General features: G+C 46.9%; 42 protein-coding genes (2 of these 42 cut by a window edge). 28 read left to right on the top strand and 14 right to left on the bottom strand.

The genetic code is table 11. The features are described from left to right. Positions 1 to 4,027, bottom strand: the 5' portion of a protein-coding gene (locus ACYVE4_RS05415; RefSeq protein ID WP_460995952.1) for a fibronectin type III domain-containing protein. The gene continues 1,358 nt to the left of window position 1, outside the view; the window shows 4,027 of its 5,385 coding nt (coding positions 1-4,027); its start codon is at positions 4,025 to 4,027; its stop codon lies beyond the left edge, outside the window. A gap of 238 nt (positions 4,028 to 4,265) precedes the next feature. On the opposite strand from ACYVE4_RS05415, the gene ACYVE4_RS05420 reads away from it, so the two are divergent. Continuing rightward, a complete protein-coding gene (locus ACYVE4_RS05420) occupies positions 4,266 to 4,979 on the top strand; it encodes a gluconate 2-dehydrogenase subunit 3 family protein (RefSeq protein ID WP_460995953.1) in 714 nt (237 codons plus the stop codon). A 95-nt stretch (positions 4,980 to 5,074) separates the two neighbouring features. Continuing rightward, complete coding sequence (locus tag ACYVE4_RS05425) at positions 5,075 to 6,793, top strand: GMC oxidoreductase (protein ID WP_460995954.1); 1,719 nt, start codon at positions 5,075 to 5,077, stop codon at positions 6,791 to 6,793. 285 nt (positions 6,794 to 7,078) lie between these two features. Here ACYVE4_RS05425 and ACYVE4_RS05430 read toward each other — a convergent pair whose 3' ends face one another. Next, positions 7,079 to 7,276: a hypothetical protein gene (locus tag ACYVE4_RS05430; protein WP_460995955.1), complete on the bottom strand. Its 198-nt coding sequence runs from the start codon at positions 7,274 to 7,276 to the stop codon at positions 7,079 to 7,081. A gap of 103 nt (positions 7,277 to 7,379) precedes the next feature. Continuing rightward, a complete protein-coding gene (locus tag ACYVE4_RS05435) occupies positions 7,380 to 7,847 on the bottom strand; it encodes a hypothetical protein (protein WP_460995956.1) in 468 nt (155 codons plus the stop codon). 76 nt (positions 7,848 to 7,923) lie between these two features. Between ACYVE4_RS05435 and ACYVE4_RS05440 the strand changes: the two genes are divergently transcribed. Beyond that, positions 7,924 to 8,436, top strand: a complete 513-nt coding sequence (locus tag ACYVE4_RS05440; protein ID WP_460995957.1) for a GNAT family N-acetyltransferase — start codon at positions 7,924 to 7,926, stop codon at positions 8,434 to 8,436. Between the two features lie 55 nt (positions 8,437 to 8,491). Here the strand turns inward: ACYVE4_RS05440 and ACYVE4_RS05445 are convergent, their stop codons facing one another. From ACYVE4_RS05445 to ACYVE4_RS05455, 3 genes are all read right to left on the bottom strand, one after another. Next, positions 8,492 to 12,058 (bottom strand): carboxypeptidase-like regulatory domain-containing protein, encoded by a 3,567-nt coding sequence (locus ACYVE4_RS05445; protein WP_460995958.1) that lies wholly within the window; start codon positions 12,056 to 12,058, stop codon positions 8,492 to 8,494. 66 nt (positions 12,059 to 12,124) lie between these two features. Then, positions 12,125 to 12,442, bottom strand: coding sequence for a putative quinol monooxygenase (locus ACYVE4_RS05450; RefSeq protein WP_460995959.1), 318 nt, complete (start codon positions 12,440 to 12,442; stop codon positions 12,125 to 12,127). Between the two features lie 196 nt (positions 12,443 to 12,638). Continuing rightward, positions 12,639 to 14,219 carry a DUF4394 domain-containing protein gene (locus ACYVE4_RS05455; protein ID WP_460995960.1) on the bottom strand — a complete coding sequence of 527 codons (1,581 nt, stop codon included), beginning with the start codon at positions 14,217 to 14,219 and terminating at the stop codon, positions 12,639 to 12,641. Between the two features lie 262 nt (positions 14,220 to 14,481). Here ACYVE4_RS05455 and ACYVE4_RS05460 point away from each other — a divergent pair, with 262 nt between their 5' ends. The 4 genes from ACYVE4_RS05460 (at position 14,482) to ACYVE4_RS05475 (ending at position 19,756) form a co-directional block, all read left to right on the top strand. After that, positions 14,482 to 15,453: an aldo/keto reductase gene (locus tag ACYVE4_RS05460; RefSeq protein WP_460995961.1), complete on the top strand. Its 972-nt coding sequence runs from the start codon at positions 14,482 to 14,484 to the stop codon at positions 15,451 to 15,453. A 115-nt stretch (positions 15,454 to 15,568) separates the two neighbouring features. Continuing rightward, positions 15,569 to 16,252, top strand: a complete 684-nt coding sequence (locus ACYVE4_RS05465) for a response regulator transcription factor (RefSeq protein WP_460995962.1) — start codon at positions 15,569 to 15,571, stop codon at positions 16,250 to 16,252. After that, entirely contained in the window at positions 16,249 to 17,526 is a 1,278-nt protein-coding gene (locus ACYVE4_RS05470) for a sensor histidine kinase (protein WP_460995963.1), read from the top strand. Before ACYVE4_RS05465 ends, ACYVE4_RS05470 begins: the two co-directional genes overlap by 4 nt. A gap of 34 nt (positions 17,527 to 17,560) precedes the next feature. After that, entirely contained in the window at positions 17,561 to 19,756 is a 2,196-nt protein-coding gene (locus ACYVE4_RS05475) for a TonB-dependent receptor (RefSeq protein ID WP_460995964.1), read from the top strand. Positions 19,757 to 19,813: 57 nt separating this feature from the next. On the opposite strand, the gene ACYVE4_RS05480 is transcribed toward ACYVE4_RS05475, so the two are convergent. Then, a complete protein-coding gene (locus tag ACYVE4_RS05480) occupies positions 19,814 to 20,536 on the bottom strand; it encodes an SDR family oxidoreductase (RefSeq protein WP_460995965.1) in 723 nt (240 codons plus the stop codon). An 88-nt stretch (positions 20,537 to 20,624) separates the two neighbouring features. Here ACYVE4_RS05480 and ACYVE4_RS05485 point away from each other — a divergent pair, with 88 nt between their 5' ends. Further along, positions 20,625 to 21,554, top strand: coding sequence for a tryptophan 2,3-dioxygenase family protein (locus ACYVE4_RS05485; RefSeq protein ID WP_460995966.1), 930 nt, complete (start codon positions 20,625 to 20,627; stop codon positions 21,552 to 21,554). Between the two features lie 22 nt (positions 21,555 to 21,576). Here the strand turns inward: ACYVE4_RS05485 and ACYVE4_RS05490 are convergent, their stop codons facing one another. Beyond that, positions 21,577 to 22,353: a hypothetical protein gene (locus ACYVE4_RS05490; protein ID WP_460995967.1), complete on the bottom strand. Its 777-nt coding sequence runs from the start codon at positions 22,351 to 22,353 to the stop codon at positions 21,577 to 21,579. Positions 22,354 to 22,591: 238 nt separating this feature from the next. On the opposite strand from ACYVE4_RS05490, the gene ACYVE4_RS05495 reads away from it, so the two are divergent. Together ACYVE4_RS05495 and ACYVE4_RS05500 are read left to right on the top strand one after the other, a co-directional pair. Next, positions 22,592 to 22,924, top strand: coding sequence for a hypothetical protein (locus tag ACYVE4_RS05495; RefSeq protein WP_460995968.1), 333 nt, complete (start codon positions 22,592 to 22,594; stop codon positions 22,922 to 22,924). Between the two features lie 86 nt (positions 22,925 to 23,010). Then, complete coding sequence (locus ACYVE4_RS05500) at positions 23,011 to 25,500, top strand: TonB-dependent receptor (RefSeq protein ID WP_460995969.1); 2,490 nt, start codon at positions 23,011 to 23,013, stop codon at positions 25,498 to 25,500. A 112-nt stretch (positions 25,501 to 25,612) separates the two neighbouring features. On the opposite strand, the gene ACYVE4_RS05505 is transcribed toward ACYVE4_RS05500, so the two are convergent. Both ACYVE4_RS05505 and ACYVE4_RS05510 read right to left on the bottom strand, forming a co-directional pair. Continuing rightward, on the bottom strand, positions 25,613 to 26,149 hold the full coding sequence (locus ACYVE4_RS05505; protein ID WP_460995970.1) for a YdeI/OmpD-associated family protein: 537 nt from the start codon (positions 26,147 to 26,149) through the stop codon (positions 25,613 to 25,615). A gap of 7 nt (positions 26,150 to 26,156) precedes the next feature. After that, complete coding sequence (locus tag ACYVE4_RS05510) at positions 26,157 to 27,236, bottom strand: helix-turn-helix transcriptional regulator (protein WP_460995971.1); 1,080 nt, start codon at positions 27,234 to 27,236, stop codon at positions 26,157 to 26,159. A 192-nt stretch (positions 27,237 to 27,428) separates the two neighbouring features. Here ACYVE4_RS05510 and ACYVE4_RS05515 point away from each other — a divergent pair, with 192 nt between their 5' ends. The 7 genes from ACYVE4_RS05515 (at position 27,429) to ACYVE4_RS05545 (ending at position 33,091) form a co-directional block, all read left to right on the top strand. Further along, on the top strand, positions 27,429 to 27,824 hold the full coding sequence (locus tag ACYVE4_RS05515; RefSeq protein WP_460995972.1) for a pPIWI_RE_Z domain-containing protein: 396 nt from the start codon (positions 27,429 to 27,431) through the stop codon (positions 27,822 to 27,824). A 30-nt stretch (positions 27,825 to 27,854) separates the two neighbouring features. Next, complete coding sequence (locus tag ACYVE4_RS05520) at positions 27,855 to 28,589, top strand: hypothetical protein (RefSeq protein WP_460995973.1); 735 nt, start codon at positions 27,855 to 27,857, stop codon at positions 28,587 to 28,589. 1 nt (position 28,590) lies between these two features. Then, the gene (locus tag ACYVE4_RS05525; RefSeq protein WP_460995974.1) at positions 28,591 to 28,848 is read left to right on the top strand and encodes a hypothetical protein; all 258 of its coding nucleotides are present in this window, start codon (positions 28,591 to 28,593) and stop codon (positions 28,846 to 28,848) included. Between the two features lie 102 nt (positions 28,849 to 28,950). Continuing rightward, complete coding sequence (locus ACYVE4_RS05530) at positions 28,951 to 29,397, top strand: pPIWI_RE_Z domain-containing protein (RefSeq protein ID WP_460995975.1); 447 nt, start codon at positions 28,951 to 28,953, stop codon at positions 29,395 to 29,397. 90 nt (positions 29,398 to 29,487) lie between these two features. After that, positions 29,488 to 31,113 carry an amidase gene (locus ACYVE4_RS05535; protein ID WP_460995976.1) on the top strand — a complete coding sequence of 542 codons (1,626 nt, stop codon included), beginning with the start codon at positions 29,488 to 29,490 and terminating at the stop codon, positions 31,111 to 31,113. A 150-nt stretch (positions 31,114 to 31,263) separates the two neighbouring features. Continuing rightward, positions 31,264 to 32,196 (top strand): HNH endonuclease, encoded by a 933-nt coding sequence (locus ACYVE4_RS05540; RefSeq protein WP_460995977.1) that lies wholly within the window; start codon positions 31,264 to 31,266, stop codon positions 32,194 to 32,196. Positions 32,197 to 32,236: 40 nt separating this feature from the next. After that, a complete protein-coding gene (locus ACYVE4_RS05545; RefSeq protein WP_460995978.1) occupies positions 32,237 to 33,091 on the top strand; it encodes a DUF3037 domain-containing protein in 855 nt (284 codons plus the stop codon). A 93-nt stretch (positions 33,092 to 33,184) separates the two neighbouring features. Here the strand turns inward: ACYVE4_RS05545 and ACYVE4_RS05550 are convergent, their stop codons facing one another. The 3 genes from ACYVE4_RS05550 to ACYVE4_RS05560 form a co-directional block, all read right to left on the bottom strand. Beyond that, the gene (locus tag ACYVE4_RS05550) at positions 33,185 to 33,406 is read right to left on the bottom strand and encodes a hypothetical protein (protein ID WP_460995979.1); all 222 of its coding nucleotides are present in this window, start codon (positions 33,404 to 33,406) and stop codon (positions 33,185 to 33,187) included. 134 nt (positions 33,407 to 33,540) lie between these two features. After that, positions 33,541 to 34,914, bottom strand: coding sequence for a sensor histidine kinase (locus tag ACYVE4_RS05555; RefSeq protein ID WP_460996063.1), 1,374 nt, complete (start codon positions 34,912 to 34,914; stop codon positions 33,541 to 33,543). A 1-nt stretch (position 34,915) separates the two neighbouring features. Continuing rightward, complete coding sequence (locus tag ACYVE4_RS05560; RefSeq protein WP_460995980.1) at positions 34,916 to 35,893, bottom strand: acyl-ACP desaturase; 978 nt, start codon at positions 35,891 to 35,893, stop codon at positions 34,916 to 34,918. Positions 35,894 to 36,044: 151 nt separating this feature from the next. Here ACYVE4_RS05560 and ACYVE4_RS05565 point away from each other — a divergent pair, with 151 nt between their 5' ends. Next, a complete protein-coding gene (locus tag ACYVE4_RS05565) occupies positions 36,045 to 36,803 on the top strand; it encodes a lysophospholipid acyltransferase family protein (RefSeq protein ID WP_460995981.1) in 759 nt (252 codons plus the stop codon). 67 nt (positions 36,804 to 36,870) lie between these two features. Continuing rightward, positions 36,871 to 37,347, top strand: coding sequence for a hypothetical protein (locus ACYVE4_RS05570; protein WP_460995982.1), 477 nt, complete (start codon positions 36,871 to 36,873; stop codon positions 37,345 to 37,347). A 10-nt stretch (positions 37,348 to 37,357) separates the two neighbouring features. Here ACYVE4_RS05570 and ACYVE4_RS05575 read toward each other — a convergent pair whose 3' ends face one another. Further along, entirely contained in the window at positions 37,358 to 38,752 is a 1,395-nt protein-coding gene (locus ACYVE4_RS05575) for a sigma-54-dependent transcriptional regulator (protein WP_460995983.1), read from the bottom strand. 188 nt (positions 38,753 to 38,940) lie between these two features. Between ACYVE4_RS05575 and ACYVE4_RS05580 the strand changes: the two genes are divergently transcribed. The 9 genes from ACYVE4_RS05580 to ACYVE4_RS05620 all read left to right on the top strand — a co-directional run. Further along, complete coding sequence (locus ACYVE4_RS05580; RefSeq protein ID WP_460995984.1) at positions 38,941 to 40,647, top strand: ArnT family glycosyltransferase; 1,707 nt, start codon at positions 38,941 to 38,943, stop codon at positions 40,645 to 40,647. A gap of 199 nt (positions 40,648 to 40,846) precedes the next feature. Beyond that, complete coding sequence (locus ACYVE4_RS05585) at positions 40,847 to 42,094, top strand: efflux RND transporter periplasmic adaptor subunit (RefSeq protein WP_460995985.1); 1,248 nt, start codon at positions 40,847 to 40,849, stop codon at positions 42,092 to 42,094. Positions 42,095 to 42,218: 124 nt separating this feature from the next. Then, positions 42,219 to 42,896 carry an ABC transporter ATP-binding protein gene (locus tag ACYVE4_RS05590; RefSeq protein ID WP_460995986.1) on the top strand — a complete coding sequence of 226 codons (678 nt, stop codon included), beginning with the start codon at positions 42,219 to 42,221 and terminating at the stop codon, positions 42,894 to 42,896. A 140-nt stretch (positions 42,897 to 43,036) separates the two neighbouring features. After that, positions 43,037 to 45,421, top strand: coding sequence for an ABC transporter permease (locus tag ACYVE4_RS05595; RefSeq protein WP_460995987.1), 2,385 nt, complete (start codon positions 43,037 to 43,039; stop codon positions 45,419 to 45,421). Between the two features lie 114 nt (positions 45,422 to 45,535). Beyond that, positions 45,536 to 47,953 (top strand): ABC transporter permease, encoded by a 2,418-nt coding sequence (locus ACYVE4_RS05600; RefSeq protein ID WP_460995988.1) that lies wholly within the window; start codon positions 45,536 to 45,538, stop codon positions 47,951 to 47,953. A gap of 79 nt (positions 47,954 to 48,032) precedes the next feature. Next, a complete protein-coding gene (locus ACYVE4_RS05605) occupies positions 48,033 to 50,471 on the top strand; it encodes an ABC transporter permease (RefSeq protein WP_460995989.1) in 2,439 nt (812 codons plus the stop codon). Positions 50,472 to 50,519: 48 nt separating this feature from the next. After that, positions 50,520 to 52,910 carry an ABC transporter permease gene (locus ACYVE4_RS05610; RefSeq protein ID WP_460995990.1) on the top strand — a complete coding sequence of 797 codons (2,391 nt, stop codon included), beginning with the start codon at positions 50,520 to 50,522 and terminating at the stop codon, positions 52,908 to 52,910. Positions 52,911 to 52,954: 44 nt separating this feature from the next. Then, on the top strand, positions 52,955 to 55,324 hold the full coding sequence (locus ACYVE4_RS05615) for an ABC transporter permease (protein ID WP_460995991.1): 2,370 nt from the start codon (positions 52,955 to 52,957) through the stop codon (positions 55,322 to 55,324). Between the two features lie 68 nt (positions 55,325 to 55,392). Further along, a protein-coding gene (locus ACYVE4_RS05620; protein WP_460995992.1) for an ABC transporter permease crosses the window boundary here: on the top strand, positions 55,393 to 57,671 show its 5' portion. Its footprint extends 172 nt past the window's final position; the window shows 2,279 of its 2,451 coding nt (coding positions 1-2,279); the start codon lies at positions 55,393 to 55,395; its stop codon lies off the right edge, out of view.

The raw sequence follows: 57,671 nt of genomic DNA on the forward strand, positions 1-57,671 counted from the left end.
GTGAATAGGAATTTCCGGTTACACCAGCCGCTACATTCCACGCGGTTGCACCAGCAACCCGCCATTGTACCGATACCGGTAGTTTGTTACTGTTCCAGGTTAGTCGGGCGGAAGTAGATCTTATATCCGCGGTATAAAGACCAAGATAAGGTTGGGCACAGGAAGTTGTAAAACCTGTCGTTGACTGATACGTTGTTCCATTTTCATGAACATAACTGAGTCGAACTTCATAAGTTGTATTATTGAGCAAACCGGTCAATAAGTAGCGCTTTGCAGCCAGAGGTCCGGTCGTATTCCAATTCCCATTCTGAACCCTCCATTGAAGCATATAGTTGCTTCTATCTGGCCCACTTATCCAGTTTAGACGGGCAAAATCAGCGGCTACACTATCAGCAGATAATGACGTAAACATATACGGAGCTTGCGTCCCGAATAAATTAGATGGCATTGTATAGAGTTCTTTTCTATCGACTGAGCAAACGCCCTGCAGCCGAAATTCATAGGCCATATTCTCCGTTAATCCTGTTAGTGAATAGGTTGATCCAGTCAGTCCTTCTACTGTATTCCAGGCGGAGCCAGAATTATACGGCTGCCATTGCAGATTGACGAATAGATTATCGGCCTGTTTGGTCCAGACAATTTTAACCGACTCTGCTTTTATAGCTTCAACATGTGGGTTAGTGGGGTTAGGACATTGCGTTGTAAATGTGCTGCTGGGCGAAAAAGGACTTACAGGATCGCAATCCGCTCGAACCCGCCATTCATAGGTCGTATTATCAAGTAGTCTGGTGATGGTTGTACTTGTCGATGTCAATCCAGTCAAGGATGTCCATTCTACAATTCCATTGACGCGATACTGAACTGTATAGATTGTCTCTGGTGAAAAGTTCGTGCCTTCCCAACGTACCTGAGCACTATTATTACCTACCCCGTTTACGTATACATATTGAACACTGGCACAAGCTGTCTGAAAGGCTTGAACAGGAGAAAAATTCGACAAATAATCCCCACCACAATTTGAAGCCACTCGCCATTCGTAGGCTGTATTAGTTGTGAGCCCCGTCAGTAGATACGTGTTTTCTGAATTAGTGTAAGGTATTGATATCGTTGTCCAACCTGCTGCTCCTACAACTCTCCATTGAAGGGCAAAGGATTGTGATTGCATCGTGTTTACATATGCGCTCCATCTTAGGCGTGCCGATGTAGTGCCGGCCTGTGAGTTGAAGCTATTAAAGCTGGGCACAGGACAGGTTACCTGAAACGAATAGATCGCTGAAAAATCAGAACTTGTTTCCTGTGAGCAACTCGCTCTGACGCGCCACTCATAACTACTCCCGGAAATTAGTCCTGTTAGCGAATAGTTATCACTACTAATTCCCGTCAACGTTGTCCAGTCTAAGGTTCCTGTCAAACGATATTGCACGTCATACGATCGTATTTCGGTCGAAATAGTCGGACTTGGTTGGTTAAAATATATCCAAAATAGCTTTACCGAAGTAGGCGATAAAGCCTGAGCAACACCCACATTTGGAATAATACAGGGTAAATCGAATGTAAAAGGGTTAGAGAAATCGCTCGCAATTTCGCTCGAACATACTTGTCGAACACGAAACGCATAACTACTTCCAGCATCAAGATTTGTCAGTAAATAACTGGTATTGGTTAATCCGTTGATGGTGTTCCAGTTCTGACTTCCGACTTTGCGCCATTGAAGGTCACAAATTGTTGACAACCCACCTGTAGACCATCCCACCATTAATGACGTGTTTGTTTGCTGAAGACTATATAGACTTTGAGGGACAGGACAAGTAGTTGCAAATGTCGGCCCATTAACAAAATCCAGATAAATGGAAGGGCTACAAATGGCTCGAATTCGCCATTCGTAGGTTTTTCCGGGCGACAGATTGTAAAGTAAAAAACCCTTTTGGCTACTCCAGGTGCTTCCCCTAAAAGTAGGGTCCGTTTCATTTCCTTTGGGTTGCAGTATCGTCCAGTCTGGATTACCTACTTCCCGATACTGAATTTCATAGCGTTTCGTATTATTGGTATTTACCCATGACAATCTCACTGAATTGACATCTATACCTACGACTGCAAGAAGCCCTGGAAGCGAACCGCAGTCTGTTTGAAAGGTTTGTGTTACGCCAAAATCAGGTGTACTGCCAGAAGAACAAGTAGAACCCACACGCCACTCATACACTGTGTTGTAAGTAAGCCCGTTTAATGGATAAGAAGTGCTTGTTATATTCTCGGCTGACACCCAATCCGTAGTGCCAGCCTGACGATACTGCAACTTATAAGGTGGATAAGCCCCACCCCAACTTACTGTAGCTGATGTAGCTTCAATAGTAGATGAATAGAAAAAATATGGTTGCATACAGCTGAGCATAAACGACTGAATTTCTGAAAATTCAGATGCTAGCGTAGCCGAACAGACCATACGGACTCGCCATTCATAGGGCGTATTAGTTTGTAACCCAGTTAATGTGTATCGATCTCCTGTAAGATTGTGTATAGATGACCAATTAGGGGAATTGGCAAGCCGCCATTGCAATTCAGTCTTTACTCCAGGAGATGCCAGATTCCAGACTACATCGATACTCGTATTGGTTGCATTCTGATCTTGGAGATAGGAAGCTGTTCTGCAGGTTGATGTAGTTGACTGGCCTACAACAAAATCGGAATAATCAGTAGCAGAACATTGGCTCCGGACACGCCATTCATAAGTAGTTTCCGGTGATAATTCAGTTAGCGTATAAGATAAGGCTGAAATTCCCGGTACTATGGCCCAGTCTGTAGTACCGACCATTCGCCATTGTAACTCATACAAGCGATTATCCGTAGGGCTCCAGGATATGCGTATCGCTTTAGGTCCGAGAACACCTTCATATACGAAGGCAGGACCCAAACAGCGAGTCGTTAGCTGCTGTGCTGGTGTGTAGTCTGAAGCAACAGCAGGTGAACAAACCGTTCGGACGCGCCATTCATACGTTGTATTGTTAGCTAATCCCGTGAGTATAAATGGTGATCTGGCTCCCGGCACAGAGCTCCACTCAATTGCACCGACAGGTCGCCATTGCAGGTCACTGGTGGGAGACGTCCATTGTAACGTAGCTGTATTATACGTTACGGACGGATTGCTCAGGTTAGTTGGTAATGGGCAACTAGTCTGAAACACATTCATATCCGTAAACGCTGATTTTGAGGTTGCAGAACAAGCCGTTCTTACCTGCCATTCATAACTAGTCGAATTGGTTAAACCAGTCAGAATATACCCTGGCGAAGTGATACCCTCCACCACTGTCCAGGTAGAAGCTCCGGCTGGACGCCAGTTGAGATCAAAAACAAGATTGGGAAACGGACTGTCCCATTTCAACTCGGCTGCACTTGGATTAATTAATGTTGTTCGGGCATTGGTCGGGACTGAACAGTGCGTTTGGAAATTGGGGCCAGTCTTAAAATCGGACATAGCCGTACTGGAACATACTCTCCGAACTTTCCACTCAAATGAAGTATCTTCTGGTAATCCTGATAAATCCAGAAAATTATTAGTCAACTCACCAACCACAGTCCAGGTGGAAGTACCAACAGACCGCCATTGTAGTTCATACGTATCTCCAATGAATTGATCCCAAACTAGTCGGGCTGATTGATGCGTAATAATTGTCGCATCCGCATAATTGGGAGCTGCACACGTCGTCTGAAAAACAGTACCGTTTGTAAAACTGGATGTATCTCCAACAGCACAGATCGTTCGAACTCTCCATTCATAGGCTGTATTATTTGTGAGTCCTGTTAACGAAGAAGTATACGTAGTTGTGGGCGGATTTATCGTCCAGGTTGAGGTGCCAACTTGTCGCCACTGGGCTTCAACTGGCGAATTGCCAACACCATAATAAGACCACCATATTGTTGCTGACTGGTAGGTGATATTATAGACAAACGTATAGGCAGGATTTGAGCAGTCAGCATAAGCTAACTTGCTGAACAAAATCCAGCTAATAAGAAGAAGGTAACGAACAGGCATGGGAGGTGTAGGGGGACAAGCAGAAAGATACTTGTAGAGCAAAAACTTTACCAGTTTATTAACTTATCGGCTCATTCCGTTTTCGTTCTACATACCATCATTTCTAAGTAGGATTACCATTCTTTTGCTTCTTATAGCAAGCATACATAAGTCTACATTTGTAGCTTTACAGAAAGCGAATCAATCAGTATTCGATCCTTTACAGTTGAGCGTATTAAGCTGCTAATCAGAACATAACATGAACCGTAGAGAAGCCATTCTTCAGGTCGCCCTTACGATGGGCAGCGCCCTGTCTGCTCAGTCGATGGCGGCCATTGTGGAGGGATACCAACCCCATCGAACCGGCAAGGGAGCGCCTTCGTCGTTTGCCTTAAACGCCAATCAGCAAGCGTTGCTGGATGAGATCACGGAAGTCATTATGCCGACTACATCTACCCCCGGCGCAAAAGCAGCTAAAGTAGGTTCGACCATTCAGTTGATTCTGAAAGATTGCTACAAACCAGCTCAGCAGGAACACGTTCTGAAAGGATTGGATGCGGTAGAAGCCGAATGCCAAAAAGCGTATAGCAAATCGTTCACGGCATTGCCAATTGAGCAGAAAACAGCCATTTTGAAACAGTTTGAACAACTGGCCAAAACCGAAGCGCAGCAGAAACCAAAGCAGCAGGAGAAACTTGATAAGAATCCAGAGACAGCGCTGGGTGCGTTTGCCCCGGCGGGAAGCGATCAAACTCAGGCGAAACTGGTTGATGCCGAAACAGGAGTCGTGGTGAAAGATGAAAAGAAAAATGCTCCCCTTATTCCCTTCTTCAAACTGGTGAAAGAGTTGACTATTCTGGGCTATTTCAGTTCTGAAATTGGTTGCACGCAGGCACTCGAATACGTAAAAATTCCCGGTCGCTACGAAGGGGTCGTTAAACTTAAAGACGGCCAGAAAGCGTGGGCAACCTAACCTAGTGATGTTATCCAGTTATAGGGTTGTAAAGTTGGCTTACGCATCAAGAACTCTATAACCATACAACTTTACAACCCTGCAACTCCTTCAAAATGAACCTTAATCTTGACGCTAAAAAAGGGATGACTTACGACGCTATTGTCGTGGGTTCCGGTATATCGGGGGGCTGGGCCGCCAAAGAATTGACCCAAAAAGGCTTGAAAGTACTCATGCTCGAACGAGGGCCTGATCTGAAACACGTTACAGATTATCCGACCGCGATGAAAGACCCCTGGGAATTTCCGCACCGGGGTAAAATCGAGCTGTGGGCTGCCGAAGAATATTGGGCTAATGCCCGTTCGGGGGGCAAACCTGGCGAAGATCAACGGCACATGTTCACCAAAGATGTAGACGTTCCCTACATCGAAAAGCGTCCGTACGATTGGATTCGGGGTTATCACCTGGGAGGAAGATCCATTATGTGGGGCCGCCAGAGCTATCGACTCAATGAACGTGATTTCACCGCTAATATCGAAGATGGTCACGGTGCCGACTGGCCAATTCGCTATAAGGATATTGAACCCTGGTATTCATACGTCGAGAAATTTGTCGGCGTTTCCGGCAATAAGGACGGACTAGCCGTACTACCCGACGGGAATTTTGTGCCGCCCATGCAGATGAACAGCGTCGAACTGCTGGCGAAAGCGGGGATCGAAAAGAATTTCAAAAATCGGCATCTGGTTATTGGCCGCCCGGCCATCCTTTCGGTGGCACAAAAAATTCATACGGATGGTGGTCGTGCATCGTGTCAGTTTCGAAACTTGTGTGTGCGGGGCTGTCCGTTTGGCGCTTATTTCAGCACACAATCATCAACGTTGCCAGCCGCCATGAAAACCGGGCGATTAACGGTGATCACAGACAAAATTGCCTATCAGGTCATTTTCGATGAGCAGAAAAATAAGGCTGTAGGAGTGCGTGTCATCGACCAGAATTCGAAGCAAACGCAGGAGTATTATGCCAAAATCATTTTCCTGAATGCCTCAACCATGAACACGGCCTGGATTATGATGCAATCGACGTCGAAACGATTCCCCAATGGGCTTGGCAATGACTCCGATCAGCTAGGTCGTAATCTGATGGACCACCATCTGGGTGCAGGGGCGTCGGGTGAATATGACGGGTTACAGGATATGTATTATTACGGTCGGCGCGGCAACGGCATTTACATTCCCCGGTTTGCCAACTGGGGTGACGATAAGCGAAAAGATTTCGTGCGCGGTTTCGGCTATCAGGGGCGTGGTGCCCGACAAGATTGGGTAGCTGGCGCTTCCAAAGATGGGTTCGGACCAGAATTTAAAGATAGCCTTACGAAGCCCGGTCGCTGGGAGTTTAACATCGGTGGTTTCGGCGAAACTCTTCCCGATCCCAATAACCGCATGCGCCTTTCCGATAAGAAAGATAAATGGGGATTACCGATTATTGAGTTCGATGCAGGTTGGGGCGAAAATACGGTTGGGATGCGGAAAGCGATGGCGAATGATGCGGCTGAAATGCTCGAAGCCGCTGGCTTGAAAAACGTAAAAACGCGAAACGATACCGATAAAAATCAGGGTATTGGCATTCACGAAATGGGAGCGGCTCGTATGGGTCGCGATCCCAAAACATCGGTACTGAATGCCAATAATCAGGTCTGGGGAGCGAAGAATGTATTCGTTACGGATGGCGCGGCTATGGTGTCGTCGTCCTGCGTAAACCCATCGCTCACCTATATGGCCCTGACCGCCCGGGCAGCTGATTTTGCCGTACGCGAACTGAAACGGATGAATTTATAACACACCTAGAACGCTGATTTTTAGGCCACTAAAAACTCCGATAAGCTTCGCCCCGGACAGATATTGTAGGATTTTTACTATCGAACCTATTTAACCTTTTGAGAGTAAGTTCCAAATGAGTGATTTTGCCATTCTGACGCAGGAAGAATCTTAACGTTTCCTTGCTTGTGAGTTAGGACAGATTAAGATTCTTCCTGCGTCAGAATGACAAAATCAGTTCTTGACTAAAAGCTTAAACAGCCTCAGTCTAAAAGACAACATTTTATCGTTATCAGTGGAAGCATTTTATGCGCAAATGCGAACCCTCGACAGGCGAATATCCGACCGATTGAATTGTCGTTGCATTTCGGTATATACCCAATCAATGGCTTCGTCGGGGTCAGCAGCAGCCACGGACAAATCAGCATCCAGCCGGATGCTGTGCTTCATCTCATCAAGCACGTCAAATACGACTCGTATTACTTGTTTTTTCTTATAGGCCATAGCAATCAAATCCACTGTTGCAGGCCAAAGGTAACACCTTGCTAATACATTTGTATTATATATAGCAAAATAATATTATAACAGTATCAAACGGTCATTCTCATCACGTTAGCCGTATTTTACCTTTCAGTAACAAATACGCGCCAGCTGTTGCGAGTCCACCAACCAGATACCAGCCAATTGTCATAGCAGCAGTAGCAGGGGTTCGACTGCTGGGAGCCGTACCTAACCCCATCGGACCGGGTAATCCGACGGCTCCGGCACCGGCAGCTAATCCGAGGGCTGTGCCTGCCAGTACGGCGTGTTTTGGTTTAGCTAATCCGACCAGACTATAATACAATGCATTGGAAATCAAATCTCCTCCCAGGGTCCAGAAATAAAGTTGGTCTTCAGGGGGTGCTTTCAATTTTGCCTTTTTCAATCCTTTTTTAATAGCTCGTTCGCCCAGAATATCGGCGCGAGGAGCTTCATCAATAAATTGGCGGGCCGTTTCGTGAAGCGCTGTTAGTACCGTTGCGCCAACCAGTCCGCTACCTAGTGCGGGCAGGATTGTTTTGTTTAGTTTTGTCATACGTCCTTAACTTGCCACCGTTGCCAATTGTTAAGGTGAACGCTACCTCCGACAACCTGAAAATCATTCACTACCAATGTCATTTACCTTTCGCAACGACCAGCCTGAATTAGCCATCGACATCCTGCGCGAAGTAGGGCAATGGCTTGTCGATACCAATCAGGAACTCTGGGCCATCGATACCTTAAAATCCGAAAACTTACTGGATCAATACACGACGGGAAATCTCTATGTGATGTATGCCGCTGAAGAAGGCAAAGCACCGGAACCAGCAGCCGTATTGATTCTGCAATGGGAAGACCCGCTTTTCTGGCCCGACGTTCCGCCGAATACATCCGGTTTCATCCATAAATTAGCCATCCGCCGACAATTTGCCGGACAAAATCTATTTGGCCATATTCTTGATTTCTGCCGAACCGAGTGCCTTAAACGAGGGATCGATACCCTGCAACTCGAAACGGATGCTACGAGGCCTAAACTGATGGCTTTCTACGAACGATATGGCTTTCAGCCTACCTATCAACGACCAATTCACGAGTTTGGTCAATCCTTTCTCTGCCAGTATTATATCATGAAGTTCCACCCTTGAATCGATGAATTATTTAACCCATCAACCCAACACCTAACGGGGGAAAATAAGCGACTTATTGCACCCGAATTCGTCGGACAGCAACAACCGGGCGGCCAGTCGAGGTCATTCCCTGTAAAGTCACCCGGATCGTTTGCACCACATCCGATAACGGAAACATAAGCAAACTGTGGCCCTGACTATCCGTTTGCATTAATGGTTTCCAGTAGAGCACATCCCGTCGATCTACTTTACCAGTGATTGAGTCCTGCGAGGTTTCGGCATTATAGCGCGGCACATAAAATTCTCGTTTCACGGATGGATAGCCAATCAGTTGCAAGGCATGCATGCCTTTTTGCTCACCATTTTTAGATTGATCGGGCCGGAATCGCTTGGTGTAAAAAGCAATAACACCATTGCCCCCCCGAACGCCATAGATACCTGCGGTTCCGGCATTTTTTAGAAATTCAATCCGTTCAATGTCTCCTGGATTAAATGCCAGCAAGCCTGTTCCATCGACATCCTGCACATTCATACCATCGATCAGATAAAGCGGAGTTGTTCCAGCGATAAAACTACCATTCCCTCTTACAACCACTTTATAACTACCTGTTGCCGGTTCCTGAGTGACAGTTACACCGGCTACACGCCCGCGCATCATTTCATACAGATTCGCAAATGGGGGCGATTTTTCATCAAAAACAAGCGTTGCGTCGGCACCGTTATGCAAACTACGGCTCTTGATATCATCCGGACGTTCGTCAAACCGCCTGGCTTTAACGGTTACGGCCTTGAGCACTTTCACTGTTTTATCCCGATATAAATCCGCATCTGATTCCTGACGGATACGCGCTTCAGCCAATTGAGTCTTCAGGGCAGCCCAGTTTGATAATCGGACGATTGTGTCTTGTTGCCAGGTTACGTCTGGCCCTTCCAGCACCAAATGCGCGTCTTTGTCGGGTATGTTTTTCAGTTGATGATCGGTTAGCTGCGTCATGAGCTGGATCGTATCGGCAATATCCAGCCCCGCTAGTCGAAAACGCCCCCGCTCATTTGTCCCTGCCGATTTAACGAACGACTTACCGGGAACCGTCGAAGCCAGAAAAACCTGCGCACCCGAAATGGGTTGATTCTTAGCATTCAGTACGCGACCAGCTACCGATACGCCCCCGAGTAATTCTGATTTTGGCGTACCACTTATTCGTCGCCATCCTTGCGTCAATAATAAATCATCCAATGCCCGGCGCGTTTCGAGCGAGTTGTCTTTCAGATAAACGTTAGGCTGCTCAACCCGTCCACGTAATTCGCCAGTCAACAGAAGATGGGTCTGAAAATTGGCTTCAGCGGTATCGTCAGGTACTTGTGTAGCATCGGTGATGGAAACCGATAACGCTGCCATAGCGGGCAATCCTTCATCATTAAGATTAAGACTTAAAGCAACCTGTTCGCGGGGTTTGAACCGAGGTTTATTTGCATCGATAAGTACGCGGACAGGTGGTATCTGCTGTGGTATGAATACCAATCGTTCAGCTTTCGGGCGAGCAGCCGCGTCATATAGGGTCAGCTCATTAAGCCCTGCCGGAAGTGGTTCAACAGGTAAACTTACCCGAGCAATACCGTTCTGCAACAGGATTTTCCGCCGATCCACCAGATATCCCTGATGCTGCACCAGTAGGTAAACAGAATCTACAGCAGGTCGATTGGTCCCGATAATAGTGAGTGCTAACTGATTAGTATCGCTAACGATGTCGACCGCCAGCTGCAACCCGTCAGATTCTGCCTTCGGTAAAGGAATTTTCAGTGTTTGTCCTGTATGAACGATCTCAGCCAAATACGTTTTACCGGCTTCGGCAGTCATCACAAAACTTCCCATCCCAAATTGGTTGGTATTGAGCTTACAAATCTCCGTTCCATCTATGGTCACAACTCGGCCCGAAGCGGGTACGCCATGCCCATTCGGATCAACGATTTTTATTCCTAATCGAGATGACAGGCCCGTTATCCAATGCCCACCTTCCGGTAAGATCTGTATATCCAATGGTTTTGGCTCTGGAATAACTGATTTTGGCGGGGTACTCTGTACCAGATTATAAACAGCAATGGATCGTTCAAACGCAGGGCGATACTGCCCGTCGTCCTCGTCGGTATACGCCCGCAACCGATACGTACCTGAAGATAAGGTATCCGCCAATCGAAAATTACCAGCCGCCCTACCGTCCGCTACACGCATCCATTGATGTTGTACGAGCTTTCCATTGGGCGTTACAATGTCAACGTGGATTGCCGTTTCGCCAAGCGGACGGAGATTGGTGACAGCATCAATCAGATAAACACTTAGCCATATACGGTCGCCAGTGGCATAGAATGGCTTATCTGTATGCACAAACAGAATCGGTGCTAGTGTCTGAAAACGATCTATATAATTTTTTGAAATACGCTCCAGACGAGCGTCGGGCAATAAGAACCTACCCTGCGTTATGATTGGCGTACTTTTTGTTGAATCCGTACTGCTTTGTGTATTTTGTGTAGGCAGCCAATCAGCCGGCAACATGGTCGATAGCCGATCATCGGAAAGCGACCCATAGACCACCATACCATTGGGCATCGTAACGGTTCCATCAACCGTAAGCTGGATCTGATTCAAGGGCAGTTTAATCTCCGAATATGCATAGCGGGCATCTATATACGGTGAGTAAAGTGATGTAGCCAGCGTGTTAAAGACAATCAGCTTTTTGTCCGATACGAGTTGACGTTCAAACGGCAATCGACCAGGCTGGATCAGCTCCTTTAGTTTTAGCGGCCATAAATGACCCTTTGTCGAATCGGTTGCAACCGAGCCAGCGAGTATAATCCGATTAGAAAGCGTTCTCATCGGCAATACGGCCGGATTCTCCTGGAAAACCATAAAGCCTTCCTTCTCGTAGGTGCCATCAATAATACTGGCCATCAGATGACGGGTCGAACCTTTATAGGCAAGCATTCGATTTCGACGGAAACGTCTGGTTTGCCGCTCATCAACGGCTTTCATCTCCTCAAAATGTACTGAGCCCGCAAAAAAGACCTTTTGAAAAGCACCGTCGAAATGGAGTAGTTCGTATTTCAACCGATACCCTAAAGCGTGATTTTCAATGATAATCGGTTCGGTAGCCGTGGCTTTCAAGTGCCCATCTTCCTCCTTAAAACTGAGCACATCGCTATTAATAATTACACACTGGCCGCCAAATGGCTCGCCGAGCAACTGCCGTTTAAACTGCTTGAGCTGCCGCTCCCATTTCTTCTGATTACCTCGAACCGTTACGGTCAGCAATGTCTGATCGCCCGGTTTGAGCCGGAAATTAGCTTTGTTATTCTGGCTGGTATTTAAGCGTAGGGTTAATCGTTGTGACTGATAACCCACAAAAGAAGCTACTACCTCAACTGTTCCGAGCGGAACACCGGCTAAGGCATATTCACCTCGCTCGTTGGTAATAGTACCACGAGTACTACCATTCACATACACGTTGGCGAACGGCATTGCCTTACCAGTGGAGGCATCGACAACGGTTCCTGTAAGGGTAAGCGTACTCGTTTGGGCATGTACCCACAACGATGGCCTGAGCAGCCAACAGGTCATCAACCAAACGATAGCAAGTTGACGATTCATGAATTCCTACACGGCCTAGAAGATGCCTACGAAGAAGCCACGATTTAAGTGATTTTACTCACATTCTCAATAGATTACCTCTTCCAATTTTTCGATAGATTCCAGCTTCTCGATGGAAAAAGCCGTTGCTCGTTCGGCAAACACGGTTTTGAGTGAAGACCAGGTCTTCTGAAAAAATTCGCTCTTGCGATATTTTTCCAGCGCTTCTGCTGACTCCCACAAACTATAGGTTAGTCGAACATTTTGCTGATCATGATCACGCAGAAGCTCAAGGTGGCAATTACCAGGAAACGCCCTGATTTGTTGCTTGGCTGCGTCAAATATCAAGTGAAAATCGGAGAGTTTGTCCTCCTGAACGGTCATACGAACAATACGAACAAGCATGTTGAGTCTAAAAAAGGAAAGTTAAATCAATAAATTTATCGCCTTATTTTTTGATACTTAAACTATATATTTCATCGTATAAGCGAACAAAGACTATGCCATCCTACCGAATTTGTATAGTAAAAATTAACCAGTCATTAAAAAGCCCGATCTGCTTAACGCAAACCGGGCTGGACTAACTCGAAACCTTTATTCCTTAGAAACCTAAACCGATAGCAAATCCACGAACCGATGTAGGATTACCAGGAAAATCGGTTTCGAACGTAGCCGCGCCAGTTGTTAGGTTAATACTATACAATTTGCTGACTCCTCCCGACCGAAGCAGGGCATATCCTTTGTTCGAAGCCCCTCCAATGTCAAACCCATTCCCTCCTTCAGCCGATACGCCAAGAGCACCTATGCTTACCAGTTTTCCGTCGTTAGGAGGAGTTTGTTGAAATAGCATGGCGTTACCTGTCCGGGTATCAATATCATAGAGGGCAGTTGCCGTTGCTCCCGCGAAGTTATTCGTGTAAGCAGCTCCCGTTACGTTCGGTGAACCCATGCCAGAAGTATAGGCCAGTGTACCATCAACAGCCGCCACGGTACCATCATTTGGATTGAGTCGCAAATCCTGTCCATTGAAACCAACCAGACGAATACGATCGACAGTTGGGTTGAAGTCAAACCCAAAATCACCACCTCCACTAGGAATTGATGGGCTAAACGATCCCGATCCAACTGCTGTTGCAGCTCCGTTTGACGTATTGATTGTATAGAGTCGGCTGGTGCTACCTAATGCAAATAGCTGGCCATTAGCTGGTCGGAAATCGATACCATAGATCGTTTCGCCAGGTTGTAATCCCGTTATTGATTTGACGAAGCCAGACGATGGACGGGTTTGAAAGACGATAATGTGTAAATTATTGCTTCCATCAACTGCATAAGCGACCGGTTCGGTTGGAATAGCAATCCCAACAATACTGGTTGTGCCAGGAAGATCGCCCAAACGCTCAGCTCTCCCCGTGGTCAGGTTCATTTCGTAAAGCCCCTGTGTTGTTCCGCCAATCAATACTGCCAGCGCGTTTCCGTTGGGAGCAATATCGAAACTACCTCGGCCCGCAATATCGACTCCTAATGGTCCTATTTCGACCAAGGTTCCATTGTTAGGCGGATCCTGACGATACAGCTTGTCAGTTATTGGATCAATGTCATACAGAGTTGTCGTGGTAACGCCAGCAAAGTTGTTTGAATAGGCAACGCCTGTAACTCCGGCTCCTGGCGCACCGTTTATCGCACCATCAACTGTCATTACAATACCCGTTTCCGGATTCAGACGCAGATTTTGTCCTCGGTTAGTCACTAATCGAATGCGATCAACTGTCGGATTAAAATCGAATCCAACGACATCACCGTTAATAGCGGGGGTAAACGGACCTGATCCAAGTGGTGTGGCTACTCCATTGACCAAATTGATCATGTAAATCCGGCTGCCATTACTTACGCCATACAATTGCCCGGTTGCAGGCCGAAAATCGATTGATACCAATCGTTCATTGTTTAAGAGCCCTGTAATGGTTGTGGTACCCTGATTAACACCCGGACTCTGGGTATTAATTTTCATCAGCTGATTATTATCTGTTAGAACATAGAACATAAAATCAGTCGACAGACGTGCACTGCCATAGCCAGTTTGCGGGTCCAACTGAGGCTGTACGTCTTTACAGGCGTAAATGGTTAGCATCAGTCCAATGGCCACCAGGCCACTCAGAAAGCGGAGAGGTTTGTTATAAAACATAGGGGTAGTTTGTAAAATTTTTCACGAACGCGTATGATAGTATAGTGTCATACGGCTGCCGAGTGTAAATGGATTGCGAAACATTAAAAAAAAATTAAAATCATATTATATGGCGATTTTTTGGCCTTTTGTAATCATTTCCTGACGAACCAGTTAAACGTTTCAGTAGTAATTCGCCGAATAACTTTCTTTGTATAGTTGACGCTTTACCCACTTTTTATCGTAAAGGGGATTGCTCAATGTCTAATCTAAAATCCTACTTATGAATTACCGCACATTTGGCCGTACAGGCTGGCAAGTCTCCGAAATTGGCTATGGCATGTGGGGCCTCGCTGGCTGGACTGGCTCCGACAAACAGGAAGTACTCCGCGCGCTTGAACGGTCAGTTGACTTAGGCTGCAACTTTTTCGATACGGCCTGGGCTTATGGCGATGGCATCAGTGAAGAAGTTTTGAATCAACTGCTCAAAAACCATCCTGACAAAAAACTGTACGCAGCGACGAAAATTCCGCCCAAAAACCGGAAATGGCCATCCAAACCAAGTTATGACATAGCTGATGTATTTCCAGCAGATTATATCGTGGAATACACGGAAAAGAGTCTAAAAAATCTCGGCGTCGAAACAATCGATTTGCAGCAGTTCCACGTCTGGGAAGACGGTTGGGCTGACCAGGATGAATGGAAAGAAGCCATAACAAAACTCACCCAGCAAGGCAAAGTCCAGGCCTGGGGCGTTTCGGTCAATCGCTGGGAACCCGACAATTGCCTGAATACGCTTCACACCGGAATGATTGACGCCGTACAGGTCATCTACAACATTTTTGATCAGAACCCCGAAGACAATCTGTTTCCTCTTTGCCGCGAATTGAATATTGGCGTCATTGCGCGCGTTCCGTTCGATGAAGGAACACTTACAGGTACATTCACTAAAGAAACGACATTCCCGGCCAGCGATTGGCGTTCGACGTATTTCGTACCTGAAAATCTGAATAGCAGTGTCGATCATGCAGAAGCTCTCCGGCCACTGATTCCATCGGGAATGACCATGCCTGAAATGGCCTTACGCTTCATTTTAAGTAATCCTGACGTGCATACAACCATTCCAGGCATGCGCCAGATCCGGAACGTCGAAGCAAACATTTCCGCCAGCGATGGCAATGGTTTAGGGTCTAAACTTCTGCACGAGTTGAAAAATCACCGCTGGGATCGAACCCCAACATCGTGGAGTCAATAGTTTTGTAATGTATGATGTAGGATATATGTTGTATGAGATTGACTGCACGATACATCCTATATCCTATATCCTACATCCTACATCCTACATCCTACTTCTTACATCATACATCTGAATGAAGATCCTTTTAGTCGAAGATGAGCCAGCACTACAACGATCTGTCCAACAGTACCTTGAGGATGAAGGATATGTAGTAACTACAGCAACAACCTACCACCAGGCAGCAACCCGGACCCACGATTATGATTACGACTGCGTTGTAGTCGATTTAATGCTTCCCGACGGTAACGGCCTCGATCTTGTTCGCGAACTGAAACGGCAGCAATCAACGGTCGGGATTATTGTTATAACGGCCAAAGATGCACTAGCCGATAAACTCACCGGTCTTGACGCGGGTGCTGACGATTACCTGACCAAGCCTTTTCATTTACCTGAACTCAACGCTCGTTTGCGTTCTGTACTACGTCGGCGGCTATTTAGTGGGCAAGCTCAGGTCAAAGCAGGTGAACTTACATTATGGCCTGATCAGCAGCGAGTAAGCCTTGGTGCTACCGACATCAAACTAACGGGTAAAGAGTATGAACTGCTCCTTTTTTTAATCACAAACGCAGATCGTATTTTATCAAAATCAGCCATTGTTGAGCACGTTTGGGGCGATGCGATGGATGCCGTCGATTCGCATGAATTTCTCTATACACACGTAAAAAATCTGCGTCGGAAGCTCATCGCAGCCGGTTGCCCTGACTATATTCAGACTCGGTATGGAGCGGGGTACGTTTTTTCAACTCGATTATTATGAGTCTGCTCAATCAAACGGCTCGGTATCTACTTTTTACGGCACTAGCGATTGCCTTAATTGGTTCGGCAGGGTTTTATATCCTGATTCACAAAACGATTCAGCACGAAGTCGATGAGATTTTGATGAGTCAGGTTGAGCAGGTTGAACAGCGATTGAAAACATTACCCTCTGGCGTCCCGCTACACGCCGATTTGGACGACAATCCACATGTGGAACGCATCAATTCTATCGGCAAAACTCACCCCGATTTTTCGGATCATTTGTTACCTAATCCCTTAAAACAAGGCGGGTTAGCACCGTTTCGCCAGGTAAAAGCCATTGTATTCGTCAGTGGGCAAAAATATCAGGTCACTGTTCGGCAGGCCTATTATGAATTTGACGAACTAGCTCGATTGATGTCTGTAGGGATTATTTGGGGCTTTTTAGTGCTCATGGCCTTATCGGTAGTCGTCGGTCTGGGACTTGCTCGTCGATTATGGCGTCCTTTTTACGCGACTATTGGCCAACTCGGAGAGTTCAGGCTCGATCAGGCCGTAAACTCCTCGTTTCCCGAAAGCCGCATTCGAGAGTTCAGCCTATTGAGTCAGTCATTGCAGGAGTTGACGCAGAAATTACGTCGACAGTTTTTTTTACAAAAACAGTTTACCGAAAATGCGTCGCATGAACTGCAAACTCCCTTGGCCGTAGCTACTACGGAACTGGATTTTCTGCTCCAATCGACTCATTTGACCGAAACTGATTACACGCACTTACAACGAGCTACAGATGCACTCAGTCGGTTGAGTCAATTGAATCGTTCGCTATTATTGCTCACCCAAGTCGAAAACAACCAATTTATAGATGATGAATTGCTGAATCTAAGCGATTTACTAATTCAATATATTCAAGATTACGAGCCGTTCTTTGTCCACAAAGGCATGGTTGTGGAACAGGCCATCACGCCCAATGTGCAGACTCAAATGAATCGCCAGTTGGCAGACGTTTTAGTAACTAATTTACTGAAGAATGCCGTCCGACATGGATCTACCAATGGCATTGTACGGATCGAATTAACAACCGATGCCTTAACTATTCAGAACACAGGAAATCCATTACCCTTTTCTGATAGTCAATTGTTTAACCGATTCATCAAAGATCCAAGTCGCCCTGACTCAACCGGATTAGGACTAGCCTTAGTGAAGCAAATCTGCGACCGATATGGTCTATCAGTCGTCTATTCGTACAATTCTGAAAAAAGAGAGCATTCGTTTCAAATCTTCAAATTCTCTTCATAATTGGTTCCGAATCTTGCAGGAAATACAGCCAATTATGAAACAATTCTTGCTCTTTATACTATTTACACTGGCTATCGTGCCAGCATTTAGCCAGACCAACCGTATTATTCGGGTTGAAGATAGTGCAACTCACGAGCCTATTATTGGGGCCACAATCCGAACTTCTTCATCCATCAAACCCATGATTGGTGGTGCTACGGATGCTAAAGGTGTTGCAACAATGCCCAATCTGCCAGCTAGCATTACGGCGCTTACGGTTAGTGCTGTTGGTTACGAAACCGAATCATTTCCATTAACATCGGGTAATGATACGTTGGTTTTTCACCTCAAATCGGCTGACGAAGCTATTGATGAAGTGACCGTTACGGCTACTCGTACGAATTCACGCATTGAGGATTTGCCCATCAAAGTGGAAGTACTGGGTCTGGAAGATATGGACGAAGAAAGTGCCGTAGTTCCGGGCAATGTGAGCAGTATTCTGGGCGATATTTCCATTATTCACGTGCAGCGGACATCAGCAGTAAACGGGAATCAGGCGATTCGGATGCAGGGGCTTGACCCTAAATACACGCAGATTCTGCGCGATGGTTTGCCGCTTTATGAAGGCTTCTCGGGCAATCTGGGGGTTTTACAAATTCCACCGCTTGATTTGAAACAGATTGAAGTGGTCAAAGGATCGGTTTCAACCTTGTATGGGGGTGGCGCTATTGGTGGAATGATCAACATTGTGTCGAAATCCCCAACGTCTGAAAAGCCTGAATTTACGGCTCTACTCAATCACTCGAATCTGAAAGAAACGAACCTGAATGCCTACTACTCGCAACGATACGGCAAAACCGGCCTGACTCTTTTTACGGGCTATACTAACCAACAGGCCGTCGATGTAACTGGCGATGGGTATACCGATAGCCCGCAAATCAAACAATTCAATTTTCATCCCAAGTTTTTCTACAACCCTTCGGAACACACCAAACTGAATATTGGTTACGCGTTCACAACCGAACATCGGGAAGGTGGCTATTTACCAGCGCTGGAAGGCGCACAACCAAACGCCTACCAAAATATCACTGATTTACAACGACATACTGTTGATTTTGACGCCAGCCATACTACATCAGCGACGAACATAATTACGCTCAAAGGTGCTTTCAGTACGTTTCACCGACAGAATACGGATTACCAGAAATTATCGGACGGTAACCAGTCGTCGGTGTATCTGGAAGCGAACGATTTCGCAAAGCTTGGTAAACATCAATTGATTGGCGGATTAAATCTGACCATTGAATCATTCCGCAAAAATCCAGATAGTACTCGGTTATTGAATTATACGTATGCTACTGTCGGCGCGTTCGTACAGGATGATTGGCAACTTGGCGAAAAAGTAGCACTACAGGCTGGTTTGCGTCTTGACCATCACAATACGTTTGGGAGTTTTCTACTGCCTCGATTATCCGTAAAAATTAAACCTTCTGAACCGTGGACAGTACGATTAAGCGCCGGAACGGGTTACAAAGCCCCAAACCTGTTTGTAAATCAAACGCCGGGCCAATTAGGCGTCAGTCTGATTTTCCCGCGCTTGTTACCGATTGATATCAACGCGGTAAAAGCCGAAAAATCAGTCGGAACAAACATTGACATTGCTTATTCAAAAACTTTCGAGAGTGGATTTTCGGTACAGGTCGATCAGGCGTTTTATTATACATACGTCAATTCGCCTGTTGTATCGACTTTCTCCAGCCTATCAAACAATTTGGGCGCTTATACCCAGCTGATTAATGCGCCATACAATATACTAAGTCTTGGAACTGATACCTATGTTCGGCTCGAATACCAATCGTACGAACTGTATTTCGGCTACAATCATACTTTAGCTCGCCGTGATGGCCCAACGGACAATACATATCTACCCTTAGCTCCGCAGGACAAATTTTCGACGACACTAGCCTGGGAAAATGAGCATTTCCGGTTTGGAATCGAAAGCAGTTACGTGGGCACGCAATATCTGTATAATAACGAAAAAGTACGCAATTACTGGTTCTTCGCTGGTGCCGCCGAATACCACTACAACGACCACTGGCGACTGGTTTTGAACGCTGAAAACCTATTCAACATCAAACAGGCCAACTACGAAACCGTCGTAACTGGGCCGATCAGCCAGCCATCTTTCCGCCCCATCTGGGCCCCGCTCGAAGGGCGGATTGTGAATTTGGCGCTGAAGTATACACTTTGATGTAGGGTATATGATGTATGTTTTTGCTAGTTAATACATCATATATCCTACATCTCTTTAATATTCCTGCGAAAGTGGGTGAATCATAAATTCGTCAATCACAACATGCGCTGGGCGGCTGACAATAAAGAGCATTGACTCGGCCATGTCTTCGTTTTTGAGCCAGCTTCCCCGGCTTTCCTGTCGATGCCCTTCGGCGTGGAAACTGGAATCGACCAGGCCGGAGTAAACGCCCGTTACTTTGATATTCAAAGAACGTACTTCTTTGCGTAATGCGCCTGTAAACGCTTCCTGCGCGTATTTGCTGGCCGTATACAATGCTCCACCGGCGAAGGTACGTTTGGCTACATCGGAAGCGACGACGACGATATGTCCCGAATGCTGTGCTTTTAAAATAGGCAAAGCCGCTTTTGTCAGCAGAAACGTGCCTTTCACGTTGGTGGCCATCAGGTCGTCCCATTCGCTGGCGGAAATTTCATCGATGTTTTTGAAGATGCCGTAACCCGCGTTGTTGATCACAACATCAATGTGTTTGAATTGATCGTGAGCCGTTTTTACAACGGCGTCCATATCGGCCTCGTTGCTTACGTCGCCGGGCACGGCGACAATTTTACCGCGTACATGCCCTTCAGTTGCTTCTTTTTCGAGCTGGGTTAATTCGTCGGCGTTTCGAGCCGTTACGACGACATTAGCGCCATGTTGAGCCAGCAATAAAGCGGTTGCGCGACCGATTCCCCGCGATGCGCCGGAAATAATGATGGTTTTATTTTCTACGTTCATAGTGGTTTCAAAACCCAAAGGTGCGTACAAAGTTCACAAAGAAGTGATCAACTTACGACCTTTATAGCAGATTCATAATGATAACCGTATGGACGAGTCACTCAACAACAAACTAGCTCAGCTTGAACAGAAATTCGCAGCAATGGGGCAAGACATAGCCTCCTACCTCGACGGGCTGCTTCAGGCTGATTACCTGACTTATTGGGATTATATTCACCTCGAAACCCTCCTTTCGTTACAGAACCCTAAAACAGCTTACCCCGACGAGCTGATTTTCGTTACGTACCATCAAATCACCGAATTATACTTCAAACTGATTCTGCACGAAATTGCTCAGATAGCTGACGCATCTCCTCTCACCACTGCGTTTTTTGTGGCTCGATTACAACGCATCAATCGGTATGTCAACTTGCTCGAAGATTCGTTTGGGGTGATGATTTCGGGTATGGAGCGCGAACAGTTTTTAAAATTTCGCATGGCGCTGCTACCATCCAGTGGCTTCCAGTCGGTACAGTTTCGCGAAATTGAAATCGTCTCGACCGATTTCCGGAATCTGCTGGTGTCGGCTCCCGAAGAACCAGCCTCTGTGGATGACCTATACGATTTTTTGTACTGGAAACAGGGCGCAACGGAATTATCTACCCAACAAAAAACGCTTACGCTTCGACAGTTTGATCAACACTATAAATCAAGTCTGATTCGATTCGCGAAGGAGTACGAAGCCAAAAACCTGAATCATCGATTCGAGCAATTAGCCTCGTCAGGCCAGGTGTCAACTGAATTGGTCAGCGCTCTGCGCGAGTACGATTGGCGGGTAAACGTACGCTGGAAACTGGCGCACTTACGATCGGCAGTGCAATACTTACATAAAGAGCCAGAAGATATCAAAGCAACCGGCGGTACCAACTGGCAAACCTATCTCCCCCCGATTCAGCAGCGACGTGTGTTTTTCCCAGCGTTATGGTCGGCTGAGGAATTAGTGAACTGGGGGCGATCCGTAGAATATCCTGCTACCTAAACTCCTGTCTGTTATGGAGAAATCACCACCAGAGCGTTACGGCGTGAGGATCTCTAACAACAAAAGGCCGTCTGTTTTTTCGTCGACAAGCGTGACTGAGTTCCTCGTAGGCAATTCGTTGCATTTCAGTTAGACCTGTTTCTTCGGCCAAATCAGCTAATTGCTCGATAGATTGCAGGATTGATAACGCTCTCTGAAAATCGCCTAAACAACGTAGTGCATCGGCTTTCGATAAACACTCATTGACCGTGATTCCCGAATTTAAGTCAACAATTCGCTTCAGGTTTTCCTGCCAGAAGGCATTGCCTATTTCGCAGCGCTTGGGTAACCGAATCCGTCTGCGAACATATTCTCCCGTTGACAGCGAATAAGTAATCCCAACATTTTCACTATACTCACGAAAGAACGAATTGAATCCCCATCGTATCCGGTTGCGTATATATAGCTCCTCATCCTTGGTTAATGGAAACGGTAAGTTGTGTATCAACTGACAATATTCTGCTAAACCAAGCCCAACTACCTGGCGGGGGTTTCTTCGACCTAACTCATCTTCTTCGAGGAAATCAGGATAGTCGGATACATAATCACGAATCGATTTATTCAGGGGAATTAAATCCTGACTACGCTGATAATGAGCACAAAGTGGACACTGAACAAAGCGCCGAGAACCCATACTCTGCGAATAACCATCGGAATAAATCCTGACAGATCGCCCTCCGTGATATAACGACGTTACTATCGTATGGAAAACTACTTCCTGGCAACGAGAGCACTTATAGGCATCGATTGAATAGGTCATAAATTGGTGTGGATTCTTTATCCTAATTTTGAATAATACTGACGATAAGCTGCGTCTACTTAAGCAAAAGCTTGTAAAAATAGTATTTAACTCATTTTATTTGCTCCTGATAAATTTTTTAGACGAGTCTAAAACCTTTTATCAGGTCAGTTTGTACCTTTGGTAACAAAACGTTTGTCAGGCTGATTGTTAAGTAGATAATCAATTGATCAATTGCCTCCATAATCATCGGTTACACGTGGCTCGTGTGTTGCTTGGCCTGTTCCTGGCCATGTGGCTCAACGGTGTTGTGTTTCGCCATGCGCACCGACTGGAAAATGGACGACTGATTGTTCACGCGCACCCCTACTGGCCATTTGGGAAAGGGCCTATCCAGCCAAACAATCACACAGCCCAGGAAATTTTAATGTTGGAATTAGCTGGTAATCTGCCAGTTATTCTGACTAGTTTCTTTGCTTTCCTTTTCCTGCTCCGAACGCATTCGAAAGGCGTTTTTCTAGTTAAAGATCGCGTTTTTCAGTATTCTTCTCCATTCCGTTATTTTTCGCATCGAGGGCCGCCCGTTGTTTGACAACTTCCTGATTTCGTGCACACTGATTTCATAATCAGTGCTTTGCATGGTTTAGTCGTGATCTACCCAATCAAACAACATCCTGAATGAAATTATTTTTCCTGGTAATTAGTCTAGGACTTTTCGGTCTTAGGCTAACCGGAGGTCTGCTGTATGCACAGCCATCTCCTAATCGAATTATTCGCGGTTCGGTTACCGACGCCGATAGCCATAAACCCATTCCGTTTGGAAATATTACGGTTACGGGCCAAAATAAAGGCGCTATTACAGACGCTCGTGGGCAATTCTCTGTAGCTATCAAATTAGACACGCTCCCTCACGAACTGATCATTTCCTGCGTCGGCTTTAAATCCGATACGATCACCGTTGCCCCCGGAACGGATAGCTATTCGGCCACTTTATTACCCGTTGTAAATGCTCTAAATGAAGTGGTTGTAACAGGTGTTACACGCGGCACACTACTCCGCCAAAATCCCGTAGCAATTTTAGCTATTTCGCACCGGGCTATCGAGGGAACAGCCAGCAGTAATATTATTGATGTGCTGGTTAAGAATGCGCCCGGCCTGAATGCGGTAAAAACCGGTCCTAATATTTCGAAACCGTTTATTCGCGGGCTAGGCTACAACCGGGTTTTAACGCTCTACGATGGAGTTCGTCAGGAAGGCCAGCAATGGGGTGATGAACATGGAATTGAAGTCGATAACTACAATATTGATCGGGCCGAAGTAATAAAAGGTCCGGCCAGTTTGATGTATGGCTCCGATGCACTGGCGGGTGTGGTAAGTATGCTGCCTATGTATCCGAAAGATACCGAAGGCAAACTAAAGGTGGGCATTGTCACCGAGTATCAATCCAATAATCGGCTTCTGGGTGAGTCGATCAGTCTGGCGTCGGGGGGATCGCGGTGGGCGTGGAATTTGCGCGGGTCGATTCGGGCGGCTACCAATTACAAAAACAAAATTGACGGACGAGTTTATAATACGGGGTTCTCTGAACGAACCCTAACGGCTATGCTCGGCTATACGGGGCATCAGGGCTACTCCCGTTTTGGGGCGTCGCTCTATGATAATCTGCAGGGAATTCCCGACGGAAGCCGTGATTCGCTCACACGTCAGTTTACCAAACAAGTTGCCGAAACGGATCTGGACGATATTCAAAATCGACCCATTGTACCGGCCAGCGAGCTTTCTTCGTATCATCTTAGCCCGTTACATCAGCATATCCAGCATTATCGACTGCATACCAACAATCACTATCAGATTGGCAATGGCGAGATTGATGTGTTGCTCGCTTTCCAGCAGAATGTACGCCGAGAATACAGTCATCCGACAAATGTGGATCAACCCAGTTTGTATGTACGACTCAATACGTTGAATTATGGGGTGCGATACAATCTCCCGAACATTGGTCATCTGGCAACAACCGTGGGTGTCAATGGAATGTATCAGGCGAATAAAAACAAAAACGGAACGGCTTTCCCCATTCCCGATTACAGCCTCTTCGATGTCGGCTCGTTTGTTTTCCTAAAATGGCAGGCTGAAAAATTAACCCTGAGTGGTGGGCTGCGCTACGATAATCGGAGCTTGCATGGGGATGATTTTTACGTCCGTAACAATCCAAGAACCGGCTTCGATCAACACGTTTTGCTGCCCGATACGATTGGCGCAACCTTGCAGTATCCGCAGTTGAAGCAATCGTTTACGGGCATCTCAGCCAGCTTTGGTCTGACCTATGAATTCTCTGACAAACTAGCTCTGAAAGCAAATATTGCTCGTGGATACCGCGCGCCAAGTATTACTGAAATTGCCTCTAATGGCCTCGATCCAGGTGCACACATCGTTTACATCGGTAACCGAAATTTCAAACCCGAGTTCAGTATTCAGGAAGACATTGGCCTGACCGCTACCTTTCCTGACGTAAACTTCGGTGTCAGTGTATTTAATAATTACATTCTGAACTACATTTCGCTATCACAATTGGTTGATGCACAGGGCGAACCAGTTGTCATTGTCCCAGGGAACAGAACCTTTCAATATCAACAGGCATCAGCCCAGCTTTTTGGTTTTGAAACCCAGCTCAGTATTCACCCGACAAACTGGCGTGGCTTTACCTTCGATAATAACATCTCGATGGTTCACGGCTACAATCGGGGAGCACGCTACACCGATGCAGGTGTACAAGGCGAATATTTACCGTTTATTCCCCCACTCCGCATCACAACAGGTGTCAGTCAGATTCTACCTGTCAAGAGCAATTGGTTAACTGATCTTACGGTCAAAGCCGACGTCGATTACAACGCCCGACAAGATCGCTACCTGGGTCTAAACGATACCGAAACGGCTACAGCCGCGTTTACCCTTGTCAATTTTGGTATTGATGGGCAAATACATCTTGGAAAAGACCGACCAGCTCTACGCGCTCTGTTCCAGGTCAATAACTTATTCGATACAGTCTACCAGTCAAATTTGAGCCGATTGAAGTATTTCGAATATTTCACCCGATCGCCGAATGGCTACCTGGGCATGTATGGCATGGGGCGTAATATTTGTTTGAAATTGACGATTCCGCTTAACTAAGAACCGGGATTTATGAGGTTGAAGGGATTAAGCTGATTTTGTAAATGGTTGTGTTGCTTCAAAGAAGTGAAAACAAAATCAGTTTAATCCCTTCAATCCCATGAATCCCGGTTCAGACCTTTTTGAAGTGCCGAATCATTTGACCAAAATCCATTTTCATACTTAGCCCCGTAACGGCCTGCGTGAGTCGCTTGGTTTTGGTTTCGATAGTTTTGGCTTCCTCGATCCAATTTGAGAAATAGTTTTGATGCCCTTTGCTCAGCGATTGAAAATGAGCTTTTGCCGTCGGATCATCTTCCAGACAATCGAGCAAATCAGCCGATACAGGTATGGGATCATTATCGACTTCTAATGTCACCTGCACGGAAGTGCCCTCTTCCTCTTTACCCATTCCTCGTCGCATGTCTGCATTGATCGGCATCATAAATCCGCCTTCTAATCCGTCTGTGACACGCTCAACCGAACGGCCTAGTGGTAAAAGCGCGATTTGTTTGATTGGGTACTTATCAAGCGCTCCCTTTACCCGAAAACTTTTTTTGTTACCAGGTTTCAGTTCGTCGGTGATCGCAATTGGAATTTCGATGTAGGTCCAGCGAGTTTTATCGCCTTTCTCGCCGAATTTTTGTAGGATGGTTGTAAAGGTGGGCATATTTGACTTAGCTATATTTTTCCAGCGTAGCCGCCAGCGATAGTTTCATTTCGTTTACCAGACTCTCCGGTTCTAAGACCATCAAATGTTCGCCATAACTACGCAGGTGCATGAGCAAATCGCGGTTGGGTGCCAATCTGAGTCTTACAACGCATTCGCTTTCGGTATCACTTAGGACTTCCTGCGTTTGATGAATGGGTTTGGCTTTTACGTATTGACCAAATAATGGACTGAACGACAGTACAATCTCTTCAACAGGGCCGTGACTATCGGTAATGCCGTAAATATGCTCGAACAATTCACTCACGCTAGCCAATACCTTCGGCGGCACATCGCAGGGATCGTCTAGAAGTTCGAGTTCACTCATGCGGTCGAGGGCGAAGGTTTTTTCGCGACCACTGGCCGCATCGTAGCCAATCACGTACCAACTATCAGCGACCTCCCTCAATAAAATCGGGTGCAGAATGCGCAGTTTCGGCCGTTCGAGAATTGTTGACGTTGGGGCTTTCGCTCGTGCTGTTAATAGCGCTTTTCGTTGCGCCTGGCGGCTCGTCATTGATACAGCTTCTTCGTGTTTCAGGTACCGAAACGCCACCTGACGATTCTGATTGACTGCGCGAATCAACACTGGCACATATTGCCGATTGCCGCCTAAAATCTTCTCTTCGACGTAAACGACCCGGCGCGTCGGTGCATCTGTTTTCACTTCTCGAATAATATCCAGACTCTGCCGAACGCGCTGTAGGGCATTATCGAGCTCGTCGGCCACCGATGCGCCTTGTGTGGCTGCCAACACCTCACGCGCCTGCTCCAGCGCGTCCATATCGTCGGGCGTAAGCATCAGGCTCAACAAACGAAACTGCGGGTCGGTGTAGTAGTAGCCATTTAGGCGTTTGTCGTAGGCAATTGGCGCGTCGTGATCCTCCCGCATCCGCTGAATGTCTTTTTCGAGCGACGAGATTGATCGGATACCGCATTTCTCCTGGCACAGTTCAAATAGCCGTTGTTTGGAATACCGACGCGGGTACCGGCTGATCACTTCATCAATAAGTCGGTAACGCTGAAAAGCAGATCGGGTGATTGGCATAAGGCATGGGGGTAAGGGCGAAGGGCGAAGGGGTAAGGGCTGAGTGTAATACAGTGATTAACCCCATGCCCTTACCCCTCTGCCCATGCCATCGCAAAGCAACGGAAAATATTTTTTAGAAAAAATCGAAGGCCGTAAATAGATTACGTTTTGATGGATATAGTTTTGAATCGGACATTCACATAGACAATCATGACTCATAGCTCGCGTCCGCAATCAAACGCTTCGGCTTACGTAGCCCGCCCGTCGCTTTCGACCCGTCAATTAGTTGACCTCGAACTGGGCCTTTTTCTCTTGCAGCAGTTATATCCGACGGCACCGCCAACGGCCTTGCCAGACCTGCTTCGACCCGACGATGAACTTCGCTCTCATCTGACTCCCCGCCAGCAAAAGTACCTGAATCGGGGACGTTTACTTCTATCGCATTTTACGAATAACCTGCACTGGCAGACGCTCCTGAGCGCGTACGCTGCCTCGCCAGGCCATCGACTCGCTTTTGATCTTAGCCGCGACTGTAGCCACTTCGCGGAAAAAACGGTTGGTTTCTCGCGCAATCGACTGGGCGTATTACGAAAAATGCTGGCTTAACTATAACCTAATTCTAACCCAACTACTCTCATGTTCAATCAATTGCTGCAACGGGTATGGAATTCTTCTGCCCCAGCCAATACCGGAAAAACGATTCGTCTCTACCCAACGAATCTGCCCCCCACTGCCAACACAACGCCCGCTCCCATTGAATCAACCGATATCGCTACCCGAACGGCGAAGTTGATTCTGGTAACGGCCGGAACGAATAACAAATACTACGAAATGTGTGAGAACGATACTGATACGTTCACTGTGCATTATGGCCGGGTGGGTGGCATACGGAGTACGGTTACTTATCCGATGGCGCAATGGAACAAAAAATTCCGGGAAAAATTAGCTCAGGGATATGTAGTTAGTCTGGCGATTGAGCCCGTTATCGACAACTACACGCTGAACTTTATTCGTCGAATGATGGGGTCAGAAGCCCACCGACTCGACGCTGTTTTCAGTGTTCGTCAAACGGCTACCGACAAAGCCTTTAATGCGCATGTACACCAGCATACGAATCGCAAAACGTTGGCGCTCTGGTATGGAAGTTTTGCCGAAGAAGGCTATTTGACAATCTACGAAGTGCATGTTGGCGATCAATTAGACGCAACCCAAGAGGAACCTCGCCATCTGCGATCAGCTACCGATACGCTAAAGCGATCCAGCTTTCTATCGATGTTTTCCCGGCAGGGAGTCAGTCCACAGCAACCTGAATTTATTGTGTCTAACCCAGCGCAATGTACCCCTCGGTACATCGTCAAAATCAACTCGTAGCATGGAAACACAACGTAAAAAACTGAACCCACTGGCGATCCGGTTTGCCGCGACAGAACTCATTCTGGCAACGGGAGGAGTAACCGTTACGGACGTACAAAATTCCCTGCGTCGACGCGGCTACGAAGCCAGTCAGGCCGACGTATCAGAGTGGCTGCTGATCATCTGTTTTTACGAAAGCTGGAACATAAAAGGCAACGATCAGCAACGCGTGTATTCATTTCCCAGAGTGGCGCCAACAGGCCAGTTTGTCAATTAGTCGAAACATTTAAAAAATAATTGAAAATAATTAGTACAACGTAAAAAGATTACGTTCTCGGTGTGCGAAATTTGAATCAGATCAGTAAACAACAACAGACAAATGAACACGCTCCTCGCCACCGCTTCCCGCCCAGCTCTTGCTAGCCTGTTAGGCTGGCAAGAGCCACTGGCAACCCGCCTTCGGTTTCGGCATGCTTTGCCCGGCATGGTGGCCAACCGATTGCTCAATGTTGAACTAGGACTGTATCTGCTCGCCGAGCTGGTTCCGATGGCACCTCCCCAGTCGCTTCCAGACCTGCTCAACGGGCAAGGGTTTGTGTATCGTCAACGGCCAATCTGGTCGCCCCGGCAACACCGCGCCCTAAACCAGGCACGCATTCTGCTGGCTCCTTATCTGGATCGTACGGCGTGGTTTAAAGCTTTGGATAAATACGCTAACCTGTCTTCCGATTTGCGCGTATTTACCCTCAACGGCAATCTCCGCAGCGACATCAGTGGTTATTTGCTCCGCGAGCGAGTTGGCCTGTTTGCCAGGGCGTTGGCATAAGTGGTAATTGAGGAGCATTAGTAAACGCGAGTGGTATATTTGTGCCACTCGCGTTTTTGTTTAATCAGCTCAAACTCTATCTGTGTTTTCGTGAACCGACGGCGCTTCATTCAGCAGAGTTCAATCGTTTCTGTATCAGCGGCATCGCTTACCGCAGCAGCCTGTTCTTCTCCGCAATCAGCAAGTTCCTCAGGCGACGAGAAACCATTCGTTGATGAATTTGCCCTTAACGAACTGACCATCAACGATCTTCAGCAGAAAATGAAGTCGGGTGAGTACACGTCCGAAGTCATCACCAAACTCTATTTGGATCGTATCGACGCCATCGACAAAAAGGGACCACGTCTGAACGCAATCATAGAAATCAATCCCGATGCGCTGACGATGGCGAAAGGACTGGATCAGGAACGGAAAGCCGGTAAAGTACGTGGGCCGATGCACGGCATTCCGATACTGATCAAAGACAACATCGATACCGGCGATCAAATGATGACGACAGCGGGTTCGTTAGCGTTGGAAGGCCACAAAGCGGCTACCGATGCATTTATAGTCGCGCAGTTGCGAAAGGCGGGTGCGGTGATTCTGGGTAAAACCAACCTGAGCGAATGGGCCAACTTTCGATCAACCCGCTCGACCAGTGGCTGGAGTAGCCGGGGTGGACAAACCCGAAATCCGTACATGTTAGACAGAAATCCAAGTGGTTCCAGCTCCGGTTCTGGTTCAGCGGTATCAGCTAATTTATGCGCCGTGGCCGTGGGTACCGAAACCGACGGTTCTATCATTGCCCCTTCGTCGCACTGCGGACTTGTTGGCCTGAAACCAACGGTGGGCTTGGTTAGCCGGAGCGGGATTATTCCCATCTCGCACACGCAGGACACCGCCGGACCAATGGCCCGAACCGTAACCGATGCCGCCATTTTGCTCGGTGCGTTGGCAGGCGTTGATCCAGTCGACGCCGTCACGCTCGAAAGTCGGGGTAAAAGCGCAACCGATTACACCCAGTTTTTGAAAGCTGATGGGTTAAAAGGCAAACGAATTGGCGTTGAAAAATCATTTCTGGAAGGCCACGAAGATGTGGTTGCTCTATACAAAGCAGCCATTGACGTACTGAAAAAACAGGGCGCTACCGTTGTTGAAGTCGAGTTGCGCAAAGAGCTTCGGGAAACGGGTAATGCTGAATTTACCGTGTTGCAATACGAGTTTAAAGACGGCCTGAATCGCTACCTATCGAAAGCGAATGCACGGGTGAAATCGCTGGCCGATGTGATTGCCTTCAACAAGCAGAATCAGGCCAAAGCCATGCCGTTTTTCAAACAGGAAACCCTCGAAAGCAGCGAAGCCAAAGGCGACCTAACGACTAAAGAATACACCGAAGCCCTGGCCAAAACCCGCAGCTGGCGCCAACGCATCGACCAGTTGATGACGACCCAAACGTTAGATGCCATTGCGGGTACCAGCATCGGCCCAGCCGGTTGCATCGACCTCATCAACGGCGACTACGACACCGGTTTTTACTTCTGCCAACCAGCCGCTATGGCAGGCTACCCCCACCTAACGATCCCAACGGGCACCGTCCACAACCTCCCCGTCGGCTTCTCCCTCATAGCCAGCGCCTATCAAGAAGGCCAATTACTCGCAATGGGTTACGCTTATGAACAAGCCTCTAAGAAGCGAATAAAGCCTGAGTTCAAGGAGTCGTTGATTTCGAAAAGGTAAATAGCTAACCTCAAAAAAGGCGCTTTTTAAGGTTAGCTATATAAGTGTGGCTCAAATCTGATGTAATCATTGGCTGTAAACCTTAAAAAATGCGTTTTTTGAGGTTAGCTTGTATCTAGTATCCAACTCCGGATTTCTTACATTAGAGGTATGGAATATTATTTAGGTACCACTGATTGGCGCTGGTATAATTATTTGAACAAGCAGTCTCCGGAAGATGTAAACTTTTGGCAGCCTGGAGGCAGAAGCGCATTCCGCGCTCTTAATGCTGGTGGTGCTTTCTTATTCAAACTGAAAAGCCCATATAACGCTATTGGCGGAATTGGTTTTTTCGCAGCCCAAAGTCAAATTCCTCTCTCAACCGCTTGGGACACGTTTCAGTCGAGAAACGGTTTTGATACATTAGAAGAATTTCGGTCAGTTATTCAGAAATATCGTGGCGACTCAGAACGCAATCCGACTATTGGCTGCATAGCTCTGACTAATCCAGTGTTCTTTGAGAAGGAGGACTGGATACCTACCCCTGAAAATTGGAGTCCAAGTATTGTACAAGGAAAGACATACAGTACACGAGATGAAATCGGGCTGCAACTATGGCAACAAACCGAAACTGTTTTGAAACGCTATTTGGCTTCTGCGCTGGACACTAAAAATTCATTTGCAGTGGCAGAAGAAGGGCCACAATATGGAAATCCAGTATTGCGCAAAGTGAGAATTGGTCAGGGCGCGTTTCGCCTTTCGGTAATCGACGCATACAATAAACGATGTGCTATTACAGGTGAGAAAACTTTACCTGTTTTGGAGGCAGCTCATATTAAGCCGTTTGTAGAAGCTGGTCCTAATCGAACGTCAAACGGCTTGCTCCTCCGTTCAGACATGCATAAACTATTTGATAATGGTTATATAACAGTCACGCCAGATTTTAAAGTAGAGGTAAGCAAACGAATTAAAGAAGAGTTTGATAATGGGCGGGAATATTATCAATATCACGGAAAAAATTTGCTGATACTGCCCTCTTTACAAGAAAATAGGCCTTCATCTATTTATTTAGATTATCACAATACTATAGTTTTCCGGCCATGATAATAACTTAACAAAGTAAATTCTTAACAACATTAATCGCGTGAACTCAGTATTCTATTATAGCCTCCTTCAATATCGGTACGCACAGTCGCTGGGTGAGGTGCTGAACGTTGGTGTGTTGCTACTGTTCCCTGAGCAACGCCAGGCCGTTTTTCTCCATCCCGAGCGGTTGGGGCGTATTCGAAAATTATATCCTAAATTTTCTGAAAAGGTTATCCGCTCCTATTTCAAGGGTATTGTCGCTCGAACTAACCAACTAACGAAACAGCCTGAAATCTTCGCCGATTACGAAGCACATACTCGGCAACTTATTGACAACGAAATTCTTATTCGCGATAGTAGTGCCCTACAGTTTAGCGATGTAAAAACATCGGTTCTATACACAGAGGATTTATCGGCAATTGGCGAGCAATTCTATAAATTGTATCTCTCTTTTTATGATGAAGAGAACTATCGGCCTCGCCATGACGAAACCTATCTGCTAAAAGAATACAAACAACTTCTTCGCCAGCGTCTTGATGGTCTATTATCTCGTGAGGCTTTTGAACGCCCGATTACAGTTAAACCAGAAGGAACAAGTTTTGCTTATCAGTTCACATTTGCCTGGCAAAATGGTAGTTTTAACTTAGTGAAGCCTGTTAGTTTTGATTTGAAGTTAGAGCAGTCAATCAACGAAAAAGCAACGCTTAACGTAGGGCAATTCACTGTTCTTAATGACTATGCAGAACGGCGCAACGCGCGCTTCGATGTACTGGTTGCTCGGCCTAAGGATCGAAAATTGTACAAACCCTATGAACAGGCCATTCAGTTATTAGCGAATCAGCCTCATGTACATATCGTTGAGGAGGATAGTTTAGACGACTACTCGCAAAAGACAGCTGATGCGCTACGCTAGTATTTAAAGTCACACGTAACATCTCTGTACTCCCATCGGTACGACGAAAAATAAGGTTAATAACCAAAATGATATTTGTATCGAGCAACACCCTCATTGTTCGCGATAAGGTGTACGAAGGTGCGTATTCAAAAGTGCATCTAGGTCGCTCTGATGAATTGGTTGTTGCTGTTGAAGTCTGGCCATTTCTTCATCGGCTTTTCGCACGTAATAATCCGCCAAAAGTTGCTTAATATCATTTAGCTCCTGCTCTGTCATCTCGTGAGCAAATAACTGGAGCAGATGGAGTTGTACAGAATTTAGCTTTGTTGTCATGAGACATATAAGTCGGTAATATCTGCAATACAACCATTCCAGGGCCATTAACCAACCAAACTAGAGTAAAGAAAGAGTTATGCAAACATCTCGAGCATAGCGCAACTAACTTTATCGTAAGTATAACGAAAAACTCAGAATGTCAGGATGAAGGTGCTGCCTTGGCCGGGAGTCGATTCGGCAGTGAGCTGGCCGTTGTGGAGTTGCATCATTTGGCGGGACAGGCTTAGCCCAATGCCCGAGCCGGTTTTCTTGGTCGTATAGAAGGGAATGAAAATTTGCTCCAGCGCTTCGGGTTCAATACCGGGGCCATTGTCCGTTACGCGGATCACTACGCGAGGACCGATTGCCTCGGCGTCGAGATGAATGATCGGAACCTGTGTTTGCCCCAAACTTTCGACCGCATTTTTGATCAGGTTGATCAGGATCATTTCGATCTGGGCAGCATCGGCCCGGATCGCTAAATTGGGCGATGAAACTTTGCAGGTAATTTGCGCTTGCGGTGCATTGGCCTTCGCTAATTGAACCGTATTACGCAATAACGATTCGACCGGTACGTCGGCAAAAATGGGCTGGGGAATGGTCGTGAAATTTCGATAGGCATCCACAAACTGCATCACACCTGCTCCACGCTGTTCAATGGTGGTCAAGGCGTCGCGTAAGTCGCTGATCGATTCACCAACGTAGGCTGGCAACGCTGTCGATGTCCCGTTGTTTTCCTCTGCCGACGATTCCGCCAGGGGTACTAAATCCGTTTCGACAATATCGCGCATCGTACCCGCCAAGGATACTATCGGTGTGATGGAATTCATAATTTCGTGCCGGAGTACCTTGGTCAGGTTTTGCCAGGCATCGAGTTCGCGCTGTTGTAATTCCGTCCGAATGTTCTGCATCGACACGACGGTTACCAGGCGTCCCCGCAACCGAACGGCGGTGCATCGAATGGATAACTCGCCATCGGCGCCAATTTGATGGGAAGTTGGTATCGGCGATGCAGTTGTTGTCCGAAGCAATTCGGCTAAATCAGCATGGGTCGGATTGAGATCATTTAATGTCCGAAGGCGGTAAATGCCGAGTAGTCGCAGGGCGGTTTGGTTCACCAGTTCGACTTGTCCGGCCGCGTCGAACGTCAACAGACCCACGCTCACGTGCTGAACGATTGTGTTGACGTAGTGGAGGTTAGCTTCTTTTTCGGCCCTCGCCTGTCGAAAGGCATCCAGCACTTCGTTGAACTGATCGTTCAGTTCGTGGAACGAAGGCCCAAGATTGCTATCGGCGCGGAAAGCTACGGCAAAATCAGAGTATCGTACGGATTCCAGAAATCGCGTCAGTTTACGATTCAGGCTGGTCACGTAGCGATACAGATTCGCCGTTACGATGACATGAATAATGAGTAAGGGGAAAATAAGCAGTCCGTTCGCTTCCTGGAGCCAGAAATAAGTAATCGCGCTGGTTAATGTGACCAGCGCGACAATGCGCCAAATAATGCCAATAACGAACCGATTCATGCTATCCCGCAATCCAGCTAAACGGATATTCAAGCGCCGGAATCTTGGTGCGTTCGGCAACCCGACGTAATCGAGCGGGCAACGCCATCAAATAATCGCGGGCACGCTGGGCCGCATCGTTGAGCCCCGTAACGGAATCAATTTTCCAATCGACTAACAGCGATTCGGCAATGTCGATATAGTCCTGCGTTGTATAAACGCCCAGACGCTGGGCAGCATCAGAGAAATGGCTGAATGTTTCGCCTAGTTTAACACCTGTTTCGCGCAGAAAATGAGCAGGCATCACGATTTTTTTGCGCATCATATCGTCGAAAGCCAGCATCATTTCTGACGGATCGACCTCGAAAATCTGGCTTACGAAAGCTTTATAGGCTTTGGCGTGGCGCATCTCATCGGACGCAATCACCCCGCAAATTTTAGACAATTGATTGCAACCCGCTTGCTTAGCCAACGTCGCCGTTCGACGGTGCGATACGTTGGTTGCCAATTCCTGAAAGGAGGTATACACGAAATTTCGATACGGATCACGGCCCGTGCCAATGTCGAAACCATCCGCAATCAGGTACTGCGTCGATACTTCCATTGCCCGCATATTCACCCGCCCCGATAGATACAGAAATTTGTTCAGCAGATCACCGTGCCGGTTTTCTTCGGCGGTCCAGCTTCGAATCCAGCGTGTCCAACTGTGTGGATTTCCCTGGTCGATGCCCTCCATATCCATCAGCCACGACTCGTAGGTCGGTAACGCTTCTTCGGTAATGGTATCCCCGACGAGTACAGCGATATAATCGTACGACAGTTCGCGGCAGCTTTCGCGGAGGAATTTTACTTCGTCAATAAATGTCTCTTTAGTACTATCAGGCAGCAAGTCGGCTGGTTGCCAGTTAGTTTCAACTGGTTTAAGATAGTCATCAATAGAATCGTCAATCGTCTGGCCGACGAACTGCATCACTTCAACGCGTGTGCCTGATAAACTCATGTACTTTAAACAAAAAAATAGTCAATTAATCGCTCAACGTGAGTAAAGTTCGACATAATAACCGATTGAATATGCCTACTTACTGTTTTTTCCCGGATAAAAATCTGTCGATGATTAATTTTGGGATGCGAATTGTTGTGTCCCGTTACCTATGAAAAAGATTCTGGATTATCTGTTGAGTTGCATTTATCTGCTTTATTTTGGCTTAGTACTCGTTATTTTCCACGTTTTGCAGGCAGCGTCCTTTAATTTTTTTGGTCGACCCGCTCACAAAAAAGTGGTCGATTGGATGAACGCGGCCATTGCTTATGGTTGGTACCTCACTGGTAGCAGCATCAGCTATCATCCGCAACCGAATCTCCCTACGGATCGCCCGATCATTTTCGTAGCCAATCACCAGAGTATGTTCGACATTTCGCCCATTATTTGGTTTCTACGTCAACATACACCTACGTTCGTCTCGAAAATTGAATTAGCGCATGGCATACCCGGCGTGTCTTACAACCTCCGAAAAAGCGGAGCTGCCCTCATCGACCGTAAAGACCCTAAGCAGGCTATTCTGGAAATTGCGCGGCTAGGCAAACAGATTCAGCAAACGAATACATCAGCCGTCATTTTTCCAGAAGGAACCCGTTCTCGGTCTGTTACCGGTCAAATGAAACCTTTTGTACCCGGCGGTGTTGCCACATTGTTAAAACGGGCTCCCAATGCATTGGTCGTACCGATTGCCATTCAGGGAACGGGCCGATTTAATCCAACGGGATTATTTCCACTCACCTCTTTTTCGCGAATGTCTTGGACAGTTTTACCCGGCATCGAACCTAGTGGACGAACGCCCGATGAAATTGTGTGCCTTTCTCAGGAAGCAATTGCGCAGGAATTAGGGCTACTCATGAGCGATCCAAACTAAATCTGGCGCCATTTGTAATTTATAATAGGCAAACTGTATATTTACGACCCGAATAACTGCTGTCCGAATGAACCCTAATAAGCGCCTTGATCAAATTGAACCTGTAGTGGCAGATGTGGCCCAAAAGACTGATCGTCTGATTGAATCAAATGGACATATCCTTGAAATAGCCCTTCGTGCTGACGCCAATGCAGAACTTGCCGCAAGAGGAGTTGCTAATTTGACGATTGAAATGCGTCAGCAATTTGAGCAAGTCAACCAACGGTTTGATCAACAGCAAGCCCAAACGGATGAGCGCTTTAACTCTGTAGATCAACGGTTTGATCAACAACAGATCCAAATTGATGAGCGATTTGATTCTGTTAATCAACAATTTGACGATCAGAAAATTAACATACCTCAGCGATTTGATCAGCAGCAAAGCCAGATTGACGAATTACGAGAAGAAATGAGAGAAGGGTTTTCTCAGGTCAATCGAAAATTTGATCAGGTCTCACAAACTCAACACCAAATCTTGACTATTTTACTGGATCGTCTGAAATAAACCTGTTTAATTACAACCCAAACTTCTCCAACCGACGATACAGCGCTTGTCGGGAAAGTCCTAACTCGCGGGCAACATCGGTAATGCTACCTCGGTGTTTCTGCATGGCCTGCTGAATCAGATTTCGCTCCATATCTTCTAATTGAAGCGTTTCGTTCACCGGCGACACAGCTGCAGCGCCATTTTTGAAGACGAAATTTGTCGGTTCCAGTAAAGTTTGCCCATTACCGACTAATTCAGGGCGCGCCAAAATCACAGCCCGCTCAACCGCATGTTGCAACTCACGCACATTACCCGGCCAACGATATTGCTTCATTTCAGCCAATAACGCCGGACTTATTCCCGAAACGGATCGATTGTATTGTTTGGCGTATTTTTTCACAAAATGCTCTGCCAATACACCAATATCCGACGGGCGCTCGCGCAGTGGGGGCAGGTGCAACTCAATCGTGTTTATCCGATATAATAAATCCTGCCGGAACGAACGGTCAGCAACGCGCTCATTCAAATCGGCATTGGTAGCACAGATCAGTCGTACATCAATTGGACGGGCTTTGTTTGACCCAACGCGGGTTACTTGCCGCTGTTGTAGAACCGTTAATAAACGAGCTTGTTGCGATGGGCTTAAGTTGCCAATTTCATCCAGAAAAATGGTGCCTCCGCTGGCTTCTTCAAACCGACCAGCGCGATCGTCACGAGCATCTGTAAAGGCACCTTTCACATGGCCGAACAATTCGCTTTCGAACAAACTTTCGGTCAAAGCGCCCACGTCGACGCTGACAAATGGTTTATTATGTCGATCTGATTGTTCATGTATAGCTCTGGCGATCAAATCTTTACCCGTTCCATTTTCGCCTAAAATCAAGACATTAGCATCGGTTGGCGCTACTTGCTCAACGGTGTCCAGAACGGGACGCATGGCCGAGCCAATGATGTTCGTTTGCTTGGCTGGTTTTTTAGCTGTTACTGCAGCCCCATCCACTTTCCCATTTCCTGAATCGCTAGACGACGCTACACTCCCACCTGCTTTGCTAATAGCCCCGCGAATGGTTTCCAGAAATTTATCGTTCTGCCAGGGTTTCAGGACAAAATCAACGGCCCCCGCTTTAATTGCCCGAACGGCCATTTCGACATCGCCATAGGCCGTAAATAGCACAACCCGAGCACTTGGATCAATGTCTAAAATGCGATCAAGCCAGGCAAATCCTTCGCGACCACTACTGACGTCGCGCTGGAAATTCATGTCGAGCACAATCGCGTCGTAGCGATTATTATTGAGAAGGAAAGGTAGTTTTTCGGGATTTTTTTCGATATCTACCGAAGCAACATGACGTTTGAGCAGCAGACGGGCCGCCAGTAGCACATCGGGGTCATCGTCGACCAAAAGTAGTTTGGCATCTTGCATACACTAAAGATAATGAGTTAGCCGATTTGTTGCACGCCAGTGCTGTTTCAACAACGAATTAAGCTTTTCTTGCGTACTTTGATCGTTAATTTATCATGAATGGTCATGGATAGGGAGGAGTGGTTAAAAACCGCAACCAACGTTTTTTCATCCAGACCAATCATCGTTTGTTATTTGATACGTGTTTAATGACTGACGTTTCTTCTCGTTTCACTGACCGATGGTTTTACGGACTTGTTGTTGCTGGCATCTTTATCAATGCAACCGGGCTGTATCCTGCTGTCATCGAAATTGACGGTGCGCTTTACGCCTGCATTGCCAAACAAATGGCGCAAACGGGCGATTTCGTCAACCTCTATGCTGTCGGTACAGACTGGCTCGACAAGCCTCATTTCCCATTTTGGGTTATAGCACTAAGTTACCAAATTTTTGGCATCAATACGTTCGCATACAAGTTCCCAGCCCTACTGTTTTTCCTCAGCAGTGGAGTCTATACGTACGCATTTGCCCGGCTTACGTATTCAAAATCAGTTGCCCAAGTAGCAGTTTTAGTCCTTCTCACGGCGTTTCACGGTGTATTGTCCAATAGTGACGTACGGGCTGAACCGTACTTAATGCCCCTGATCATCGGACCAGTGTACCATTTCTACCGCGTGTTTCTCGGAGGACGTTTTTATCACTTGCTACTTGGCTCTTTATTGACAGGATGCGCCCTGATGACAAAAGGTTGCTTCGTGCTAATTCCAATTGGTGCAGGATTGGGACTCCATTGGCTACTGACTGGTCACTGGCGCGAGCTATTGAACTGGCGGTGGTACGTTGCCATTGCGTTATCGTTCGTATTCACCCTGCCCGAAATATACTGTCTATATCAGCAATTCGATCTACATCCGGAGAAAGTAGTATTCGGAAAAACGGGCGTATCGGGAATTCGTTTCTTTTTCTGGGATAGTCAATTTGGGCGATTTTTCAATACAGGACCGATCAAGGGCGAGGGCGATAAATTTTTCTTTGTGCATACGCTGTTATGGGCTTTTCTTCCCTGGTCGTTGCCTTTGTATGTGAGCGTTGGACAAGCGATTAGTGGCCTGATTAAACGCAAATCGGTTTTGCCTGAGTACGTCACGCTCGGTTCAGGACTGGCTACGTTTGCGCTGTTCTCCTTGTCGAGTTTTCAGTTGCCCCATTACATGAATATTGTTTTTCCGTTTTTCGCGATCCTGACGGCTCAGTTTCTGGCCAATCTCCAGCCTGTGCCGCTCCGTCGCTGGGCTATTGGACAAACTGTTGTTGGCTTATTAATTATGGCTATAGCGATTGCACTGCTGTGGCTCGTTCAACCGAATCAGATGATCAGTGGTATTTGCTGGGTGGTCGTCATTACAATGGCAACGTTCGTGCTTTTTCGGTCCACCACTTTACTATCCCTAACCGGGCGGATGATGAGTGCTATGATGGTGCTGGCCGTCGCGCTGAATTTATTTTTGTACCCTACTTTTTTACATTATCAGGCAGGGATGGTAGCCGCTCGGTATACAAACGAACTACCTAAAACTTCGCAACGACCAACCATTCTTTACGAGCCGGGTACGGGCGTTGGCGGGGGAAGTTTCTGGTCCTATGAGCTGTATACCGAGATGCCTACGTATTACGCTCGCAATGATACCGCGCTAAAAAAACAAATCCAATCAGGTCGAAATCAGATCTTTACCTCGGCTGAAGAAGCCGACTCATTGGCTCATCGTGGTTTTCCACTTCGTACGCTGGCGGTGTTTCCTTATTACCATATCAGCGAGTTAACGTATGATTTTCTGAATCCCGCAACCCGATCAAAAACCCTGGCCCCCTACATATTGGCCGAAATTGATTTATCTGGTAAAACTACCCGTCGATAAGATGGTAAACGATATTCCCGACAAAAGCGGACAAAACCCGTCCGAAAGCGGACATTGGCATCTTTTCTACAAAAGTTAAACAATTGATTATCAATACGCATCCTCAACTGGCATGACTATTGGCATCAAGCATAACAGCAAATCGTAAAGAGCCTGAATTGCTCTTTCACTTTTTCACTCTTTTCGAATTATTACTGTAATGGATCGCGTCTTACCTAAACGATTTTGGACCACACAACGCATCGCTATTTTTGGTGGTGGTGCACTCCTGATAGGCTTACTGGCCTACACATTTGTCTTCGCCGATCGACGGTCGAAGCTGAATGTTGAAAAAGATAAAATAACCGTTTCCGACGTTACAACGGGGCCTTTTGAAGATTTCATCGCCGTTACGGGCGTCGTTCAACCGCTGAAAACCATTCGGCTCGATGCCATCGAAGGTGGGTATGTTACTCAGAAACTCGTTGAAGGTGGTAACATGGTTAAACAAGGTGAAGTATTACTCAAACTTGAAAACCAGAGCCTGAAATTGAGCTTCCTGCAATCTGAAACAGAAGCCAACCGACTTGTGAACGACCTGCAAAATACCCGTCAACGGATTCAGATCGAACGTTTTACGTTGCGCAAAACGCTTGCTGACGTAGATGCCCAAATTGCTCAGACAAAAGACACTTACGAACGCCAGGAGAAGTTATTTAAAGATAAAGTCGTCTCGGAAGAAGATTATCTGAAAGCGAAGCGTGCGTATGACCGACTGGTAAGCCAACGTGCGATTGAGATCGAAACACAGAAGTATCAGGAAGAGAATGCGAAATTCCAGATCAAACAATTGGAAGGCACTTTGCAACGTACGCAGAAAAATGTCGCTCTTTGGCAGCAGACACTCGATAACCTGGTTGTAAAAGCGCCGGTGTCAGGACAATTATCAAGCATTGACGTAGAAGTAGGCTCAAACATCAACCGGGGTCAAAACATCGGCCAGATTGACGATCTGAACGGATTTAAAATGCGCGTTGGTATCGATGAACATTACATCAGCCGGGTTTTTTCGGGTCTGAAAGGATCATTCGAGTTCAATGGCAAAATGCACGATATTGAAATCAGTCGCGTCTATCCTGAAGTTCGAAATGGTCGATTTGAAGTCGATATGGTTTTCCCGAAAGGCGCTCCTGAAGGCATCAAACGGGGTCAATCGTCGCCAATCCAATTGGAGTTAGGCAAAGCCGCAAAAGCTACTTTATTACCCGTGGGCGGTTTCTTCTCCGACACAGGCGGCAACTGGGTTTATGTTGTCGATAAGTCGGGCAAACGGGCGGTGAAACGACCCATTACGCTGGGTCGCAAGAATCCGGAGTTCTACGAAGTCTTAACTGGCTTAGAACCGGGTGAGCAAGTCATTACGAGTTCTTATGAAAATTTTGGTGATAACGAAGTACTTGAATTCTGACCTGGATTGAACGGATTAAAGGATTAAACGGATTTTGTTTTCACTTCTTCGAAGTGCCTATCTACAAAATCTGTTTAATCCCCAAATCAGCTAAATCCCGGTTCGGACAACCCTACACAAAACAATGATCCAAACAGTTGACCTGCAAAAACTCTTCGCTACCGAAGAAGTAGAGACCACCGCCCTTAACGGCATCAACATGGAAGTCAAAGATGGCGAGTTTGTTGCCATCATGGGCCCCTCTGGCTGTGGAAAATCCACGCTGCTAAACATACTTGGCCTGCTGGATAATCCCAGTGATGGACAGTATAACTTCTACGGCACTGAAGTAGCCAAAATGACCGAACGTCAACGGGCTCAGTTGCGTAAAGGATCGATCGGTTTCGTGTTCCAGAGTTTCAACCTGATCGACGAACTGACCGTTTACGAAAACGTCGAACTGCCACTGCTCTATCTGAAAACGCCTGCCGATGAGCGTAAAAAGCGCGTTGAAGAAACGTTGGAGCGTATGAGCATTATGCACCGCCGGAACCACTTCCCGCAGCAACTATCGGGTGGTCAGCAGCAACGTACAGCTATAGCCCGGGCCGTTGTCGCAAAACCCAAGTTGATCCTGGCCGATGAACCGACGGGTAACCTCGACTCGAAAAACGGCGAGGAAGTAATGAAATTGCTGGGTGAACTGAATGATGAAGGAACGACCATCATCATGGTAACCCACTCTCCCTACGACGCTGGCTTTGCTCACCGCATTGTTAACCTGTTCGACGGCAAAGTGGTAACCGAGAACTTCCACGTATAAAGAACCGGGATTTAGCTGATTTAGGGATTACACTGATTTTGTAAAGCGCTTTTGGCGAATCCAAACAAGATCAGTTTAATCCCTAAATCAGCTAAATCCCGGTTCTGTTATTTAACCCCATGCCCTAAGCCCTTACCTCTATGCTCAAGAACTATCTCAAAATCGCCGTTCGTACGCTTTGGCGCAATCAGTTGTTCACGACGATAAATGTATTGGGTTTGTCGGTTGGGCTGGCTTGTGTGGTTGTGTTGATTCTGTTTGCCCAAAAATGCCTGACCTGGGACACCGCTCACGCAAATCTGGATCGGATTTATTGCATCCAGACAAAACATTCCGAAAGTGACGTCAGCAATCAGACGGTATATCCGTTACTGGATCAAATGTTGCGGGATTATCCTGAAATTGAGACAGGTACACACAATCAGAATTGGTATTACCCCTGGATCGAGTATAAAGATAAAAGTGTTCAGGAAGTAACCTCCTACGTTGACTCGACTTTTTTCAACGTATTTACCTTCCCACTCAAATTTGGCGATCCGACTACAGCACTTCAGAACAAACGGTCTGTAGTGTTGAGCGAAAAAGTGGCTACCAATCTGTTCGGGTCAATAAATCCGGTTGGTAAGCACGTAACCGTCGACGATACGCTACAGTATACCGTAACGGGCGTTCTGGCACCAATACCTTCCAACTCATCACAGCAATTCGAGGTACTCTTACCGACATCCAATCTATATGACGTTCCAGGATTTCGAGAAAGTGCGGATTGGTACAATACGTTTGCGACAACCTTTATTTTACTACGCGAAGGTGCAGACCCAGCTCGTTTGCAAGCCAAATTGCCTCAATTAGTCAAAGCACATTATAAAACTGATGGGCAAAAACGAACCTTGCTCGTCAGTGCTTACAAAAACTTTATTTATACCGACAATCCGTCCTTCCCCGGATTAATTAAAGGAGCCATTATTATTGCCTTATTTCTACTTTTTATCATTAGTGTCAACCTCATAAACCTGAATACGGCGTCGGCCCTTCCTCGTGCCAAAGAAGTAGCGATGCGTCAGGTAGTGGGCGCTACCCGCCGATTAGTGCTTGGACAATTCTGGACAGAGTCTGGATTAGTAGTAACGCTCTCCCTCGTGCTCTCGGTAGCGTTTGCCATCTATTATCTCATCCCGAATTTCAACCAGTTGCGCAGTGAAAACATGCAGTTGGTTATTAATCTGGCAACGGATTATCCAACAATTCTAACAGTGGTTGGTGTGGCCCTAACGGTGGCTTTGTTAGCAGGAACATACCCGGCTATCTATCTGATGGGATTAAAAACCACTGAGGCTGTCAAAGGTAAACTTTCGGCTAGCCCCAAAAGTGGGCGATTCCGTCAAAATAGTCTGATTGTATTGCAGTTCGCCCTGGCAGTTGTGCTGATCCTGGGAACGATTGGCATGCGCGAGCAGCTCAAATTTATGAAGGAAGCCGATCTGGGGTACGACAAGGAAAATGTCCTGATCTTCAAAACCGATCTGGCTTTCCGTAATGGAAAAACAGCTCTATCACAAGGGAAAGGCATTCTAAATCGACTTCGGCAGAATCCGAATGTGGTGTCGTTTACGAGTACGTATTATACGCCCGTTTCGTACCAAAACAACTTCAACAGTTATTATCCTGACGGCAATGAAAAGCAGCAGGTGAGCCTGCGCCATATGGGCGGAGCGGTCAACTTTACAGAGACATACAGAATTCCAATGCTGGAAGGGCGTAATTTTTCTGATATGACGCCTGCTGATTCGGCCAACAATGCTGTAGTCATCAACGAATCGGCTATGCGGGCATTTGGCTGGAAAACAGCTGTCGGAAAAAAACTCCGGCAACTAAATGGATCAACACTCTATACAGTCGTTGGCGTCACAAAAGATTACCACTACCGCAACTTGACTGACCGAATCGGGCCCATGCTCCAATACTATAGCGGTCCTGAAAGTTTGAGTGAGTTTCTCGCCGTACGAATCACCAGTCCAACTAAAGCCCCCGCTTTGATTGCCGATATGGAACGGGAGTTCAAGAAAATTCCTTCCCGACGTTCAATTACGTATTCCTATTTATCCGACGACATCGCGCGGGCGTATCGGTCGCTCGACAATATCTGGCGAATGATCAGTTTCGTAACCATCATTGCAATCCTGATTGCCTGCGCTGGAATTTTCGGACTGATTTCCTTGGTGGCTCGTCAACGTACGAAAGAAATTGGCGTTCGAAAAGTGTTAGGCGCATCCGTCGCCAGCATTACCACAATGCTTTCGATGGACTTCCTCAAGTTAGTGTTTCTTGCCATTCTGATAGGTGCTCCTATGGGTTGGTGGTTGGGCAAAACGGTGTTGGCATCCTTCGCATACCACGTTCAAATTCAATGGTGGTACATCGCACTAGCGGGTGTACTGGCTATTCTGATTGCTTTTCTGACGGTAAGTTATCAAAGTATCAAAGCGGCATTGGTAAATCCGGTGAAATCGCTTCGCTCAGAATAACGCAGTCGGGGAAAGTGAAATGGAATGTCTGAACCGGGCCGCCGGGATTTCTGTGAGAAAATTGATTCTCTTTTGATTTAGCCTCTTCAATACACATAATTCGACAAAACAGTTATGTTTCGCAATTACCTGAAAGTAGCATTCCGCACCCTCTGGAAGAATCGGACACATACGCTCATCAACTTGATTGGGCTATCAATAGCGTTCGGAACAGGAATTTTGTTATTTCTGACGGCGACATTCGAATTGTCGTATGATCGCTTTCATACTGCTGCAGATCGGATTTTCCGGCTGTATTTTCTGTCGTCGAATCTGGATGGTAGCCCGGATAAAGGAGCGACCATGCCATACCCGATTTCGCCTTCTCTCAAAGCTGAATTTCCAGAAATTGAAGGCATTACCCGCTGGTTTGACCGAAATGCCAGCATTCGGCGCAATGATCAGACCTACACGAAAAATGTACGAATGGCCGATGCTGATTTTCTGCAAATGTTTACGTTTCCACTTCAGAAAGGAAATTCGAAAACTGCCCTGAATGGCCTGAGTGACATTGTCATCAGCGCGACGATGGCCAAAGATATTTTCGGCAAGGAAGAGCCTGTAGGCAAATCGCTGCAACTTCGGGTGAATGATAGCTGGCAAACGTTCAACGTAACGGGTGTGGCTAGTGATTCCCCAAAAAACTCTACGTTCGAATTTGACGCGCTAATTCGTAGCGAAAATGCAGGTGATTATCAGGAATTTAAAAGTCGCTGGGACCATGGCAATCACAATGTATTTATCAAGCTGAAATCCGGCACCGATCCGCAGACGCTGCAACGCCGAACGCAGGCGTTTATGGATAAATACTTTGCCAGCGACATCAATGAACGGCAGAAAAGAGGCTATCCGAAAAATGAAATGGGTTTTCAGCGGAGTTTACTGTTTCAACCGTTGTTAAATGTTCATTTTGATACCGAAATAACGCACGGACTAGGCATTAGCAAAACCTACGTATTTACCTTATTGCTTGTCGGGTTGTTTATTCTGGCAATTGCCTGCATCAATTTCATTAACCTGACTATTGCACAATCGCTGTCGAGGGCGCGCGAAGTGGGCGTTCGGAAATCGCTGGGAGCCAAACGAGGTCAATTGTTCGGGCAAATCTGGGGAGAAACATTATTACTTTGCTTTGTCGCTCTACTCATTGGATTAGGTTTAGCGTACAGCCTTTTACCGACTTTCAATCGGCTATTTCAAAGCCAACTCGCCATTAGTGACTTTCTGAAACCAACCGTTTTGCTAGTAACGGCCTCGTGTTTTTTACTCATTACGCTGATCGCAGGTGGCTACCCATCCTGGTTCGTAACCCGCTTCAACGCGGTTGAAGTATTAAAGGGGAAAATCAAAGTAAGTCGGCCGGGTTTGTTGCGCAATTCACTCATCGTCACCCAGTTTACGATTGCCTGTCTGCTGATTGTTTGCACATTGATTGTTCGGCAGCAGATTGCTTATCTCCAGCAAAAACCGATGGGGCTCGATAAAGAGCAGGTTGTGAGCGTTCCGGTTGGCACCGAGTTGAATGGCAACGACGCCCTGAAAACCATGCGTACCCGATTAGCCAATCAGCCGAATATTGTTGCTGTTTCTGGATCAGGCGTAAATATTGGGGCTGGATTGGATGGAAATTCTTCCCGGATGGTATTTGGCTTCCAATACGGCAAACGCGACGTAGCTTGTGATTGGCTCCGTATCGATACCGATTACCTGAAAACAATGGGTATTAAGCTGATACAGGGACGAGATTTTAGCCCTTCGTTCAGTACCGATTCCAGCACATCAATACTCATTACCCAGAGCATGGCAAAAGCGTTGGGTGAAAAAAATCCAGTCGGTAAATTCATTAAACCCGACCAGAAAGAATTTCAAATTGTAGGAGTCGTATCGGATTTCAATTTGTATTCGCTGCATCAGGAAGCCCGACCCATTACATTGCAAATGCAATCAAACTTCCCCATTCGGTACATTCTGGTCCGGGTCAATCCGCAGAATCTGACAGGATCGATGGAGGCCATAAAAGCTGCCTGGAAAACCATAGCGCCCAAGCAGGAATTTATCGGTTCGTTTCTGGACGAAAACACCGAACGCTGGTATAGAAAGGAGCAGCGCCTTGCCAACATTTTTTCGTCGGCTGCGGGTATTGCCATTATCCTGTCGTGCATGGGTTTGTTTGCTATTGCCCTACTCACGATTCAGCAGCGGACCAAGGAAATTGGCGTTCGTAAAGTACTGGGCGCATCGGTGTTCAGTATCGTCAGTTTATTATCCAAAGATTTCATGAAACTGGTTTTGGCTTCCATCCTGATCTCCAGCCCAATAGCCTGGTGGGCTATGGATAAATGGCTATCTGATTTTGCCTACAAAACCGACATTGAATGGTGGATTTTTGCCATTGCGGGCTTGTTAGCCGTTGTCATTGCCTTAGTTACCGTCAGTTTCCAAAGTATCAAAGCCGCATTGATGAATCCAGTGAAGAGTTTACGAAGTGAATAAATAGCATGGGGCAGAGCGCGCGGGGTATGGGGTTAAAAATCTTCCACCCTCAAGCCCTCTGCCCAAATCCCTATGCCCTATGCTAAAAAACTATCTCAAAATTGCGCTACGTAATCTGGCGAAACACAAAGTCAACACGGTAATTAATGTGGCTGGGTTGGCAATCGGTATGGCTTGTTGCCTGCTCATTGTGCTCTACGTTTCCGACGAGTTAAGTTATGACCAGCACTGGGCAAATGGGGAGCGGATTTACCGAATGGCATTGGAGCGTAAATACCCCGGCCGAAGTACGAAATACGCTATTATTCCTCCCTCCTACGCCCAGTCGGTAAAAAAGGAAATCCCCGAAATAGAGCAAACGACTCGAGTCTTCACGTTCGGGAATAACCAGCCTACATTAATCAAACTGGATGGGCGAACACTCGAGGAAAAAGGGTTTCTGGCCGTAGACTCTACATTCTTTCAGGTTTTTCAGACGCCCTTTCTGCAAGGCACTCCCGATAAGGTGCTCAGCCGCCCCAATACGGTCGTACTGACCGAAAGCACGGCTAAGCGATTGTTCGGTTCTGCCAATCCGATTGGGAAGATGATTGAGATTGTTCAGGGGCCGAAACTGGAAATAACGGGCATTTGTGCAGATCCGACGCACAATGCCCATTTTTCGTTTAATTTCCTTTCTTCTACGCGCGGTTTTCAAAATGATGAACGTCCCAATCACATCAGCTTTGCCGCACATACGTACCTGCTCCTCCGACCGAACACCCGCCCTGAAAGCGTTGAAGCCAAACTGCCTGCTGTAGTCGAAAAATACGCGGCTGGCGAAGTTCAACGCAATTTTGGTGTTTCGTATCGAGAATATATAAAAGCTGGTAACGGCTATTACTATTTCCTTCAGCCCCTGCCCGCCATCCACCTCGATTCACATCTCGAATCTGAATATCAGCCGAATGGTAGTCGGTCACTGGTGTCGATTTTTTCCATTATTGCAGCTTTCGTATTGCTGATTGCCTGTATCAACTTTATGAATCTGGCGACGGCCCGATCATCGGAGCGAGCACGGGAGGTTGGTATTCGCAAATCGCTTGGATCGACCAAACAACAGTTGGCCGCTCAATTTCTGACAGAATCCGTTTTGCTGAGTTTGCTCAGTCTGGTCATTGCCGGTTTGCTGGTTGCCAGTCTACTTACGCCATTTAATACGTTAGCTGGCAAATCACTTACTATCAGTTCGTTGGTTCGCTGGGAAACGCTCCCATTACTGGTGGGTGGAGCCATTGCCGTGGGGATGTTGGCGGGTAGTTATCCGGCAGGTGTTTTATCCGCCTTCGAACCAATCAAAGTACTGAAAGGCAAATTTTCATCAACTCGACAAGGGCATTTGCTGCGTAATGGATTAGTCGTATTCCAGTTCGCGATATCAGTACTACTGATCGTTAGTACGATTGTGGTTTTCAGGCAATTGAGTTTCATCCAGCAAAAGGAACTGGGTTTCACAAAAGAGTCGGTCGTAAACGTAAAAAGCGCCTTTTTTCTGGCGAATAATACCGAAGCGTTCAAACAGGAAGTTGCAAAACTCACGGGCGTTGCTAGTGTAGGCGGCACCAGCAGCGCACCAGGCGAAGAAGGCTTTTTTGGCATTTCGTTCCGTAAAAACGGCGAAAATGAGACGGTTACGGGTAAAGGCTGCGTGGTAGATGAACAATATCTGCAAACAATGCAAATGTCTATGCTGGCCGGACGTCCGTTCAGTCGGCAATTTGATGATTCGCTCTCAGTCATTTTGAATGAAGAAGCCGCAAAACAAGTGGGCCTTACGAATCCGGTTGGCAAACAAATTACGAGCCCTGATAACTTCGTTACCCGCGATGGACCTCCCGTTACCTATACAGTTGTGGGTATTGTGCGCAACTTCCATTTTGGATCACTGCATCAGCGAATCAGTCCCCTGTTTATCCTGAATAACCGATTATTTCGCCGAGCCGACAATCAACTTGCCATACGCGTTCGTGCCGAAGATCCGGGAGCTATCGTAAGTCAGGTCGAACGTATCTGGAAACGCTATTTGCCCGACCAGCCGTTTCACTATTCTTATCTGGCTACCGACTGGAGCGATTTATATCAGTCGGAGCAGGTGGCACAACGAATTTTCGGTCTGTTTGCCATGCTCGCCATTTTTATTGCCTGCATGGGCCTGCTAGGGCTGGCAATGTATGTGATTCGCCTGAGAACCAAAGAAATTGGCGTTCGCAAAGTATTGGGCGCATCTATTCCCGGCCTAATTGCCTTACTCTCGAAAGACTTTCTGAAATTGGTCCTGATTGCTATTGTGATTGCCAGTCCGATTGCCTGGTACATCATGGATCGCTGGCTACAGGATTTCGCTTATAAGATTACTATCGAATGGTGGATGTTCGCCCTGGCAGGTTTGCTGGCAATCGTCATTGCTCTGGTAACGGTCAGTTTCCAAAGTATCAAAGCGGCCCTGATGAATCCCGTAAAATCACTACGCTCGGAGTGATGAACGAACACTCATCGCTTATCTCTCATCACTCATCACTCCCAAACTATGCTACTTAACTATCTCAAAATCGCCTGGCGAGGTCTGTTGAAAAATCGCCTGTTCACGTTTCTGAACCTTATAGGACTCGCTACGGGTCTGGCAGTCGCCCTACTGTTGATTCTCTATGTAAAAGATGAACTTCAGTTCGATACCTATCATCGTAAAGCCGATCGGATTTATCGGATTGGTGTAACCGCTACGTTCGACGGGAAAAGCATGAAGTGGGCAAACGCACCGAACGCAGTTGGCCCAGCCCTCAAAGCCGACATTCCTAATGTAGAACAACAGGTACGACTGCTCCGGCATAATTTCGGCCAAACTGCTTTTGTCAGTTCCCGCGACCGGAAGTTTGCCGAAAAGAATGTGTACTGGGCCGATAGTAGTTTATTCGATGTCTTCGATATTCCGATGATTAAGGGGAATCCGAAAACAGCACTGAATAGTCCGCATAAGGTAGTTCTTAGTCAGGAAACGGCCAGCCGGTATTTCGGCAACGATAATCCAATTGGTAAAGTCCTGTACGTCGATAACCGAGATACACTGGAAGTGACGGGTGTATATGCCAACTTTCCCGGTATTTCGACGCTCGATGCGGATCTGATTGGCTCGTTCAGTAGTGTTCGCTGGGCTAAAAATCTGGTCTGGAGTAATGCCAGTTATGAAACATATCTGTTACTCACTCCACAGGCTCAAATTGCTAAAGTTGAGCAGCAAATGGCGGGTATTCTGGCCAAAAACGTACCAGAAAAAGACCGGTGGTTTACGCTTTGGCTCCAGCCGCTGACGGATGTTCACCTGCATTCCGCCGATATTACCAATGCCAGTACAACCCGTATCGGCGATTTCCGGCAGGTAAAAATTCTGCTTGTACTGGCAATCGTGATTCTATTGATTGCCAGCATCAACTACATGAACCTCTCTACGGCCAAAGCCCAGATTCGGTTCCGTGAAGTCGGAGTTATTAAAACCGTTGGCGCGTCGATGCGGCATTTGGTAAGTCGATTTTATCTGGAAACAGGTCTGATGGTCTTTCTTGCTTTATGGCTGGCCATCGGCATCGTTACAGCGAGTTTGCCCCTTTTTAACCAACTGACGGGTAAGCAACTTCCGTTTGTGGCGCTTTTATCGCCCGAAGTACCGATTGGCTTATTACTAATTGGGCTGACGATTACTCTGATAGCAGGGTCTTATCCAGCGTTTTACCTATCGTCATTTTCGCCAAAATACTTATTGAGTACAACGTTTCGAAATCAGTCAGGAGCGGGTTTGTTCCGACGGTCGCTGGTTGTGATTCAGTTTGCGGCTTCGGTCATTCTGATTGTTTGTACCGCCATTTTCTATAAACAATTGCAGTTTATTCAGGCACAGAAATTAGGCTACGAACCTACGCAGGTGCTGGCTGTGATGACGGCGGCTGCGAAAGACAAAGCCCAGATTGAAGCCCTGATGAACGATTACCGAAGCCTCAGCAGCGTTGTCGATGTTTGCCGGGCTCAAGCCTTTCCTGGCGATGGCGGTAGCGGGCGGTCAATATCCAAATCCGACAATCCAAATGGTGGTATGGCGATCAAGACCAACCGGGTCGGGAAAGAATTCATTGACGTACTGGGTTTGCGATTGCTGGCAGGCCAAACACTCCCAGCGGTCAAAGACGAGAAGGATACAACCGTACAGGTTGTGCTAAACAAGACGGCAGTTGCTTATCTAGGCTATACTCCGCAAAAGGCCATTGGTCAGAAAGCCCACAATCTGTTCGGTTGGGATCGGGCCGAGATCATCGGCGTTGTCGATGATTTTCATTTCGAATCATTGCACACCCCCATTGGTGCCTACGCATTCCACAACGCTGATACGGAGTCACGCCCTTACCTGCTTGTCAAAACCAAAACGGCTCATCTGCCCGAAACAATGCGCCAATTAGAAAGCGTATTCCGAAAGGATTTGCCCGATTCTGCATTCGAATTCACATTTCTGGATGACTTTCTGAACACACTCTATCGATCAGAGCAACGAACGGCTCAGGTTGTACTGGTCTTCTCAGCATTAGCTATTTTGATTGCCTGTCTGGGATTGTTTGGCCTGGCTGCTTTTACGGCCGAACAACGGACCAAAGAAATCGGGGTTCGAAAAGTGCTGGGCGCGTCTGTTGGCAGTATTGTTACACTGCTCTCCAAAGATTTCCTGAAGCTGGTCGTCATTGCCATTCTGATTGCCAGCCCGATTGCCTGGTACACTATGAATCAATGGCTACAGGACTTTGCCTATAAAATCACAATAGACTGGTGGATATTTGCCCTGGCCGGTGTGCTGGCTGTTGGCGTTGCTCTACTGACGGTCAGTTTCCAAAGCATCAAAGCTGCGTTGACGAATCCGGTGAAGAGTTTACGATCCGAATAACGTAGAGACAGAGCATGTTCTGTTTCTATAAACACAAAACAATTATGCTACTGAACTATCTTAAAATCGCCTACCGAAACCTGATCCGAAACAAGACGTTTTCGATCATCAATATTCTTGGGCTGGCATTGGGTATGGCCTCTAGCCTGCTCATTTTACTGTGGGTTCAGGATGAGCTGAGTATTGGCAAACAGTACATTAACGCGAATTCGCTCTATCGAATCATGGAGAATGAAATCGCAGATGGGCGTATCGTTACAGACGAAGACACACCGGGCATTCTGGCCGACGAGCTCAAACGACAGTTTCCCGAAGTGGTTTATGCAGCCGGACTTTCGTCGGAAGAAAATCACATTCTTAGTGTGGGCGATAATGTATCTCGCCAAACCGGTTGCTTCGTTGGGGCCGATTGGTTCAGAATGTACAGCATTCCACTGTTGGCAGGAACGGCAGAAAATGCGCTCAACGCGCCAAACAGGGTGGCAATTTCCCGAAAAGTAGCTGAAGCCTATTTTAAAACCCCGCAAGATGCACTCGGCAAAGCCATTCGATTCGACAATTGGGAGGACTATCAGGTAACGGCTGTTTTCGAGAATCTGCCGTATAATTCAACCGATAAATATGATTTTCTGCTTAACTGGAATCGGTATTTAAAGCGTGAGCCTTGGTTAACTACCTGGGAAAACGGTGGCCCTGGAACGCGTCTCCAACTTCGGGCCGATGTTAATCCGGCAGCGGTTGATGCCAAGCTCAAATCGTTTCTGAAAGGGCGGAACAAGGACATTGATGCTACGTTCAACATCGAACTGTTTCTACAACCCGAAACAGATGCATATCTGTACTCGAATTTTAAAAATGGGCAACGCGACGGGGGACGGATTGACTATGTACGACTGTTTATCATTGTAGCCGCCTTTCTGCTGCTCATTGCGGGTATCAACTTTATGAACCTGGCCACGGCCCGATCCGCCAAACGAGCGCGGGAGGTGGGCGTCAGGAAAGTGATTGGCGCTGAACGGGGTTCACTTATCGGGCAATTTATGGGCGAGGCTTTTCTGATGGCCATTCTGTCGCTCGGGCTAGCCATCGGGCTATGTAAATTAGCCTTGCCCGTATTCAACCAACTAACAGAAAAACAGCTGATTCTACCAATAGAGCAACCTGTTTTCTGGATATTCCTAGTGGGTTTGTTGCTGATTACCGGAGCGTTATCGGGTAGTTATCCGGCCCTATTTTTATCGTCGCTTAAGCCGGTCCGCGTCCTGAAGGGTACACTTCGATTTGGGGCAGGAGCGCAATTTTTCCGGCGAGGTCTGGTTGTTTTTCAGTTTGTTCTGTCGATTCTGATAATTGTTGGAACGGTCGTGGTCTACCGGCAACTTCAGTTTATCCAGACAAAAAATCTTGGTTACGACCGTGAAAACTTAATCCGAATTCCCGGCGAAGGCAACCTAGCACAGAAATACCAGACGTTCAAACAGGAACTACTGCAAATGCCCGGTATTCAGTCTGTTACCCAAATGCAAACCAATCCATTGCAAAACGGTAATACGACCGATGGTGTACATTGGATTGGAAAAGATCCGACGCTCGCGATTCAGTTTAACAATACATGGGTTGGCTACGATTTCGTCAAAACTATGGGTCTGAACTTAGTTCGGGGACGAGATTTTTCGCCTGGTTTTAGTACTGATACCACCAACTATCTGATCAATGAATCCACAGCTAAACGGCTTCCTTATAAAGATCCGGTTGGGCAGCCACTCCGATTTGGAAAACGTTCGGGTAAAATTGTGGGCGTGCTTAAAGATTTTCATTTCAACTCATTACACGTTCCGATCCGACCCATTATCATTCGACTAGCCGACACCTGGGCATGGGGCAATATCCTAGTTAAAACACAACCGGGACAAACTAAGCAAGCTCTGGCCAGCCTTGAATCATTGAGTAAGAAGCTGAATCCCAAATTTCCTTTCACGTACTCATTCGTTGATTCCGATTATCAGAAAGTCTACAAAAGTGAAACTGTTGTAAGCACGCTCGCTACGTTGTTTGCCTGTCTGGCTATCTTCATTGCCTGTCTGGGATTGTTTGGGCTGGCCGCTTTTACGGCCGAACAACGAACCAAAGAAATCGGGGTCCGTAAAGTACTGGGCGCATCCGTCGCCAGCATTGTTGCCCTCTTATCAACCGACTTCCTGAAACTGGTTGTCATGGCTATTGTCATTGCTTCACCTCTAGCCTGGTGGGTCATGACGAAATGGCTACAAGGTTTTGCCTATCAAATTTCTCTTTCGTGGTGGATGTTCGGACTAGCGGGCCTGCTGGCAATCGGTATCGCTGTACTAACCGTGAGTTTCCAAAGCATTAAAGCAGCTCTGATGAATCCCATAAAATCACTTCGATCTGAATAGCAGAGGGCATGGGGTAAACATTATAACAATTTCGACCCTTTGCCCCATGCCATAAAACCCTATGCCTTATGCTCAAAAACTTCATCAAAATCGCCTATCGGAACCTGCTGCGGCAAAAGAGTTTTTCGCTGATCAACACCATCGGCCTGACGGTTGGGCTGACGTGCTGTTTTCTGATTCTGCTGTTCGTTCGGCATGAACTCAGCTATGATACATTTCAGCAGAAATACGACCGCATTTATCGAATTTCGTACCTACCTAAATTCGCCGGGTTGGACCAACCGCTGGCACTAACTCCTCCCCCGGTTTCGCCCATCCTGACCAGTAATTTTTCGGAGATTGAAACGTCTGCCCGGCTTTTCCGAAGCAATGCCACCATCGAAGTAGCTGATCAGCGTCAGGGCAAACACCTTAAATACGATGAAGAGCGATTTTTCTTCGCCGATTCAACGCTGCTAGACATTTTCAGTTTCCATTTCCGGCAAGGCAATCCGCATACAGCACTGCGTGACAAATTCACGGTAATCATCACTGATGCGGTTGCCAGGAAGTATTTCGGCACTCAGAATCCAATAGGCAAAACACTGTTGTATGAAGGAAAACATCCCTTACGCATTACCGGCGTGATCGACGAATTACCCGATAATTCGCACGTTCGCATCGACTTACTCGCTAATTACGAGACGATGTTTGCTACTGAAAATGAAGCGGTTCGACAAAATCTTCCGCAGAACTGGGTTATTTCTCATAGTTACACCTACGTTTTGCTACGTCCAGGAAAATCACCAGAAACAGTCAATGCGCGGTTTCCACAATTCCTGCTGACCCACGCCAACAAGCAGTTCGCCAAAGACATTGTGTACAAGCTGGAGCCAATGCGCGATTTTCACCTTCGTTCCGATGCACAGAATACTCCAGAACCATCGGGCAGCATCACCTACCTGTACGTGTTTATTGGTATCGCTCTAATGACACTGCTAATTGCCTGCATCAACTTCGTAAATCTTTCTACAGCCCGGTCGCTGAAACGAGCAAAAGAAGTAGGAATCCGCAAGGTGCTGGGTAGCGAAAAGCAGCAATTAATTGCACAGTTCATTGGCGAGTCGATGTTGCTTAGTCTCGTCGCTTTGTTTTTCTCGCTGATTTTAATTGGCTGGCTGTTGCCCATTCTGAACACGTTAACGGGCAAACACCTAACAATCAGTTATCTATTATCCGACGGCTGGCTATTGTTGTCGTTTGTCGGGATTACGTTGCTGGTTGGTTTATTATCAGGCAGTTATCCAGCTTTTTTCGTATCTGGCTTTCAACCGATCGCTACACTGAAAGGAAGTTTTGTCAGCGGAAAAGCGAAAGGCGGTGCGGTGCGGCAAGTGCTATTGGGCATACAGTTTGTAGCCTCTATTGCCCTGATTATCGGCGCGTTGGTGGCGTTTCAACAACTACGCTACATGCAGAATCGGCCGCTGGGTTTCGATAAGGAATTTATGATTACGGCGAATACGCGTAATGAAAAAATCACCAATGTCTTTAGCGCCCGAAATGATAGCACCTATGGTCGACTGAAGACGTTCCGGGAAATTCTGCTCAAAAACCCGCACATTCAGGCCGTAACGCTCTCCAGTCGGCAAATGGCCGATGGTTCTGTCCGACGAAATGTGATCGTAGAAGGCCATAAACCTGATGACAATCAATTCATTGGCACCGTATCCGTCGATCATAATTTCGCGCAGACGTTTGGGTTGAAATTCGTAGCAGGCCGGGATTTCTCCGAAGCTTATCCGACGGACAAAACGGCGGCCTTCCTGATCAATGAAACAGGTGTAAAACAGTTTGGCTGGAAATCGCCCATCGAAGCGATCGGGAAAACGGTGATTCTGGAAGGAAAAGAAGGGAAGATTGTTGGCGTTCTGAAAGACTTTCATAATCAATCACTTCAAGCGCCCATCGATGGTATGTTGCTGTCGATTGAACAACCGCTTTTAGCCTTGTTTTCGATCAAAATTCAGGCGCAGGACAAAACCGAAACGCTTAAGTTTATTCAGCAGGAATGGGATCGCTATTTCCCGGAGAAAGGCTTTAGCTATGAATTTTTAGATCAACGAATTGCTCAATTGTATGAACGAGAACAGCGATTGAGTAAACTAATCGGCTACTTTGCCGGACTGGCGGTTCTGATTTCCTGCTTAGGTCTTTACGGACTCGTATCGCTCGTTACGCAGCAGAAAACGAAGGAAATCGGGATTCGTAAAGTATTGGGCGCATCGGTCAGCAGTATTGTCGGACTATTATCAAGAGATTTCGTTGTGTTAGTACTGATCGCGCTCGTGCTTGCGTCACCCCTCGC

The sequence above is a fragment of the Spirosoma harenae genome, from assembly GCF_054776975.1.

Coding starts and splice junctions, on each gene's coding strand:
- ACYVE4_RS05420 (WP_460995953.1), top strand. CDS start 4,266: ATGAACCGTAGAGAAGCCATTCTTCAGGTCGCCCTTACGATGGGCAGC.
- ACYVE4_RS05425 (WP_460995954.1), top strand. CDS start 5,075: ATGAACCTTAATCTTGACGCTAAAAAAGGGATGACTTACGACGCTATT.
- ACYVE4_RS05430 (WP_460995955.1), bottom strand. CDS start 7,276: ATGGCCTATAAGAAAAAACAAGTAATACGAGTCGTATTTGACGTGCTT.
- ACYVE4_RS05435 (WP_460995956.1), bottom strand. CDS start 7,847: ATGACAAAACTAAACAAAACAATCCTGCCCGCACTAGGTAGCGGACTG.
- ACYVE4_RS05440 (WP_460995957.1), top strand. CDS start 7,924: ATGTCATTTACCTTTCGCAACGACCAGCCTGAATTAGCCATCGACATC.
- ACYVE4_RS05445 (WP_460995958.1), bottom strand. CDS start 12,058: ATGAATCGTCAACTTGCTATCGTTTGGTTGATGACCTGTTGGCTGCTC.
- ACYVE4_RS05450 (WP_460995959.1), bottom strand. CDS start 12,442: ATGCTTGTTCGTATTGTTCGTATGACCGTTCAGGAGGACAAACTCTCC.
- ACYVE4_RS05455 (WP_460995960.1), bottom strand. CDS start 14,219: ATGTTTTATAACAAACCTCTCCGCTTTCTGAGTGGCCTGGTGGCCATT.
- ACYVE4_RS05460 (WP_460995961.1), top strand. CDS start 14,482: ATGAATTACCGCACATTTGGCCGTACAGGCTGGCAAGTCTCCGAAATT.
- ACYVE4_RS05465 (WP_460995962.1), top strand. CDS start 15,569: ATGAAGATCCTTTTAGTCGAAGATGAGCCAGCACTACAACGATCTGTC.
- ACYVE4_RS05470 (WP_460995963.1), top strand. CDS start 16,249: ATGAGTCTGCTCAATCAAACGGCTCGGTATCTACTTTTTACGGCACTA.
- ACYVE4_RS05475 (WP_460995964.1), top strand. CDS start 17,561: ATGAAACAATTCTTGCTCTTTATACTATTTACACTGGCTATCGTGCCA.
- ACYVE4_RS05480 (WP_460995965.1), bottom strand. CDS start 20,536: ATGAACGTAGAAAATAAAACCATCATTATTTCCGGCGCATCGCGGGGA.
- ACYVE4_RS05485 (WP_460995966.1), top strand. CDS start 20,625: ATGGACGAGTCACTCAACAACAAACTAGCTCAGCTTGAACAGAAATTC.
- ACYVE4_RS05490 (WP_460995967.1), bottom strand. CDS start 22,353: ATGACCTATTCAATCGATGCCTATAAGTGCTCTCGTTGCCAGGAAGTA.
- ACYVE4_RS05500 (WP_460995969.1), top strand. CDS start 23,011: ATGAAATTATTTTTCCTGGTAATTAGTCTAGGACTTTTCGGTCTTAGG.
- ACYVE4_RS05505 (WP_460995970.1), bottom strand. CDS start 26,149: ATGCCCACCTTTACAACCATCCTACAAAAATTCGGCGAGAAAGGCGAT.
- ACYVE4_RS05510 (WP_460995971.1), bottom strand. CDS start 27,236: ATGCCAATCACCCGATCTGCTTTTCAGCGTTACCGACTTATTGATGAA.
- ACYVE4_RS05515 (WP_460995972.1), top strand. CDS start 27,429: ATGACTCATAGCTCGCGTCCGCAATCAAACGCTTCGGCTTACGTAGCC.
- ACYVE4_RS05520 (WP_460995973.1), top strand. CDS start 27,855: ATGTTCAATCAATTGCTGCAACGGGTATGGAATTCTTCTGCCCCAGCC.
- ACYVE4_RS05525 (WP_460995974.1), top strand. CDS start 28,591: ATGGAAACACAACGTAAAAAACTGAACCCACTGGCGATCCGGTTTGCC.
- ACYVE4_RS05530 (WP_460995975.1), top strand. CDS start 28,951: ATGAACACGCTCCTCGCCACCGCTTCCCGCCCAGCTCTTGCTAGCCTG.
- ACYVE4_RS05540 (WP_460995977.1), top strand. CDS start 31,264: ATGGAATATTATTTAGGTACCACTGATTGGCGCTGGTATAATTATTTG.
- ACYVE4_RS05550 (WP_460995979.1), bottom strand. CDS start 33,406: ATGACAACAAAGCTAAATTCTGTACAACTCCATCTGCTCCAGTTATTT.
- ACYVE4_RS05555 (WP_460996063.1), bottom strand. CDS start 34,914: ATGAATCGGTTCGTTATTGGCATTATTTGGCGCATTGTCGCGCTGGTC.
- ACYVE4_RS05560 (WP_460995980.1), bottom strand. CDS start 35,893: ATGAGTTTATCAGGCACACGCGTTGAAGTGATGCAGTTCGTCGGCCAG.
- ACYVE4_RS05565 (WP_460995981.1), top strand. CDS start 36,045: ATGAAAAAGATTCTGGATTATCTGTTGAGTTGCATTTATCTGCTTTAT.
- ACYVE4_RS05570 (WP_460995982.1), top strand. CDS start 36,871: ATGAACCCTAATAAGCGCCTTGATCAAATTGAACCTGTAGTGGCAGAT.
- ACYVE4_RS05575 (WP_460995983.1), bottom strand. CDS start 38,752: ATGCAAGATGCCAAACTACTTTTGGTCGACGATGACCCCGATGTGCTA.
- ACYVE4_RS05580 (WP_460995984.1), top strand. CDS start 38,941: ATGACTGACGTTTCTTCTCGTTTCACTGACCGATGGTTTTACGGACTT.
- ACYVE4_RS05585 (WP_460995985.1), top strand. CDS start 40,847: ATGGATCGCGTCTTACCTAAACGATTTTGGACCACACAACGCATCGCT.
- ACYVE4_RS05590 (WP_460995986.1), top strand. CDS start 42,219: ATGATCCAAACAGTTGACCTGCAAAAACTCTTCGCTACCGAAGAAGTA.
- ACYVE4_RS05595 (WP_460995987.1), top strand. CDS start 43,037: ATGCTCAAGAACTATCTCAAAATCGCCGTTCGTACGCTTTGGCGCAAT.
- ACYVE4_RS05600 (WP_460995988.1), top strand. CDS start 45,536: ATGTTTCGCAATTACCTGAAAGTAGCATTCCGCACCCTCTGGAAGAAT.
- ACYVE4_RS05605 (WP_460995989.1), top strand. CDS start 48,033: ATGCTAAAAAACTATCTCAAAATTGCGCTACGTAATCTGGCGAAACAC.
- ACYVE4_RS05610 (WP_460995990.1), top strand. CDS start 50,520: ATGCTACTTAACTATCTCAAAATCGCCTGGCGAGGTCTGTTGAAAAAT.
- ACYVE4_RS05615 (WP_460995991.1), top strand. CDS start 52,955: ATGCTACTGAACTATCTTAAAATCGCCTACCGAAACCTGATCCGAAAC.